This window comes from Nocardia coffeae, from assembly GCF_019890715.1.
In the GTDB taxonomy this organism is placed as follows: domain Bacteria; phylum Actinomycetota; class Actinomycetes; order Mycobacteriales; family Mycobacteriaceae; genus Nocardia; species Nocardia jiangxiensis.
The window spans coordinates 284,780-342,450 of record NZ_JAINZY010000003.1; the positions used below are offsets into that span (position 1 = coordinate 284,780).

A 57,671-nucleotide genomic window follows, 5' to 3' on the forward strand; every position below is an offset into this window, starting at 1 on the left:
GGAGCGCTCGCTGCGCGTGCTCGACGGTGCGGTCGCCGTTTTCGACGGTAAAGAGGGCGTTGAGCCGCAGTCCGAGCAGGTCTGGCGGCAGGCAGACAAGTACGACGTCCCGCGCATCTGCTTCGTCAACAAGATGGACAAGCTGGGCGCGGACTTCTACTTCACCGTGCAGACGATCAAGGATCGCCTCGGTGCCAAGCCGCTGGTCATCCAGCTGCCGATCGGTGCGGAGAACGACTTCGAGGGCATCGTCGACCTGGTCGAGATGAACGCGAAGGTCTGGAAGGGCGAGACCAAGCTCGGTGAGTCCTACGAGACCATCGAGATCCCGGCCGACCTGGCCGAGCGCGCCGAGCAGTACCGCCAGGAGCTGCTCGAGACCGTCGCGGAGTCCGACGAGGCCCTGCTGGAGAAGTTCTTCGGCGGTGAGGAGCTCTCGGTCGAGGAGATCAAGGGCGCCATCCGCAAGATGACCGTCAACTCCGAGCTCTACCCGGTGCTGTGCGGTTCGGCGTTCAAGAACAAGGGCGTGCAGCCCATGCTCGACGCCGTCATCGACTACCTGCCCAACCCGCTGGACGACGGCGGCACCGACGGCATCGTCCCCGGCAAGGAGGACGAGGTCCTGCACCGGGCCGCGAGCGTCGAAGACCCGTTCGCGGCGCTGGCGTTCAAGGTTGCCACGCACCCGTTCTTCGGCAAGCTGACCTACGTGCGCGTCTACTCGGGCAAGGTCGCCTCCGGCGCCCAGGTCATCAACTCGACCAAGGGCAAGAAGGAGCGTCTGGGCAAGCTGTTCCAGATGCACTCCAACAAGGAGCAGCCGATCGATGAGGCCCAGGCGGGTCACATCTACGCGGTCATCGGCCTGAAGGACACCACGACCGGTGACACCCTGTGCGATCCGCAGAACCAGATCGTGCTCGAGTCGATGACCTTCCCGGATCCGGTCATCAAGGTGGCCATCGAGCCGAAGACCAAGGCCGACCAGGAGAAGCTGGGCACCGCCATCCAGAAGTTCGCGGAGGAGGACCCCACCTTCAACGTGGAGCTGGATCAGGAGACCGGCCAGACCGTCATCGGCGGCATGGGCGAGCTCCAGCTCGACATCTACGTCGACCGTATGAAACGCGAGTTCAAGGTCGAGGCCAATATCGGTAAGCCGCAGGTGGCCTACCGTGAGACCATCACCAAGCCGGTCGAGAAGCACGAGTACACCCACAAGAAGCAGACGGGTGGCTCGGGCCAGTTCGCTCGTGTGATCATCGCCCTCGAGCCGTTCATCGGCGAGGACGGCGCGACCTACGAGTTCCAGAACAAGGTCACCGGTGGCCGCGTGCCGAGGGAGTACATCCCCTCGGTGGACGCCGGTATCCAGGACGCCATGCAGTACGGTGTCCTCGCTGGTTACCCGCTGGTCAACGTGAAGGCGAGCCTGCTCGACGGCGCCTACCACGAGGTCGACTCCTCGGAAATGGCGTTCAAGATCGCGGGTGCGCAGGCGTTCAAGGAAGCCGCGCGCAAGGCCGGTCCGGTGATCCTCGAGCCGCTGATGGCCGTCGAGGTCACCACGCCCGAGGAGTACATGGGCGATGTGATCGGCGACCTCAACTCCCGCCGTGGTCAGATTCAGGCCATGGAGGAACGCAGTGGTGCCCGTGTCGTCAAGGCGCTGGTTCCGCTCTCCGAGATGTTCGGTTACATCGGTGACCTGCGCTCCAAGACGCAGGGCCGGGCGAACTTCTCGATGGTGTTCAACTCGTACGCGGAGGTTCCGGCCAACGTGTCGAAGGAGATCATCGCCAAGGCGACCGGCGAGTAGTCCGGACGTCAGCACGACCCCGTCTCCGCCCGCGGAGACGATCCGAAAAACCGCACTGCTGCAACTGCACGCACCAACAAGTCCAGGAGGACACCACAGTGGCGAAGGCGAAGTTCGAGCGGACGAAGCCGCACGTCAACATCGGCACCATCGGTCACGTCGACCACGGCAAGACCACGCTGACGGCGGCTATCACCAAGGTTCTGCACGACAAGTACCCGGACCTGAACCAGAGCTTTGCGTTCGATCAGATCGACAAGGCTCCGGAGGAGAAGGCTCGTGGTATCACGATCAACATCTCCCACGTCGAGTACCAGACCGAGAAGCGGCACTACGCCCACGTGGATGCCCCTGGTCACGCTGACTACATCAAGAACATGATCACCGGTGCGGCGCAGATGGACGGCGCGATCCTGGTCGTGGCGGCCACCGACGGCCCGATGCCGCAGACTCGCGAGCACGTGCTGCTCGCCCGTCAGGTCGGCGTGCCCTACATCCTGGTCGCGCTGAACAAGTCGGACATGGTCGACGACGAGGAGATCCTCGAGCTCGTCGAGATGGAGGTCCGCGAGCTGCTGGCCTCGCAGGAGTTCGACGAGGACGCTCCGGTCGTCCGCGTTTCCGGCCTGAAGGCGCTGGAAGGCGACGAGAAGTGGGCCGAGTCGATCATCGAGCTGATGGACGCGGTCGACGAGTCGATCCCGGACCCGGTTCGTGAGACCGACAAGCCGTTCCTGATGCCGATCGAGGACGTGTTCACCATCACCGGTCGTGGCACCGTCGTCACCGGTCGTATCGAGCGCGGCGTGGTCAACGTGAACGAGGACGTCGAGATCGTCGGCATCCGCCCGACCACCACCAAGACCACGGTCACCGGTGTCGAGATGTTCCGCAAGCTGCTGGACCAGGGCCAGGCGGGCGACAACGTCGGTCTGCTGATCCGTGGCATCAAGCGCGAGGACGTGGAGCGCGGCCAGGTCGTCATCAAGCCGGGCACCACCACCCCGCACACCGAGTTCGAGGGTCAGGCCTACATCCTGTCGAAGGACGAGGGTGGCCGCCACACCCCGTTCTTCAACAACTACCGTCCGCAGTTCTACTTCCGTACGACTGACGTGACGGGCGTTGTGACCCTGCCCGAGGGCACCGAGATGGTCATGCCCGGTGACAACACCGAGATGAGCGTCAAGCTGATCCAGCCGGTCGCCATGGACGAGGGTCTGCGTTTCGCGATCCGTGAGGGTGGCCGCACCGTCGGTGCCGGTCGCGTCACCAAGATCATCAAGTAGGACCTGCGCTCAGCAGAGCTACGCGAAAAGGGCCGTTCCCCTCGGGGAGCGGCCCTTTTTCGCGTCCGTACCGCCCTGTCGCAGTGACATCTGATCAGCTATTCCGATTGACTGAAAAGCAGAATTTCTGCACCATGGAGGTATGGCTTACTATCATGGCTTCGCAGCAGTTCAGGGCCGTGGCACCGTCTCACTGCCTGCCGAGTTGCGTCGGAAGTATCGGCTGGACGATCCAGGGGCGCAGCTCGAGGTCTCCGAGCGCGAAGATGGTGTGATCGAACTGCGTCCGATGCTGCCGGTTCCCGTAGATGAGATGTGGTTCTGGTCAGAGGGTCATCAAGCTGCCGAGCGCGAAGCCGAAGAAGATCTTGCCGCAGGTCGCTACAAGACCTTCGACGATGCGCAGTCCTTTCTGGATGACTTGGCTACCCTTGCTTCGTCCGGTTCGGACGAGGAGACGCCCGGCCAGTGAAATATCGAGTGCTCGACTCGTTCAGGAACGACTTTCGCCGACTTCCGGCGGAACATCAGCGACTCTTTCAACAGATGCTCCGAGAGTACTTTCTGCCTGCGATAGACAGCGGTGCCTTCAGCGGATCCCCGCCCTGGCCCGAGCGGTTACGCATCCACAAGCTGAATAACACCGAAATCTACTCGCTGACCTGGAATTTCGCGTCCCCTGACGGGCGTGCGAGATTCCATTTGGAGAGGGACGACGCAAGCGACCCGGTGTTGGCTTGGCGCCGTATCGGTGACCATTCGATCTACAGAACGCCATGATCTCCCGTTCGATGTCGTCACGCCGAGTCGGAGGCGGCCAGGAGGGCCTCGGCGAATTGACGCATCTGATCTGCGCCGCCGAACCAGGCGGAGACCAGGTCTACCGCCGCGGTGCGGGTGCGGCGGGCGGCGCGGATGAACTCCTCGAGAGAGACGTCGCCCGCTTCGGCTTTGTCCGCGATGTTCTCCAGGGTGTGGCTGGCCAGCAGTAGGTGCATGATCAGGTGGACGTCGACATTCTTGGTGACGTCGTCCTGGCTCGAGGTGCGGCGCGTTTCGGGGGCGGTGCGTGGCAGGACGGTTGTGCGGCGGGGTGCGGTGGGGTCGGATTCCGTTGTGGTGCTGGTGGTTTCGTCATTCGACTCGGCTGCGGCGGCGCGCTCGGCGGCTTTGCGGCTCATTCTGGTGCGCGGCGGCGCGGGCGCGGTGGGGGTCTCGACCGGGTCGGTGAGGTCGGGGGCGGTGAGTCCGGATGTGGTGCGGGTGCGGGCCGCGCGTTCAGGGGAAGCGTTCGACGCTGTGGCGGTCGACGTCGGATCGGGCGCTGTGGAATTCGCTTCCGGTCCAGGCTTCGATGCGCGACGTTCGGGAAGTGGGGCCGGAGCCGGTGGGACGGCGGGACCGCCGGGGTGAGCGCCGAATTCGGCGGAATTCGGCGGTGTGGCGGATTCGTGCTCGACGGTAGCCAGCAGCGAATTATTGGTGAGGTGGCCGGGTTCGGTCGAGGTGAATGCCGAACCGTTGGTCAAGTTGCCGGAACCGCCGGACTTGCGGCGGGCCGGGGGTGGCGAATCGAATTGTGAGTCCAGCAAATTCATGATGGGCTGGCTGTAGACGTAGTCGGACTCCTCGGAATCGGTGAACTGATACGGCACTCCGGGAGTTCGCCGAGGTAGGCCGGGGGATTTTTCGGACGGTTCGGTATCTGTGCGGAAAGCGGAATCGAGTGCCGGATTCGGCGGCTTCGGTGCGGTCGGCGCGCTGAATTCGGTTGTCGGAGGCTGATTATTCGGTGCGGGGGGTGGCGATTGAGCCGGGCGTGTTCCCGGCGCTGGATTCGCGCTGCGCGGATCGTCCCCGGCAGGTGCGTCGAACGCGGAGAATGTGGAACCCGTAGGCGCCGAGGGGAATTGGTGGCCGTTCGTGCCGGAGGAATTCTCGGGTTGCCGTCCGCCGTTGGCCATCGAACCGGCTATCGATGTTCCGATATCGGGTCTGATCGCTACCGAATCGGGTGCGGACATCAGCGATTCCGATCGGCCGTACGGGTGATCGCCGTTACTGCCGGGCGGCGCCGGAGCGGGTGCGACCGAAGGCGTTGCGCCGGTGGCCCATTCCGGAGCGGGATCGGCCGGAGTCCACCCCACGGCGACCTCCGGACGGCCCAGGCTGCCTCTACCCGGATCGAATCCGGTGAGCGCATTCGTCGATCCCGTCGCCGGTTCGTTGCGCGGATGGGTGAGGCGATACCCGTCCGGGCGCGAACGATTAGGTTCTCCGAAACTGGCGAAATCGGGGTCGGTCATATCGCCATTCTTACCTCCACATCCGTGGTATGCGACCCCGCGGGTCGTCGAATTATCCACAGGCGCACTCGATTCGCTTGGTAGCTGGGAAGATACGGACGGTGTGAAATCATCGGAGCCGGGGTGCGGGAACCCACCGCCCGTGGCGGGTGAGGCGGGCGGCGACTTCGGCGGCGGTGGTGATCCGGCGGGCCGCCTCCGCGGGATCGTCGAGTTCGTCCCAGGTCCATCGGGCCGGGATCCAGCCGAGAGCGCGCAGCCGGTCGTCGCGCAGTTCGGCGGCGAACGCGGCCCGTTCGGCGGCCTCGGGGTGGCCGGGGTCGGGGTCGATCTCCGGCCTCGGATCGAAGTCGGCCGCGACGCCGAGTTCGGGGAACAGGCAGTCGACGCGGGCGACGAAGCTGTTGTCGGGACTGAGTATTCGAGCCTTCACCTCGGGGGCGGGCAGTCCGGCCGCGGCCATCGCCACTCGCAGACGCGATTCGCCGACACCGGAGCTGCGGCCGTCGAGGAAGGTCAGGACCTGTGCGGCCTGTCGGTAGCCGGGGCGCGCCCGCGCGCGATGCAACTGTTCGCGCAGCTGTGTCGCCGTCGTCGCGCCGCGGTGCAGCGCCGCGTCACCGGCCGCGACCGCCTGCTCGAAACCTTCGGTGCGGGCGATGTCGAGGATCGTGCGCGCCGCGGTGGTGTAGCGGATGCCCGCTACCGCGACGACCTCGTCGGCCGCGAGCTGCCCGGCGTGCACCACGAGCAAGCGGCCGACCCGCGCGCCGTTGCGGCGGGCGCGGGTGAGATGGGCGCGGTCCAGCCGAATCCGCCAGGTCGGCAGATCGTGCCCGACCAACGCCGAAACATGGCTCACCACCGCGGCATCGGTGGTTGCGGTGATCGTCGCCCGGATCAGCGCTCGATGCCGGTCCACCGCGCTGAGCGTCTCGGCCGGTGCGCTGAGATAGTGCCCGGTCCGGACACGATGCCACAGTCCGTGCCGGCACAGCCTGCGCAGATCGGAATCCGACAGCCCGGTGGCGAGGGCATCGCGGCGGGAGATCGGTTGCGGGGTTCCCATGCGTCGATCATCGGTGCGCCGAAGCTCTTTCGGACTTGCCTCGGGACGAATGTGGACAACTCGGGGGTGTGGATAGTTCACCGTCTCGCGGTCCGTTTCGCCACGCCGGAGGATTCGACGGCCGAGCGCGGAAACTGCTCAGCCCAGATGGGTCATGCCCGCGGCGACGACCTTCGAGATGCTCAGGATCTCGTCGGCGGTCGGCAGGCTCAGACCATCCAGGGTGTGCAGCCGGTCGGTGGTGGCGATGGCCAACATCGCCGAGACCCACGCGCCCGCGCAGGCGCGCAACGTGCCGGGCTGCACCGGCCCCGGCGCGCTGGCCTGCAGCACCCGTGCGGTGATATCGAGCAGTTGATCGCGCATGCGCCGCAACTGCTTACGGACGTCGGGATGGGTGTCGGCCTCGCGCCACATGATGACGCGCAGCACCGAGGAATGGTGATCGCGCAGATTCAGCGCGGCATCCAGGGCGATCAGGCTCCCCGCTGGATCTCCCGGGGAGACGACGGCATCGATGTCGTCGAGCGGGTTGGCCGGAATCCGCTCGGCCATCAGCGCCGACAGGATCGAATCCTTGGTCGGGAAGTAATAGAAGACCAGCCCTTTGGGCACACCTGCGGTCGTGGCGATCGCCGCGGTCGCGGTGGCGTCGAATCCGTGTGTCGCGAAAAGACTTTCGGCGGCATCCAGGATGAGCTGCCGGGCGTCGCCGTCGACCTTCTTACTGCGGCGACGCCCCGCTCGATGGGGTTTGGGCATCTGCATCAGTGAGCAGTATGCATCCGTGCCGTGACTTGCGGAAGTGCGGCGACGGCGACCACGACGGTCAGTACTCCGACGATCCAGGACGTCCATGCCGCGCCGTTGAAGGAGCTGTAGTCCATGACCCAAGGGGCGATGAACAGCAGGACGCCCAGCACACCCATGGCGTAGTCCAGACCGGACATCGCCGGACGCGCCATCTGCGCCAGACCTGTCAGGGCGATGAGCACGCCGAGCACGATCAACGTCCACATGGCTCGATCGTTGTGATCGACCCATATCGGCGACAGCGCAGTGTAGACACCGAGTACGACTGCTACGAAGTCCTGCGCACGGGATTCGGTGAACATGTTTTGCCTCCTCAGGGCGGTGATTTGTGTTCAATTTCCGGTATAACTCTGATTGACCGCCCGATCAATACCTGCCCTGGCACGATTCGGTGGCGATACCCGATACGGCCGGACGTGTCGGTCGTCACAGTGGCGAAATTAGAACAGGTTCTAGAATAAGTTGGATAATGTGCGCCTTTCGAAACCTGAGATCTGCATTGCCCGCGCCACGTCCGGGGTGACCCGATGACCGGCCGCCCGATCGTGATCATCGGCGCAGGGCTGTCCGGCCTGCGCGCCGCGGAGGAGCTTCGACGCGCCGGATACGAAGGCGGGCTGGTACTGGTCGGCGACGAAGGCCGACTGCCGTACGACCGGCCGCCGCTGTCCAAACAGTTCGTGCGCGGGGAAACCGACGACACCACCCTGCGCCCGGCCGAATTCTTCGCCGAGAACGATATCGAGCTGCGTCTGGACGTCGCGGCCACCGGCGTGGACATCGTCGCGCGGCGGCTGCTGCTGGCCGACGGCAACGCGCTGGACTACGAACATCTGATCATCGCGACGGGCTTGCGTCCCAAGCGGATTCCCGGGCTGCCCGATGCGGCCGGGGTGCACGTGCTGCGCAGTCACGCCGACGCGGCCGGTCTGCGCGACGGGCTGAGCAGCGCCTCCCGTGCGCTGGTCGTCGGCGCGGGTTTCATCGGTTGCGAGCTGACGGCCAGTTTCCGCTCTCACGGCGTCGAGGTGGTGCTCGTGGAACCGCAGCCGACGCCACTGGCCGCCTCACTGGGCGAGCAGGTCGGTGCGCTGGTCGGGCGGCTGCATCGGGCCGAGGGCGTCGATCTGCGCTGCGGCGTGGGTCTGGAATCGCTCGTCGTCTCCGACGACGCGGTGCGCGGTGCGCGGCTCTCGGACGGGTCGACCGTCGAGGCCGATCTGGTGGTGATCGGCGTCGGCTCGGCGCCGGCGACCGACTGGCTCACCGAATCCGGTATCCCGCTGGCCGATCGGTCCGCGGGCGGCGGTGTCCTGGCCGACGAGACGGGGCGCACCTCGGTCGAGAACGTCTGGGCGCTCGGCGATGTCGCGGCCTGGCGTCAGGGCGGTGCGCATCGTCGCGTGGAGCACTGGACCAATGCCGGTGAGCAGGCCCAATTGCTGGCCGCCGCGCTGCTGGGCGCCGAGGGCCCCGCGGCGGGAGTGCCGTATGTGTGGAGCGATCAGTACGAGGTGAAGATCCAGGTCCTGGGTTCGACTCGCGGGGCCGACGAGATCCGGATCGTCGAGGACGACGGGCGCAAGTTCCTCGCCCACTACCTCACCGACGGCGTGCTCACGGCCGTGGTCGGCGCGGGCAAGGCGGGCAAGGTGATGAAGATGCGCGCCGAACTCGCCGCCAACACCCGTCCCGGGGAACGGGTCGGCTGAAATACGCGGCTCGTCCGGCCGGACGAGCCGGGTGCGGCGCACGGTAGCGCGCCGGTCACCAATACAGTGGCGGGTGTGATTGTCGCGCTGATCGATTCGGGCCTCGGACTGCTGACCACCGGGGCGTGGTTGCGCAGGCTGCGGCCCGATCTCGACCTGTTGCTGCAACTGGATCCCGACGGTGCGCCGTGGGGTCCGAAACCCGAGTCCTGGCTCGTGGATCGGGTGTTGAACGCGACTCGGCGATCGATCGAGCTGGGCGCGGAGGTCATCGTGCTGCCCTGCAACACCGCCAGCGTGTCGGCCTTGGAACAGGTGCGCGCCGAGGTCGGGCCGGGTGTTCCGGTGATCGGTACCGTTCCGGCGATCAAACCCGCGACGGCCGCCTGCGCCGCGGTGGCGGTGTGGGCGACCGCCGCGACGACCGCGAGCCGCTATCAGGCCGATCTGATCGCGCGTTTCGGCGGCGACGCCGAGGTGACCGGCGTGGCCTGTCACGGCTTGGCCGACTCCATCGATCGCGGCGATCCGGCCGGTATCGAGGAGGCCATCGCGAAGGCTGCCGCTCTGACCCCGCCCGACACCGAGGGCGTCGTCCTGGGCTGCACCCACTACCCGCTGGTCATGGATGCCATCCTGGCCGCGCTGCCGCCCGGCGTGCGACTGTTCGACAGCGCCGAAGCCGTCGCAGTGCAGACCCTGCGCCGCATGGATGCCCTCGGCCGCTCCACCGCCGGGTCGGGCGCGGTCACCGTCGTCAACAGCGGCCGCCCCGGCGAACTACCCGCAAGCGCATCGGCCTTCGAAGCCGGGCGGGTTCTGGGCGCACCCGCCGAGGTCATCACCGCCTGACCGAAAGAGTGCGGACCCGAGTCAGCTCCTCGCCGCCGAAGAGGTCTTCCGGCACACGTGCAACCGGGGAAGGAATCTCTTCACTAGACGCGTATCGCGGAGGCATCGACAACTGCTGAGCCGCTGAAACCGGCCGAAGCGAAGCGAGGCGAAGCCCGGCGGCGAAGAGTCTCTGTCCGGCTGGTATTCGCCCGCGAAGCGAAAGGCTCAACAACACCAACTCCAAGGTTTTCGGCGCGGGCTCGTCGTTCAGCCCTCGAAGCGCATGGCCGAAGGCCGAGTCTCGAGGGCTGAACGACGAGCCTTACAGCGCCGAAAACCCGCCGGAGCGAAGCGGAGGCCAAAAATACAGCTCAGAACTGGATTTTCAGGTGGTCGGTGACGGGGTGTGCCTGACAGCCCAGGATGTATCCGGCCTCGATGTCCTCGGGGTCGAGGATCTCGGAGTTGTCCATCTCCACCTTGCCTTCGAGCACGGTGCAGGCGCAGGAGCCGCATTCGCCCTCCTGGCAGGAGTACGGCACGTCCAGGCCCTTGCTCAGCATGATGTCGACCAGGGTCTTGCTGCGCGGCCACTGCAGGTTGTGCACCTCGCCGTCGAGTTCCACGTCGACCGTGGCGGCGTCGGCGGCCTCCTGTTCGCTGACCGCTTCGGGTTCGACGTCCGCGAACGGGTCTCCGGCAAGGGAGTTGAAGACCTCGGCATGGGTGCGGTTGCGCGGCACGCCGAGTTGGGCGAGGGCATCGTGCACACCGTCCATGAACGGTTTGGGCCCGCACATGAACGCCCGGTGCTCGGCGAAGGGCCGGGCGAGCGCGGCCAGCTTCTCCACGTTCGGCAGGCCCTGCAGGTTCTCGAGCCAGTGCACGATCACCAGGCGCTGTGGATGTTTGTCGGCGAGTTCGCGCAGTTCATCGGCGAAGATGACCGATTCGGCGTCGCGGTTCGCGTAGAGCAGGGTGATCCGGCCGCTGCCGCCGGCCAGCGCCGATTTGAGGATCGACATGATCGGCGTGATTCCGCTGCCCGCCCCGAACAGCAGCAGATCCTCGTCCAGATCCTTGGGCGTGAACACGCCCGAGGGCGGCAGTACTTCGAGGGTGTCCCCGGCGCGGACGTTGTCGCACACCCAGTTCGATGCGTATCCGTCGGGCGTGCGCTTGACGGTGACCTTGGGGGCGTCGTCGGTGTGCGGTGAGCTGGCCAGGGAGTAGCAGCGCGCCACCGAGCCCGTCAGCTCGCTGGGGATGCGCAGGGTGAGGAACTGACCGGGCTGGTACTCGAATCGCTCGCGCAGCTCCGCGGGCACCTCGAAAACCAGCGAACAGGCGTCGGCCGTCTCGTTGACGACCTCGGATACCCGCAGCAGCACCGAGCGGGAGCTGTGCGGTGCAGCGGGGTCGGGTCGAGGGTCGGCGGTGGTCATAACGTCCTCTCGGGCCGGGCGTTCACGCGAAAACATCAAACTAGAACGTGTTCTAATTTCATGATACGCAGCCCTCCTGCCGCCGGACAAGCTGGGCTTCCAGACCGGAGATCAGTACGTCCATGCCGAAGTCGTAGGAGTATCGGCCGCGTAGGTCGCCCATATGCTTGACCGCACGGGCCATCGCATCGGGCAATGTCGCATCGGCCAGGGCAGCGCGGTCGCGCGGATTGACCCGGCTGCGCCCGAACAGATACGTATGGATCGTCGCATAAGCCGACAACACCGCGCGATCGTCGAACCCGGCATCGGACAGGATTTCCATCACAGCGCCGATCAGATCCAACTGTTTGCCGAGCATCTGTTCGATGAGTACATCGCCCAGTCCCGGATGTTTACGCAATTTCTCATCGATCTGATCGACCAGTTCGCGCAGGCGCTGCTGCCACGGACCCGATTCCCGGGTCGGTTTACGCACACCGGTCAACGCGGCGGTGGCCACCAGATCGAGTAGTTCGCGTTTGTCGGCGACGTAGTAGTAGGGGGCCATCGGAGAGACGCCGAGTTCGCGGGACAACCGCCGCATCGACAACTTCTCCACGCCGTCCTGCCGCACGACGCGCAGCGCGGCCTCCACGATCTCCGATTCCGACAGTGTCTGATTGGCGGCGCCCCCGGCATTACGGCCCCCACTGGTCTGCATCCGTCCGACTCCCATAACACCTCGAGACTGTGCCGGTGGTCCGCTCGTTGTGGCTGTTCACCGTGCTTTCTCTCCGAAGTCTAGAGCGCGTGACCCGGCGGAGGTTCGGTTGTGTGTCACTCGTCGGCCGTGCACATTCGTGCGGGCGCACGAATGCATTAGCCAGTTGTGAACTGTTCGATGCCGCAATGCGATCCGGTTCGTCGGTGAGTTCGTTTGCGGCACGATAGCCATTGATCGCGATCCGGTGCGAGTCCGCGAGGCGGCCGGCACCGGGCTCCTCGCCCGGGTGTTCACGCCGAATACGATCCGTTTTTCCGACACCCTGCACCGGAACGGCTGACAGCGCATAACATTTCCGGAATGCGCCATCAGCGACTGCCCGACGGGTTCGGGGTGCGGATCGATCCCAGGGTGCGCGCGTATTCCGGTGGGCGGTTCCTCGTCGGCGATTCGCCGACGAGGTTGCTGCGACTCGCGCCGGATGCCGCCGCCCTGATCGGCGACGGGTACCTCGAGGTGACCGATCCCAAGTCCGCGGTAGTTGCCAGACGACTGCTCGATGCTGGGATAGGTAATCCGCGCCCGCGTCTGCTGCCGCGTCCGGAGGAGGTGACCGTGGTGGTGCCGCTGCACAACGACACCGACGGTCTGGGACGTCTGCTGCGCACCCTGCGCGGGCACAGCGTGGTGATCGTGGACGACGGTTCGGACAAGCCCGTGGCCATTCCGCGCACCGGCGGCCGATGCCGGGTGACCGTACTGCGGCACGATCGCCGACAAGGGCCCGCGGCCGCACGCAATTCCGGATTGCGCGCGGCCACCACCGAATTCGTCGCATTCCTGGATTCGAACGTGGTGCCCCGGGCCGGATGGCTCGAGGTGATGCTCGGACATTTCAGCGATCCCGAGGTGGCGTTGGTCGCGCCGCGCATCGTCGCGCGGGAACCGGCCGCCACCGTGCTGGGCCGATACGAACAGACCCGTTCATCGCTGGACCGTGGTCGGCGCGAGGCCGAAGTGAGTTCACGCGGTGCGGTGTCCTATGTGCCGGGGGCGGCATTGCTGGTGCGGCGTCGTGCCGTGCTGACCGAGGGCGGATTCGACGAGGAGATGTTCTCCGCGGTCGAGATCGATCTGTGTCGCCGGTTGGAGCAGGCCGGGTGGCGGTTGCGCTACGAACCGGCCGCGCACGTCGCCTGTGATCATCCGGTGTCGTTCGGACAGTGGTTCCGGCGCAAGGTATCCCACGGCGCCGGAGTTGCTCCGCTGGCACGCCGGCATCCCGGGACCGCTGCCCCGCAATCGGTTCCGCTGTGGGCGGTCGTGGCGACGGTTCTGCTGGGTATCGCCTCCCGAATCAGTGTGCTGGGCGCGGTGGTGACCCTCGCCGCCGCGCTGGTGCGGCTACGCCGGGTTTTCGCCGAACTCGACCATCCGACCAGAGTGGCCGCGCTGGCCCTGGCACGCGGCTACTCCGGGGGTGTGTGGCGCATCGTCTCGGCGATGTGCCGGGACTACTGGCCGGTCACCCTGGTAGCCATGGTGTTCAGCGCCCGGCTGCGCCGATTCGCCCTCACCATGGCCGCCGCCGACGGCCTCGCCGACTGGTTCACCCATCGCGACCCCGGCGGCCTGGACCCGTTGCGCTATCTGGTCTGCAAACGCCTGGACGACCTGGCCTACGGCACCGGCCTGTGGATGGGTTGGTGCTCTGTCTGATGGCCTCCGCTTCGCTCCGTGCGGGGCCGGTAGCGCATGCACCTCACGGTGTGCTGGAGTGTTGTGCTTGTGATTGGTGGTCCAGTAGGCCGAGGTCGCGGAGGCTTTCGGCGGTCTGCACGATCGTGGTTTCGGCCGGGCGGGGGGACCAGTGGAGTTCGGATTTCGCGCGGTCGTTGTGGATTATCAGGCGGGGTGGTTCGGTGCCGGGGGCCTCCTCGGTCGGGACCCGGGCGGCCAGGGGGCCGAGGTTCTCGCGCAGGATTCGGGCCATGCCCAGGAAACTGATCGTCGGGCCGTCGGCCAGCGCCAGGAAGCGTTTGCCCGCGGCCTCGGGGGCCGCCATCGCGCGGATGTGCAGATCGGCGACATCGCGGACGTCGGCGACGCCGAAACGCTGACGCGGCGCGGCGGACATCGTTCCGTCGAGCATCGCCTTGGTCAGCCCCAGTGACGAACGCACCTGCGCGATCAGGGTGGGACCGAGGATGAACGTCGGGTTGACCGTGACCAGTTCGGTGTCGCCGCCCTCGCGTTCGTGGAAATCCCACGCGGCGCGCTCGGCGATCGCCTTCGATCGCGGGTACGGGGCCAGACCCGGCGTGTCGGGATCGGTCCAATCCTGCTCGGTGTACTCCGCGCCGGGTTTGGGCGAATAACCGATCGCCGCGAACGATGAGGTCAGCACGACCCGTCGCGCGCCGGAATCCCGTGCGGCCCGCAGTACGCGCAGCGCGCCGTCGCGCGCGGGGACGATCACCTCGTCCGGATCCTGGGACAGGATCATCGGTGAGGCGGTGTGATGAACCTCCTCGCAGCCCTTCGTCGCCTCGGCCCAGCCGTCGTCCGCGGTCAGCCCGGCGGTGACGATCTCGAGGTCGCCGTCGTCCGCGCCGCCGCGCCGCACCGCCTCGCGCACCTGAGCCTCGCTCCCGGGTGAGCGCACCGTCGTGCGGACCGGGCGACCTTCGCGCAGCAGTGCGGCGATCAGTTGGGTGCCGAGATAACCTGTCCCGCCGGTCACCAGAACTCGGTTCATTGCAGCACCATCGCTTCCAGTCGGGGGTACATGCCCTGCACCCGTTCGTTCGCCGCGGCTTCCGCGGCGGCGTCGCCGTGATCGCGGGCATCCCACAGCGCGGCCTTGGCCTGCAGATAGTCGAGGTGGACGTGCAGCGTCGCGATTTCGGCCTCGATCCGCTCGGCATGGCGCAGCAGCAGATCGCGCTGTTCACCGGCCGCGTCGTGGCCCCGGGTGCGGTTCGCCTGATAGGTGCGCATCTCCGCGATGCCCAGGCCGACGGCCCGCAGACAGGCCAGGATCTGCAGATCGTCGAGGTCTTCCTCGCGATACCGGCGATGCCCGCTGCTGGGATCGCGGTCGACCGGGCCGATCAGCCCGACCTGTTCGTAGTAGCGCAGTGTCGGTTCGCTCAGCCCGCTACGCCGGGCGGCGTCCTGGATGGTCAATGACATATATGCAGGAAAACAGACTTCAAGCGCTTGAAGTCAAGGGTTGCCGATCGACACGGCGAAGGGCATGCCTGGTTCGGTATTTCGGCAGTTGAGTGGCGGTGCTGCGCGGGTCGAGGGCCGGGTTGGGCGCGTAGTGTAGAGGTCGAGGTGGTCCGGGTGTGCTCGCGGCGGCGCGGGTGGGGTCACCGAATGCTTCGCCGGTGCCGGTCCCGGGGAAGGTGCGGCACCGGCGGAGGTTCGTGGGGGGAGCGCACCGCGGGCGGATTCGATATTCCAGCTCGGGAATTTACGACTGCAACTGTTCGACCACCCAGGCCGTGGTGTCGGGACTCGAACGCAGGGTGGAGTGATCGACCACGGGCGCGGTGGGGAATCGGTTCTCGTACACGACGTTCACCACCCCGGGTTCATTGATCAGTGAGCAGCTCACCGCGGGGGTGGCGATGCCATCGTTGCGGGTGGCCAGGACCGAGTAGTGCACACCGGGCTGAGTGACCGTGCCGTCGAAGACCGCCCGGTACACCTCGGAGGTGGGGGACATCTGCATGGCGGGCGCCATGCCGGGAAACATGATCGCCAACGCGGACACCAGATATGGCGCGACCTCGGCCGCCTGGACCGGAGTCATCGGCGGATTCGTGATGCCGTACTGGGCGAGCAGACCCGCACCGTCGCAACCGCGTGATTCGGGTGCGAGCAGTACCGCGTCACGGACCGAGGACGCCCCGTGCAGCACCTTCAGGTAGTACTGGGCGACGAAGCTGCCCGCCGAATGCGCGACGACGTCGACCTTGTCGGCGCCGGTCGCCCTGCGAACCTTCGAGACGAAATCGGCGACCTGCCGCGCCTCGCTGGGCACATCACCGGCCCAGCGCTGCCCCTTGATGATGCCGCCCTGGAACACGAAGGCGCAGCCGCCGTCGGCGCGCAATGCGGTGAGCATCGGATTCCATTGCACCGCAGTCTGATCGGTGGTTCCATCGGCGCCGGGGAGCACGATCACCGGATGCGGCCGGTGCGGACCGGGCGCACAGTTCACCGGTGGCTCGATCACGGTGCCCGCCGGAATGGCCGAGGTATTGCTCCGGATCGGCGCGGCGACGGCCGGTGCGGCCACGATCGCCGCCACCCCCGCCAGTGCGATGCTCATCAGCGCGATTCGAGCGCGCAACGTTGTCCTCATCTGCGGCACAGCCTTTCGATACTGTCCGAACCATCCCGACCCGGTGTGACCGGCGCACCGTGCTGCCGACACCGGACTCTGTGGCGGGATGGGCCCCCTGATACCCGTGGATCGGGCCACCCCCCGAAACTGTCCCTAATCGCACCAGCGTCATCCGCCCATGTCAATGGCTATTCGGCGTGGTGACGCAAACGCGCCGCTGGAAGGGGTGCGTTCGGAGATCGCGGGTCCGCCCGGGTCGCGCGTCCGGGCCCGAAGCGGTTCGGGCCGCGCGGTAGACCATTCGAACCGGAAATATCCGCAGCGCATGCCGTATAGTTGCTGAATATTTATGAAAACGTAATTCTTCAATCAACTTACATCTCTGTGAGTCGTGCATGTAATCAAGCGACGGAAACATCTCCGGAGACTTGTTGTCGTGTCACCCCGGCCGGTCATACGCGCATTCGGTCATATCACCCGTCCGGGCACATTACTCATTTGCCTTCGGCAAACCTTCCGGTTGCTCTCGATCTTGGGCTGTATCTCGAACGTAACCCAAGGTGCGGGCAGGTTTTGTTAATGTCGGCATACGCTGTTGATCCCGAAGTTGAAGGTTGGCATTAATTCGATCCGAAGTCGTTCGGAAGAGTGTCTCGGAATACGTTCCGGGGTTGTCGTACGAAGGGGTGCGCTGTAATGAGCCAGAGCTGGAACCGGCGGCGGGAGGCCGCGGAGATCCTGGTGGAACAACAGTCAGGAGATGTGCTGGTGTTTAACGACAGTGGATCCGCCGAACCGAGTGCGGCGGGCTATTACCTGGATCGTGACGGAGATGTCTGGGAGAAGGAGGCTCAGGGCTGGCGGCTGATCCTGCAGCGCGGAGTCGCGGTGGATCCGGTGTCGCTGTGGGATTGGGTGGAGGGGCATGTGCGTGACTACGCACCGTTCATGCCCGTCGCAATGAACTGATCATTCGACCGGAAGCTCCGCCGCACCGGCTGTTATCGTCAGGGTGACGATTACAATCTCGGTCATGGGCAATGCTTTTCGCCTCAACGCGGCGGTCGCCGTCGATCTCGTCGTGCTCACTCTGGGCGCGCGCAACGCGCCCAACGACACCCTGTGTGCCCTGCTCGTGCAGCGGTTGTACGCACCGTATCGAGGCAGGTGGGCATTGCCGGGTGGATTCGTGCAGACCGACGAGAGCCTCTCGACGGCGGCCGTGCGGCTGCTGCGGGAGGAGACCGGGATCCGCGCGGACCGGATGCACCTCGAACAACTCGCCACCTACGGCGAACCGGGCCGCGATCCGCGAGGCCGGGTCATCAGCACCTCCTATCTCGCGCTGGTGCCGAATCTGCCCGCGCCCACCGCTGGTGGGGATGCCACGGCCGCGGCGATCTGGTCCGCCGAGCAGATTCTGGCCGATCCGGGGCGACTGGCCTTCGACCATCACCGGATCCTGGCCGACGGGGTCGAGCGCGCACGGGCCGAATTCGAGTACACGCCGCTGGCCACCGCGTTCTGCGGTCGCGAGTTCACCGTGGCCGAGCTGCGCCGGGTGTACGAGGTGGTGTGGGGGACCGCGATCGATCCGCGCAATTTTCATCGCAAGGTGACCAGTACCGCCGGATTCGTGGAGGCGACCGGGCGGACCAGCACCCGTGACGGCGGCCGCCCCGCGCAGCTGTACCGGGCCGGTCCGGCGGTGGCCCTGCGTCCGCCGATGATGCGACCGCAGGCGGCCTGAACAGGTGGACATACGTCCTGCACAGCAAGTTCCCAGCCGCGGCACAGCGAGCCTGCCAGACGGCATTTCTACGCTCTGGCGGACAACGGGGGAATCCGTGGAGGAAGGCGGGAACATGGTGTCGATGTCCGGCGTCGACGAGGGTGCGGGCAGCGTATCCGAGGAGCACGTGGGTACATCCGGAGCGCGGTCCCGGCGAGATCCCGGGAACACCCGGCCGCGCTGGGTGCGTCCGAGTCTGGCCGGACTGCTGATCGCGACGGCCGTGCTGTATCTGTGGGGGCTGAGTTCGGCGGGCTGGACCAACCCGTTCTACGCCGCATCCGTGCAGGCGGGTACGCAGGACTGGAAGGCGCTGCTGTTCGCCTCGCTCGACCCGGGCAACGGCATCACCGTCGACAAACCGCCCGCCGCGATGTGGGTGATGGCGTTGTCGGGGCGGCTGTTCGGGTTCACGGCGTGGTCGATGCTGATGCCGGAGGCGTTGATCGGGGTCGCGACGGTGGCGCTGCTGTACGGCGCGGTGCGGCGGTGCGCGGGATTTGCCGCTGGGCTGATCGCGGGTGCGGGGCTGGCGCTGACTCCGGTGGCGGCGCTGATGTTCCGCTACGACAATCCCGATGCGCTGATGATGTTGCTGGTCGTCGCTGCGGCCTACTGCGTGGTGCGGGCGTTGCGGTCGCCGGGGAGGCGGTGGTGGTCGGCGAGTACCGGCTGGTTGGCGCTGGCGGGTGTGGCGGTCGGCTTCGGATTCCTGGCCAAGATGATGCAGGCGTTCCTGGTGTTGCCGGGGCTGGCGCTGGTGGTGTTGGTGGCGCTGCCGGGCGGATTCTGGTCGCGCATCGGGAAATTGGTGACCGCGGGTTCGGCGGTGCTGATCTCCGCGGGCTGGTATGTGGCGCTGGTTCAGGTGTGGCCGGCGAATTCTCGGCCCTACATCGGCGGGTCCACCGACAACAGCCTGTGGGATCTGGCCGTGGGCTACAACGGTCTGGGCCGGGTTCTGGGGAACAAGAACAAGCATCAGGCAGCATCCGCGCACGCCTCGGTCGCCGGGACGGACGGCGCGACCGCCGGTGTGCATGCCGTCGCGACGCATGCACCGACCGCCGCAGCGCAAGGTGCGACGCACGGTACGGCCGATGCCGCGAATGGTGCGACGGCTGCGGCGCATGGGACGGACGCCGCTACGGCGACCGTGACGGATGGCTCGGCCACGCATGCGGCGGTGCAATCGCAGGCGCCGCATTTCGGGGGGATGGCGCACGGCGGGACCGGGTTGCTGCGGCTGTTCCAGGACTCGCTGGCGACCGAATTCGCCTGGCTGGTGCCCGCGGCGGTGATCGGGTTGCTGGCCGGGCTGTGGCTGACCCGCCGCGCGCCGCGTACCGATCCGGCCCGCGCGGCGTTGATCCTGTGGGGCGGTTGGCTCGTCGGGACCTGGTTGGTGCTCAGTTATATGAGCAGTTCGTTCCACACCTATTACACGATCGAGTTGACCCCGGCCCTGGCGGCGCTGGGTGCGATCGGCGGGACGTTGCTGTGGGAGCGACGTGCGCATGTCGCGGCCCGGGTGGGTCTGGGTGCGATGTCGGCGGCGACCGGTTTGTGGGTGTTCCATCTGCTCGACGGGACACCGACCTGGCTGCCCTGGCTGCCCTGGCTGCGGTGGACGCTGGTGATCGCCGGGTTCGCCGTGGCAGCGTTGCTGATCCTCGGAATCTCCCGGCTGCGGCGGTTCGGCGTCGTGGTCGCGGCCGTCGCGGTGATCGCCGGACTGGCTGGTCCGGCGGCCTACGCGGTGGAGACGGTGGCGTTGCCGCACAGCGGCGGGAGTCCGTACAGCGGACCGGTTCGCGTGCGCGGCAATGGGTCCGGGCACGAATCGTCGACCCGGAGTGCGCCGCGCCTGGATGCGATGCTGTCCGACGCCGACAACCGCTGGGCCGCTGCGGCTGTCGGCTCCCAACAGGTGAGCGCCATCGAATTGCGCACGGGTGCATCGCTGCTGGCCGTCGGCGGATTCAGCGGCCGGGACGATTCGCCGACCTTGGCGCAATTCGAGCAGTACGTCGCCGACGGGGATGTGCACTACTTCCTGATGAACGCCCGACCGCAGTCGCACGGTACCGGGCGGGTCACCGCGGCGGATGAAAGCGGTGCGCACACCACCAGCGCTCATCGAGACACCACGACAACACAGCCGGGCGCGGCGTCGTCCGCGACGGCTCGGCCCGAGAACTTGCCCGGATCGCCGAGTGCCGCTTCGAATCCGGGCACCAGCGGTGGCCGGATCACCGCCTGGGTGCAGGCGCACTACAGCGCGGTCACCGTCGACGGCGTGCAGGTATACGACCTGACGGTCCCGCCGCGCAGCTGAGCCGCGGACGTGCACCGCGCTCGGGAGGCGGCGCGGTCCGCCGCGGTGTTGATCGCTGGAATGTGTTGCGGCCGAGACCGAGTGACCGGGGACGACGACGATGTGAGGGCATCCGGCTCTGGCCTTGCCGGGGGCCTGATCTTCGGACGGCGTGGTGCACGGTCGGATTTCGGTCGTGTTCCGTTCGGGGGCGGGACGTTGCGGGCAGGTGTCGGTGTGGCATCTGGTGTGTGCGGGTCGGGGTGTTCGCCGGTTGCCGGTGGTACACCAGGGGTATGAGCGAGGTTGTGGCCGATACGCGGGAGATTCGCGGATGGTCGGCGGAGTACTGGGGATATCTGATGTGGGGTTTGGCGGCGGTGGCCATCGCCGGCCCCGAGCTGGCATCGGTGTTCGGGGTGGGGGATTGGCCGACCATCTCGAACACGGTCGGACATCTCGAGGCGAAGCATTCCTGGGTGCGCCTGGTGGTGGTGTTCGTGATCGTCGTGCTGGGCTATTACGCGGTGCCGCAGTTGCTCGCGCATCCGTCCCGGCCGCGGATCGTGCCGGGGCAGCAGGCCACGGCCAACGGTCGGGCCACCCGTGATGCGGAGGCCGTGCGATCCGGTGGGATGGGCTGGTATCTGGTGCTGGCCATTGCCGGGCTCGTGATCGGGTTGGCCGTCGCGGCCGGCGCCCGGCACATGCATCCGGGCACCTACGTCGGCGCATACGTGCTCTACGGGCTCATCGCGGTGCTGTGGGTGATCGTGCCCAGCGTGCTGGCGATGTTCTTCGCGCGAGAAGTGCCGTTCCCCACGCTGTTTCGCACCATCGGCTATCTCGAGCGTCGCGCTCATCCGATCGCCGCGATCATCCTCGCCCTGTTGGTGATCCTGCTGCTGCACCTGGCCTTCTACCCCTGGCCGCGCTACGGATCCTGAAGTCGCACATGAGAATCGGCTCAATAATGCCGCAGATCCGTTGCACCCGAAGGGGTTCGCGACCTACTGCGCCTCGCCGAAGAGCGTCACCTCGAGCAGGCTGATGACGCGGTCCTGGGGACAGATCCGATCGCCCTCGCCGAAGACGCGACCCAGGTCGACCACGAGGCTGAAGGCGGCCTGGACCAGGATGCGGGCCTGGGCCTGGGACAGTTCCGGACGCACCTGAACAAGCAGTTTCACCCATTCGGCCACGATCAGCCGCTGGACGTTGCGCAGCATGGTGCGCTCCTCGGGCGGCACGTGGCCGAACTCGGCGTAGTACACGAAGGTCAGTTCCCGCTCGGCGAAACAGCCCACGACGTACAGGTCGATCAGCTTCGACAGCGCCTCGGCCGGAGTGCTGGACGACGCGGTCGCCGGTCCGATCGCACCTGCCATCCGATCGGCGGCCCGCCGGAACGCGGCGGCCAGCAGATCGCTCTTACTGCGGTAGTAGCGGTACACCGCCGAGGCCGCCGACAGTTCCGCGGCCGTCGCGATGTCCTCGACGCTCACGTTCGGGTAGCCGCGCTCGTGGAACAGCTCCACCGCTTTCTTCAGCAGCAGTTCGTGTTTGAACGATTGCGGGATCTCCACCGCACGCGGTGTGCGCGGATCGGCCTGGGGCTCGGGCAGATCCGCGCGGACCACCGCCCAGGCGGCCGAATTCAGCACGGCTGTCAACGGTTTCACCGGCAGGGCGGCGTGATGGTCACCGACACTGCTGATCACGCTGAACAACGTCACCGCGCGGACCAGGCTGTCCCGGCTGCTCAGCTCCGGGCGCAGATCGTCGATCAACCGGCGCACCACCGCGATCGAGGTGCGGAACTGCTCGTCGAGGGTTTCCCGGTCGGTGTCGTCCAGATAGCGCCGCTCCCAGCGGGTCAGCGCGACCGTCGGGCGATTGGCGATGGTATCGGCGATCATCGCGTCGATCACGTGAGCCAGGCGCTGTTCGGGGGTCCAGTCCACCGAGTCGTCGGGCAGGGTGACCGTCGTGACGGTGCCCGATCCCAGCCGCAGCAGTTCCTCGCGGAACAGCGCGTATTTGCTCGGATAGTGCCGGTACAGGGCCGCGGAGGAGATGCCGAGGCGGGAGGCGATGTCCTCCATGCTCACGCCGTGATAGCCGAGGGAGCCGAAGGCGGCCGCCGAGGTCGCCGCGATCTGCGCCCGGCGGTTCTTGGGGCGGCGGCGGATCACCCGGTCCGGCTTTCCGGTCGTCGATACCTCTGCTGAGTGCGCGGTATCGCGCTGACCTCGGCTCACAGTGCTGGCCTGTCTTTCGGTGACGGCGTGCGCGCGCCGGATTTCGGTGTGCGCACGCGGCTGGCGGGTAGCCGTCGCGGTTGGTTCACCGCCGTGGCATTCCCGGAATGTTCATGATCGCCATGGTAGCTAGCAGGCGGTATGCCGCCTTCCCGTGCTACCGGCGGTCGTCGTTTCACAACCGTGGTACCGCTAGGAACCCGGCGTCGTCGCCAGCGGAGAGTCGACCTTGTCGACCAGCCAGCGGCCGCCGTCCTTCTCCAGGCGCATCGAGATCGACAGCTGGCCGGGCTCGGGTTTGCCCTGCGTACCGAGGCTGGTGATGGATTGCCCGACCACCACGATGGCCTGCGCGGAAGTGGCGTCGCCGGAGACGATCGCGCACTGCACGTCGTTCACCGTGGTCGCCACCTCGCCCTTGACCAGCACGTCACGCAGGTCCTTGCTGGTGGAGTCGAATTGCTTGTGCCAGTCCCCGGTCGCCCCCGCGAGGACGGCCTGGAAGTACGTGTCCAGATGCTTCGCGTCGTAGGTGGCCAGGACCGGCCCGTACTTGCAGGCGGTGTCGCGGGCCTGTTCCCGCGCGGTCAGGGTCGTCTTGTTGTGCTGATTCTGTAGGTAGAAATAGACACTCGAGGCGACCGCCGCGATGAACAGGATCGCGACGACGCCGGATACCGCGATCCGACCGGCCCGGCCGAGCCGGGGTCGACGGATTCGGCGGGCTCGGGGTTCGGCACTCGCCTCGGCCGTATCGGAATCGGGGGCCGAGGGTTCATTGTTGTCCTCGTCCGGGCTCGATTGGGCTGTACCGGAATCTTTCTCGGTCGATGCGACGTCGGCGGATACTGTGCCATCGGAATCGCTCGTCTTGCCCTCGGAACTTCCGCCATCGGATTTCGCGGCGGAGTCGGCACAGGTCGATGCTTCAGCGACGGTGGATTCGCCACTGGCGCTGATGGTTTCGGCGACCGACTTATCGGGAGCGGTGGAGTCGCCGGAGGACTCGGTACCGATCGAGGCGGCAGTCTCGGAATCCGTTTCCGGAAGCGGCTTTTCGGCGGCGGGAGTGGTCGACGAATCGGCCGGGTCCGGATCGGGCGCGTCGGTTACCTTGTCGCTCATGGGATTCAGCTCCTCAGTTGCCGGAGATGGGGCGGGACAGCTCGTTGCCGGTGACGCCCGGGGGCGGGCCGGAGCCGTTGTTCGGGATGTTGGGCCGGGGAGCGTTGGCCGAGCCGCGCACCTGCAGTGCCGGGTTGTCGGTCACGCAGTAGTTGTACAGGCGGACGCGAGTGTCGGTGACGGTATTCGTCGGGACGACCGGAATCGTCTTGTAGTCGCAGGTCGGTCGCGGCCAGGGATCGACGAGAGTGTGGTAGCTGCCGTCGTGGGCGGGGACGCCCAATGCCTGGATGCCTTGGCGCAGTGCGGGAAACAGCGTCTCGATGGCCGGTTGACGGAGTTTCGCCGCCTTGGTGATGGCGACGAAGTTGGTCACCAGATCGGTCATCGGGTCCTGATTCTGCGTGACGACCCCGCCCAGGGTGGCCAGATCGCCCGGACCCTGGTCCAGCAGTTTGCGGATCTCCCCGTCTGCCGCGGTGGCCTGCTGGAACAGTGCGGTGCCGCGGGCGGTGAGGGTGCCCAGATCCGGTTGCGCGTGCTGGGTGGTGTCGGCGATGACCTCGAGATTCTCGATCAGCTGACGGGTCTGCGGCAGCAGGTTGGTCAACCCGGCCATGGCCTCGCTGATCCCGGCGATCATGTTGCGCATTTCGTCCGGGCCGCCGGCGAGCGCCTTGTCCAGCTCGTTGATCACCACGTCCAGCCGGTCCGGATTCATCCCGCTGATCAGCCCGCTCATATGGGTGAGCACGTTCTGGATCGGCACGGGCACGCTGGTGCGCGAACGCGCGACGGTCGAACCGTCGGTCAGGTAGGGCCCGGTGTCGGCATCGGGACGGAAGTCCAGATACTGCTCACCGGCCGCGGACAACCGGCCCACGTGCACGGTGCCGCCCATCGGGATCCTCGTGCCAGCATCGATGGCGGCGACCGCGGCTATCCCGTCGCCCGAGACGCGCACATCGCGCACCGTCCCGACCCGGGTGCCGCGGAAGGTGACGTCGTCGCCGGGCATCAGTCCGCCCGAGTTCGCCAGATCCACGGTCACCTGGAAGGTTCGCGCGAAGGGGTTGAACCGCAACACTTCCCGGCCCAGGTAGCCCGATCCGATCACCAGTACCAGGACCAGTCCGATATTGGCCAGGGTGACGCGCCTGCGCACCAGCCATTGCCACAGCGGCGGATTCATCGCACACCGCCCTGCACGGGCACGCCCGGAATCGGCGAGGGAACCGCCGGATTCGTTGTGCTCGAGGGTATTCCGGGCACGGCATGCGGGGGACTGGTGACCCGCCCGAACACCTTCTCCAGCACCTGCGCCAGGCTGCCGACGAAGGCGGGCACATCACCGACCTCGGGCCAGCGGCTGCCCTTCGGATCGGTCAGCGCCCCCACGCTCAGATAGGAGACCGTCGCGGCGACCGCCAGCACCGGCCCGCGGATACTCGACATCAGTGAGGGATAGAGCGTGTGCAATTCGCTCAGTGACTGGGTGAAATTATCGCCCATCTGGGTGAATCCGGTCATCAGCTTCTGAATGCTGTCGAACAGGCTCAGGAATTGCGGTCCGGTGGTGTCGGTGAAATCGCCCATCGCGTCCATCGTGGTGGCCACCTTGGTGGTCAGGTCCACGATGCGCTGGTTGTTCTCGTTGAACAGGCCCAGCAGTTTCGGGAACGTGTCGGCCGCCGCGCCGAGTTCGGCCTTGTGCCTGGCCAATTCGCCGGTGAGCGAATTCATTCCGGCCAGGGTGCTGTCGATATCCCCGGTGCGCTTGTTCAGATCGATCATCACCGTGGTCAGCTCGGAGAGCAGATGCGCCAGTTCCGGTGCGCGCCCGCCGAACATGGAGTTCATCTCCGAGGTGATCTGCGCGGCCTGATTGATGCCGCCGCCGTTGACCAGCATGGCGATCGACATCATCAACTGTTCCACCGAGGCCGCGGTGCCGGTCCGATCCAGGCCGATCCGCGCGCCGGGTTTCAGCTCGGGACCGGCCTGCCGTGCGGTGGGCAGCGTCATCGCGACGAACATGTCCCCGAGCGGGGTGGCCTGCCGCAGTTCGGCGGTGGTGCCGGTGGGCAGCCGGATGTCGTCGCGGATCTGCATCTGCACGTCGGCGATGAAATTCGTGGTGGTGATCCTGGTGACGGTGCCGATATCGCTGCCGCCGATCCGCACGTGCGCGTGATCGGGCAGGTTGAGCGCATCGCGGAAGGCGGCGTGCAGGGCGTAACCGGGACCGCCGATACCGGGTTTGGGCATCGGCAGGTTCTGCACCGTGACCGCGCAGCTCGACGCGCCGAACAGCGCCGCGGCGGTCACCAGCGCGGCCGCGGCCCGGACTCGGATGTGTCTCATTTTCTCGTGATCCCCAGCAGTGCGGCGGTGAGCCCGAAGTCCGGGCCGAAATCTCGGATCTTGCCGGTGCGGCAGCCGTCCGAGCGCATCTGAACGCGCTCACAGAACGTCGACAGGGCCTCGCCGTCGAGCAAGGATTTGTCCAGCAGGCCGTGCAGCCGCAGCGCCTGATGTTCGGTGCTGGTCGCATTGGCCAGGTTCTGGAACATCAGCGGGCCGACGTCCACGACCTCGGTGAGATTGCGTGCGTTGGCGCGCATCTGATTGCTGATGGCCACGAACCGGGTCAGCGCCCCGGCCAGCTGATCCTTGTTCTGCCCGACCACGGTCGAGGTGTTGGTGACGAATGCGTCGAGCTGGGCGAGCACTGCCTGTAGCCCGGGCGCCTGCTGGCCGAGCAGATTCACCAGTTCGGTGAGTCGGCCGCTGAAATCCCGGACGGTCGAATCGTTCTGGGCGATCACCTGGGTGATGTCGTTCAGTTTGACGATCGTCTCGGAGATCTGGTCCTTGTTCGCCAGGGTGGTCTGGAAGGCCGAGGACAGCGCAGCCAGGGTGTCTTTCAGCCTGTCCCCGTTGCCGTTCAGCAGCGGGAACAGCACCCGGCTGGCCATCGGCCCGGTCTGGTTGTCGCCCTGCAACGCCGTGCCGAGCTGGTCGAAAGTCTGCAGGATGCGATCGAGTTCGACCGGTGTCCTGGTGCGCGGCAGGGGGATGTGCGCGTTGTCGGCCATCACCGGTCCCGAACCCGAATAGGCGGGCGACAATTCGATGTGCCGGTTGGTGATCAGCTGCGGATTCACCAGTGCGGCCATCGCGTCCGCGGGGATCTGCACGCCCTGATCGATACTCATCGTCACCTGGACGTAGCTGCCCTTCGCCTCGACCGAATCGACCTTGCCGACCGGGACGCCCAGCACATCCACCTCGTTACCGGCGTACAGCCCGGCGACGTTCTCGAAATCGGCGCTGATGTGCTGGCGCGAGCCGAGATACTGGCCCGACATCGAGCTCAGGCTGCCCGGCAGCAGGGAACATCCCGAGGCCAGTCCGGTCAGCGCGCAGACGGCGACGAGTTCGACCAACGCGCGAATTCTCATCACTTGCACCCCTGTACGGCGTGGGCGAAACACAGCCAGTTGTCCGGGAACAGCCACGGCGCGTACACATCTCCGTACGGACCGTTGCCGAGCACGTTGTTGAACTGGCGCAACGTGACCGGCATGATCTCGTACAGCCGGTCCAGGTTGTCCTTGTTCTTCTGCAGCCCCTCGGACATGGTGTTCAGGTCCCGGATCGTCTGGCCGAGTTGGGAATTGTTCTCCAGGCCCATGTCCTGGAACAGCCTCGACAGGGCCGCGACATTGTCCAGCAGCTGCTTCAACAGGGCCTGACGCTTCTGCACGGCCTCGCCGATCGCCTGGCCGCGGGTGAGCAGCATCAGAACGCTGTTCTGGTTGTCCGAGGCCAGTTTCGAGACCGAGTCCATACCTTTGAGCAGCGAATCGACCTCACCCTTGCGGTCGTTGATCACCTTGGCCAACTCGCCGATGCTGTCGAGCGCCTGCACCGCCAGCTGCGGGGAATCGCCCATCTGCCGGTCGAGGGTGTCCAGGGCGTTGCGCATCTGCTGCGGGTCGAGCTGCTCGATGCGATCGAAGGACTGCTTGTACTGCGGATCCCGGATGACCTTGCCCAGGTTGTACGGGACGCTGGTGCTCTTCAGGCGAATCGTATTGTCCGGCAGTCCTTTTCCGTCCCCGGGAGTCAGATCCACGTGCAGGCGGCCCAGGATGGTCTCCATCTTGATCGCGGCCTTGGCGTCCGGGCCCAGCCGCAGGTCACCGCGCACCCGCAGATCCGCGACGACCTTGGTCCCGGCCAGCCGGACCGCGCGTACCGAACCCACCTCGATGCCCGAGACGTCCACGGTCGCGCCCGCGCGCAGCCCGGCGGCCTGCTGGAATTCGGCGTGAATCGTCCTGTCCCCCAGCTTGGCCTGGGTCAGCAGACTCGAACCCGCCAGCAGGATCACCACGACGGCCGCGGCGAGCAGACCCAGTCGCAGGAATTTGTTGCCGAGAAATCCGGGCAGCCGCACCGACGGTATTCGCGGCAGTCGCATCGCGCGTATCCGTGCCATCATCGGCACACCTCCGAATGTGAATTGCCGCCGACCTGGGAGAACAGCCCCGGCGGGAGCAGCACACCCCACAGCGAGACGTCCAGGCTGCACAGATAGGCGTTGCCGTAGGCGCCGTTCCCGGAGAACTGCGCCACCCGATTCAGGAAGTTCGGTAGTTCGACCGCCGCGTTGTCCAGCGCCGCGCCGTTGGTCAGCAGCAGCGCGATACCGCTGGTGGCCTTGTTCTGCGCCGCCGCGACTCCCGGCTTGACCTGCGCGATGAGCCCGGCCAGCGAATCGGTCGACGCGGCGACCCGGTCGACCGAACTCTTCAGTGCCGCACCCTGGCTGTACAGGCCGTCCATCAGCGAACGGGTCTGGGTGATAAGAGTTTCCAGATCACCGCTGCGGTGGGCCAGACCGGTGATGACCGAACTGAGATTGGTGACCACATCGCCGAGGATCTTGTCGCGCTGACCGAAGGTCGTGGCCAGCTGCGCGGCCTGGGTGATCAGCTCGCTCATCGAGACGTCGTTACCCTGCAACGCCTGAATCAGCGTCTTGGACAATGAATTCACCTGATCGGGCTGTAGCACCGAGAACAGCGGTTCGAATCCGGACAGCAGTGCCGAGACGTCGAAGGAGGGTTCGGTGCGCTGGATCGGGATCTGTCCGCCCGGAGCTAGCGGCGTACCGGGATCCTGGCCGGGCATCAGTGCGATGTACCGCTGGCCGATCAGGTTCTGATAGCGGACCAGGGCCTTGGTGGTATCGGTCGGATGCTGTTCGGATTCGATGCGGAAATCCACCCTGGCCTGGTAGTTGTCACCGAAATCGATCTTGTCCACCCGCCCCACCCGGACACCGGCCATCCGGATGTCGTCGCCGACCCGCAGTCCGAGCACGTCGGCGAATATCGCCGAATAGCTCTGTGTCGCACCGGAAACCGACCGTTGCAGGGTCGAGTACATGGTGTAGGTGAGCACTATCGCGACGACCGCGAACAGGCCGAACCCGGCCAGTGCCTTACCGGATCTCATTGCCTCGCACCGCCTTCGCTCACCGTCAGATGTCCACCCGAGAGCACCGGGCCGAGCAGCAGGATCTGTGCCATGTTCGCCTTACCGCCGACCACCGCGTCGACCGCGGCCATACCGCGCAACGATGCGGGATGTACTGCGCCGGAATCGGTTCGGTCGTGATCGGCCGCCGGTGCGGTGATCCCCGGAATCCGGGGGAGGCCGGGCAGCTGCGACAGTCCGGGCAGCAGCGGCTGCGACGGTCCGGGGGCCGAGGCGGCCGGAGCCGGTGTCGGCAGCGGTTTCGGCCCGGCCGCGTCGAGCCACTGCGGCAGCATCGAGGCCGGATACTGCTGCGCTGGGGCGACGGCCGGGACGCTGGGCCCGCCGCAGCGGGGTCCGCGCAGGCTGCCGTAGTGCGGGCAGTCCTTCGCCGTGTACTGCTGGAACGGGGTGAAGGTGACGTCCATCGTCCACACCATCTGTTTCTGCGGGCCGTAGTGGAATGCCGATTGCAGCCGCCGCAGTGCGATGTTGAGGTTCGCGGCGGTGAACGGAATGGCCTGGGGATCCTCGGCGAGGCTGCCGAACAGGCCGTCCAGACCCGAGACGAGATACTTGCCGGAGTTGGGGTTCCGGGCGAACAGGGCGTTCACCGAGTCGATCGTGCCCGAGGCATTCGTCAGCAGCGCAACGAGATTCGACCGCTTCTCGGTGAGAGTGCGCGCCGTGGTGACCGACTGTGCCAGTACGCCGACCAGATCCGGCGCGGACCGGCTCAGCGCCTGCGAGGCCCGGCCCAGATTGCCGAGCAGATCGCCGATGTGCGGAATGTCGTGCACCTGGGTGAGCCAGGTGTCCAGGCGTTCGACCGTGGAACCGGGCACCCGGGAGGAGGAGTCCAGCGCCGCGGAGAACGTCGCCAGCACCCGGCCCAGCTTCTCGGGCTGGATCTTGTCCAGCACGTTGCGCAGGGTGTCCAGGGTGGTCTGCAGGGCGATGGTGGGTGCGCCGGTGTCCTCGGCGATGGTCATCCCGCTGTGCAGGGTGGCCGCGTCCGGGCCGTTGTCGACCAGTTCGACCGCCGTCACGCCGAAGATGTTGCTGGGGATCGCGCGTGCGGTGACGTTCGCCGGAATCGTCCCGGCCACAGCGGGTTTCAGGTTGATTTGCGCACGTTGACGCACGCCCGCGGCTACCACGTCCACCGTATCGACCGTGCCGACCAGCATGCCGCGGAACTTCACGTCGGCATGGGCGGGCAGCCCGTCGCCGGTGCTGGTGAGCATCGCGGTCACCGGCACCTTCTCGGTGAAATGGCCGGTGTAGCGCAACATCAGCAGGTACAGCAGACCGGCCAGGGCCAGGATCATCGCGATGCCCGCCAGGCCGAGCCGACGGGCCGTGGCGCCTCTGCCACTGGGATCGAGGATCATCTCGGCGCCCCTATCCCGAGATCCGGAATCCGGGGTCGATCCCCCAGATCGACAGGGTCAGAAACAGATCCGCGAAGACCGTCACGACGATCACCATCTTGATCGCGCGCCCCGCCGCGGTCCCCACGCCCTCCGGGCCGCCGGTGGCCACGAAGCCGTAGTAGCACTGGATGAACGTGGCCAGCAGCGTGAACAGCACCACCTTGAGCAGTGAGTAGAACAGGTCGTGCCCGATCAGGAACTGGTAGAAGTAGTGGTCGTAGGTGCCTGCGGTGGTGCCGCCCAGGAACAGCACGGTGAGTTTGGTGGCCAGGTAGGCCGCGCCCAGGCCGACGCTGTAGAGCGGGACGATCGTCACCGTCGCGGCGATCATCCGAGTGCTCACCAGGTACGGAAGTGGCCGGATGGCAATGGATTCCAGCGCGTCGATCTCCTCGGAGATGCGCATCGAGCCCAGCTGTGCGGTGAATCGGCAGCCGGACTGGATCGCGAAGGCCAGGGTGGCCAGGATCGGCGCGAGCTCGCGGGTGGTGGCGAATCCGGAGATCGCGCCGGTCAGTGGGCTCATGGTGAGCAGGTTCAGCGCCGTGAACGACTCCATCCCGACGATGATCCCGCCGAACGCGCACAGGATGAACACCACGCCGACGGTGCCGCCGCCGACGATCAGCGAGCCGTTGCCCCAGCCCACATCGGCGGTCAGGCGCGCGACCTCGCGCCGATAGTGCCTGAGTACGAACGGAATTCCGGCCAGTGCCTTGAAGAAGGTGATCGCCTGATGTCCGAGCCGCTGGTTGGCCTGCACCGGGACCATGGCGGCCGTGCCGACCGCCCGGAGCGGGCGCACGGACGGCGGAATGTAGGTACTGGCCATTTCAGACCACCTTCGAGGGGAGCAGCGTGTTGTCGAGCTGGGTGAGAATGATGTTGGTGGCGAACAACATCAGCGCCGAGCTCACGACCGCGGAGTTGACCGCGTTGGCCACGCCGCCGGGGCCACCGTGGGCGTGTAATCCGATGTCGCAGGCGATGATCGCGGTCAGCACCCCGAAGATCGCGGCCTTGGTCAATGCGACGAGCAGATCGTCGGCGACCGCGAACGAGGCGAACGAGCCGATGAACGAGCCCGGCGTACCGGACTGCGCGTAGACATTGAACATGTACGCGGTGGCGAAGCCGACGAAGACCACGAAACCGCACAGCAGCATGCTCACCAGCACCGCTGCGGCCATGCGCGGCGCGACCAGCCGGCGGACCGGATCCACGCCCATCACCATCATCGCGTCGATCTCCTCGCGGATGGTGCGCGAACCCAGATCGGCGCAGATGGCCGAACCCACCGCGCCCGCGATCATCAACGCGGACACCAGCGGAGCGCCCTGGCGGATGATGCCCAGACCCGCGACCGCGCCGATTAACGTGGTCGCGCCGACCTGGTTGACCAGCGCCCCGACCTGGATGGAAACCACCACCGCGATCGGGATGGCGACGAAAACCGTTGGCGCGGCGGACACGTTGGCCATGAAGGCGCACTGCTTGATGAACTCCCGGTACGGAAATCTGCGCTGTACCAGTGCGAGCACCAGCTGGATGAACGCGTCGCGGCCGAGCATCACCTGACGGCCGAGGGTTTCCAGGGACTGTTGCGGATGGCGTCGCCACAGCCCACTCACCGACTCGGTGATCCGCCGCAGCTCACCCTCCGCGGGCGGGTAGGGGCGCTGCGAGGGCGGCAGCGACCGTTCGGGAACCGGTGTCCGGGTCACGGGTGCCGATCCTTTCTCCAGGGCCGATCGGCTCGGTACGACTTAGTTCAGGGTTGTCAGATGGTGGTCCAGCAGGACCAGACCCGCGCCGATCGCCGCGATCACCGCCGCGAATCCGCAGAGCACGATCAGCCAGAGTGCGAGTCGCACAACAGGATTGACCTTCGTTCGGCCGCCGAGAATCCTGATCGCGATCACCAGGAGGTCGATGAGCCACACCAGCGCGAGCATTACGTCATGCACACATTCGAGAAGGTGAGCACGGGCCAGCACACGATGGATCCGAGGAACGAGATCAGGACGTCGATGCCGTGCATGTTCCGCAGCTGGGAGGTGTGGGTGAGGCTCCAGATCACCCCGACGATCCCGTACGGGATGCCGATCAGGATCAGCGTGCCCAGGAACTCCGAGACCCGCATCTCGTAGCTGAGCAGCCGGTCGAGCCGTTTCAACATGGTGGTGTCCGTCCTTTCGGATGCGTGGCCGCCCGGATGAGACGAGTGCCCGCGGCTGCGTATGTTACGGATGATTCCTCCATAAATGGAAGGGTTTGGTCAAGATGACTTCGGATTCGGCTGCAGTTCTGCGCATGTGAGGCTCGCATTGAGGTCCTCGTGCGGAGATTAAGTTATTGACTATTCCGGAGTTGATCTGACCGATTCTGTTCCGTTCGGGACCTGTTCGCCGCTATGCTCGGCGACTGTGCCGGTAGTTTCGAGCGCAGCATCGGCAGCTGCGAGAAGGGCGGGGTGGCGATGACCGCTGCACGGGCCTTGGAGCCCTCCGACATCGAACCGTTGACCGTCGAGCAGACCCGGATCCACATTCCGGACGGGCATCGGCTGGGGTCCAAACGTCCACCGCGACTGGGTGATGCGCTGGACTTCTGGCAATTCGCCGGCGCCGCGGCCAATGTCGCGATGCAGATGTCGCGACCGGGAGTCGGGCACGGTGTCGCGGACAGCAAGGTCGAATCCGGTGCGCTGATGATCCGGCCGTGGAAACGCTTGCGTACCACCGCTTCCTACCTCGCGGTCGCCGTCCTGGGATCCGAGGAGGAGAAGACCGCGTTCCGTGAGGCGGTGAACGTCGCGCATCGGCAGGTCAAATCCGAGCCGGGTGCGGCGGTCGAGTACAACGCGTTCGACCGGGATCTGCAGCTGTGGGTGGCGGCGTGCCTGTACATCGGATTCGAGGATTCGTATCAGCTGTTGCACGGGAAGATGAGCCCGGAAGAGGCGGAAGCGTTCTATCGGACCTCCTCGCCGCTGGGCACGACTTTGCAGGTGCCGCAGGACATGTGGCCTGCCACGCGGGTCGAGTTCGATGTGTACTGGAACGAGGCGTGCCGGTCGGCGGTGCTGGACGACAAGGTGCGCGCCTACGTCGACGACCTGCTGAACCTGCGGATGATCCACTGGTATCTGCGAGTGTTCTTCGGCGGTCTGCTGCGCTTTCTGACCGCGGGATTCCTCGGGCCGTACTTTCGGGAGCAGATGGGTGTGCGGTGGCGTCCGATCGATCAGCGGCGCTTCGAGAACCTGTTCGTCTTCGTGGGATTCGTGAACCGGTTCATCCCCCGATTCGTCCGGTTCGCGCCGACCTACGTGCTGATGCACGACGTCCGCAAGCGGATGCGCAAGCATCGCGCTATGATCTGAAAAGCGTGCTGTCACAATCTGTTACGTCATCGCAACGGGTCGCGGGCCGGTCTCGAAACCGCATCGATTCAGCTCGCTGCCCTGGCTCGCCGGGGTAGCGCATCGTAGGCTGCGCTGCGAGTCCCGCACCCCTGATGAACGGAGTCCCGATCGATGCGCACGGTGAAGCTGGAGCGCACCATCCGGGCACCCCTGGCCGATGTGTTCGAATGGCTCACCGACGCCACGAATTTCCAGCGGGTGCCGATCATCCGGCGGGTGACGCTGGTGCGGCCCGGCAATCTCGTCGAGCACGGCGTCGGCGCGGTGCGGCTGCTGGTGACGCCGCTGGTCCGGGTCACCGAGGAGATCGTCGAATACGAACCGCCGCGCCTGATCCGCTACAAACTGCTCAGCTCCTACCCGCCGATGCGAATCCAGGACGGCTGCCTGGAGTTCAAGGAGACCGAGGGCGGCGCCTGGATTCGCTGGACCGCCCACTTCGAGGTCGACGCACCGCTTTTCGCCGATCTGTGGACCGCGGGGATGGCGCCGATGGTCCTCGGGGGGATTCGCAGTGTGCTCGGCACCGCCGAGAAGGAGCTGCGGCGGCACTGAGCCGGTGTTTCGGCATGTCGCGCGTGTTCTGCGCCGCGCGCGGGGTGGTGGGCGGACAATAGCTGGTGCGTGATGCCGGCCCCCCGGGCGTGCGGGTCGGCGGGCATGCGATGGATTCCCCCTGTGCAGGAAGGTGGAGGGTGATGCAGCCGCAGTGGGTGCCTGAGGAGAGTGCTGTCGCGAGGGCGCGGATCACCGACTTCGAGCGATTCGTGACCGGACGCACGGGGATCGAATTCGCGGACTACTACGCGTTGTGGGAGTGGTCGGTTCGCGATCCGGCCGGTTTCTGGGGTGCGCTGTGGGAGTACTTCGATCTGGGACCGGCGCCGGAGCAAGTGCTTGTGAATGCGGATATGCCTGGGGCGCAATGGTTTCCGGGGACACGCGTGAATTACGTGGATCGGGTCGTGCGGCAGGCGCGCACCGATCGATCGGCCATCGTCTCGGCCACCGAGGGCGGTGAGCTCACCGAGTTGTCCTGGGGGGAGTTGCTCGGCCGGACAGCGGCATTCGCGCGGGCACTACGCGAGCGAGGGGTCGCGCCCGGTGATCGCGTGATCGGCTATCTGCCCAATATCGCCGAGGCGGTGATCGCCTTCCTGGCCACCGCATCGATCGGTGCGGTGTGGAGTGCCTGCGGGCAGGACTATTCGGCAAAGGCAGCGCTGGATCGGCTCGGTCAGCTCGAACCGGTGGTGCTCGTGACCGCCGACGGCTACCGGTACGGCGGAAAGGCCCACGACAAGCGCGCGGACATCGCCGCGTTGCGGGCGGGCCTGCCGGGGTTGCGGGCGACGGTCGTGGTGTCCCGGCTCGGTGGCGAGGTGCCCGATTCGCTGGATTGGGCACAGGTCAGCGCGCCCGGCGATATCGAAATCACCACGGAGCCGGTGAAATTCGATCATCCACTGTGGATCCTGTTCTCCTCGGGGACCACCGGCCTGCCCAAGGGGATCGTGCACGGCCACGGCGGCGTGCTGGTCGAACATCTGAAAGCGACTGCACTGCAATCGGATATCGGTCCGGACGACGTGTTCTTCTGGTACACCAGCCCGTCCTGGATGATGTGGAACTTCCAGGTCGCCGGACTGCTGGTGGGCGCGACCATCGTCTGTTACGACGGCAGCCCGGCCTATCCGGCGCCGGATGCGCTGTGGGACATCGCCGCTCGCACGCGTACCACCGTGCTGGGCACGAGTCCCGGTTACGTGCTGGCCTGTATCAAGGCGGGCGTGCGGCCCGCGCGGGACCATGATCTGACGGCGCTGCGCACGGTCGGGATCACCGGGGCCTCGTTACCCGAACCCTCCTCGTTGTGGCTGGGGGAGAACGTCGGTGAGCATGTGCAGGTGTCCTCGATCAGCGGCGGGACCGATGTGGTCTCGGCGTTCATCGGTGGCGCGCCGAACGTTCCGGTGTGGCCGGGTGAGCTGTCGGTGCCGTTCCTGGGCGCGGCGGTGGACGCCTGGGACGAATCCGGAAAACCGGTGCGCGGCGAGGTCGGCGAGCTGGTGATCACCGCGCCGATGCCGTCGATGCCGATCCGGTTCTGGCACGATCCGGATGGATCACGGTATCGGGCAGCGTATTTCGAGATGTTTCCCGGCGTCTGGCGGCACGGCGACTGGATCACCGTCACCGATCACCGCAGCGTCGTGGTGCACGGCCGGTCGGATTCGACGCTGAACCGGCACGGCATCCGGATGGGCTCGGCCGATATCTACCAGGCCGTGGAATCGCTGCCGGAGATCGCCGAAGCCCTGGTGATCGGCGTCGAACAACCCGGCGGCGGCTACTGGATGCCGCTATTCGTGGTCCTGGCCCCCGGCGCCGAACTCACCGGCGAACTCCGCGAACGGATCGGATCGGTGATCCGCACCGAGGTCTCCCCGCGCCACGTCCCGGACGAGATCATCCTCGCGCCCGGCATTCCGCACACCCGCACCGGGAAGAAACTCGAGGTGCCGATCAAGAAACTCTTCCAGGGTGCGGAAGCCGCTCGCGTCGTGGAACGCACCGCCGTCGATGACCCCGACCTGTTGGACTGGTACGGAGCGGTCCGGATGCCGAAGGCCACCGAATAGCGCAGCGGCCGCGGCGACTCGGATGGCTCGACGGCGCGCTGTAATCGGCTGTCAGGCGACCAGTTCTGTGGTCTCGGCGGTGAGTTTTCCATCGACCATCCGGAATACGGCGTCCATCCGGTGGAGGTGGGCGCGGTCGTGCGTGACCAGGAGGGTGGGGGCGGCGTGATCGCGGACGATCCGCAGGATGAGGTCCATGACGGCGATGCCGCGTTCGGTGTCCAGAGCGCTGGTGGGTTCGTCGATGACGAGCAGGGCCGGGTCGTTCATCAGGGCGCGGGCGATATCGATGCGTTGCCGCTGGCCGCCGGAGAGCTGGGACGGGCGTTTGTGTTCGTGTCCCGACAGCCCTACGGCATCGAGGAGACCCCTTGCTCGGGAACGTATTTCGCGTCGGCGGCGGTGTGTGGTCGTGCGCCGGCCGCCCAGGTGGGCCATCACCTCGAGCTGTTCGGCGGCGGTCAGAGCGGGGATGAGGTTGGGTTGCTGGAAGACGATGCCGATTCGTTCGCGTCGCAGGGTGGCGGTCTCGCGGCGGTTCAGGGCGGCCAGATCGACCGTGCTGCCGCCGGTTTCGAGGAGTACGCGGCCGGAGTCCGGGTGCAGCAGGGTGGATGTCACCGCCAGCAGGCTGGATTTGCCAGACCCGGACGGTCCGGTGATGGCGGCGATCCGGCCGCCGTCCACCCGCAGATTCACCGAATCCAGGGCGGTGATGCGTTCGCCGCCATCGGGATAGGTGAGGGTGACGTTGTCGACGGTCAGTGTGGTCATCGAGAACTCCTGTGGTTCAGCGTGTCTGGTTGAGCGCGGTGAGCGGGTCGGCGGTGGCCAGGAAGCGCAGGGCGACACCCGCGCCGAGCAGACCCAGGCCGATCAGTGCCGCGCCCGGTGCGAGAGTCGTTGCGGCGCTGAGGACGAACGGCACAGTCGTGCCCAGCGCCGCCCCGGCGAGCGCGGTAATCGCCAGGCCGATGCCGACGCCGGTCAGCAGCACGATCAGCGCCTGGCCGAGTGCGTCGGCGACGAGTGAACCGGTGGTCGCGCCCAGGGCCTTCAATGTCGCGATATCGGGGGTGCGCTGAATCGTCCACACCGTGAAGAAGGCCCCGATGACCAGCGCGGATATCGCGTACAACAGGATCGTCATCAGAGTGAGCGAGCCGTTCTCCGCCCGGTAGGAGCCGATCGCCTGGAGTGCGCCGGAGGGGCTCGTCGTGGTGGTGTGCGCGGCGGCGTTCACCGCGCCCGCATCGGGTACCTGCGAGGCGACCAGGATCGTGGCGGCGCCGCCGCGGGGAGTGGCGGACTGCCAGTCCGCGAGCGTCATCCAGACGACCGGGGAATGCGCGTACCAGTCGTCACCGCCGATCGCGGTCACGGTGAACGTGGTATTCCCGAGTGCGATGCGGTCACCGGCAGTGGCGGACAGATCCCTTGCGGCGGGCGCGCTCAGCACGACCGATCCCGGTGCGGTTGCCGTTCGGTTGCCGAACGTGGGGCCCGCGGTGCCGAACAGCGCCACCTGCGCGGGCGGACCGCCGTCCCGGGTGGCCTGGGCGTGGCTGATGCCGACCGGGTCGGCGTGCGCGGCCCGCTGCCAGGTCCGCACCTGATCCGGGGTCAGCGCCGAGGAGTCGAAGGACGGTGCGGTCCCGGAGTCCGCGAAGACGACGGTGTCGCCGGACATCTTCCGCAGGGCGGAGATGTTCTGGTGGGCGAGTCCGGAGGTGAGTCCACTCAGGAAGCTGACCAGCAGGGCGACCATGACCACGACCAGCGTGATGAGCGCGAATCGGCCGCGCGCGGCCCGCAGATCTCTCAGTGCGACGAACATGTCTCCACCGTGCCCGGATTCGGGGCCCGGTTCATCGGGCGAGCGAACGAACCTGCGACCAGCCGAGGATGGGTGTCCGATTCCATCTTTCGATGGATGCCGTCGATGTAACCCCGCATAAGCTGACAGGGTGCACCGCTCTCCGCTGACTCCCGTCTTCGCTGCGCTGCAGGCTGCCCTGCATGTGCTGATGGTGGCGTTGACGGTCTATGTGATGGTGCGGGCGCTGGTGCCGGGTGGGCAGCACCGGATCGCGGTGGTGGTGCTGGCGGTGCTGTTCCTGCTCGCCTATTTCGGCGGTGCGATGCTGCGTTCACGGCCCGTCGCGGCGCGGGTCTGGCTCGGTGCGCTGACGGTGTTGTGGCTGGGTCTGGTGGCGTTGGCGCCCGAGGCCATCTATCTCGTCTTCGGATTGTTCTTCCTGTATCTGCATCTGCTGCCGCGGTTCTGGGGGCTGATCGCGGTGCTGGCCGCGACGGCGGTCTCGGTCGTCGGCTTCGCGTTGCACGAGGGCTGGACGGCGGGCGGAGTGATCGGGCCGGTGCTGGGTGCGGCCGTCGCGCTCGCGATCGGGTTCGGTTATCGGGCGTTGTATCGGGAGGCCGCGGATCGGCAGCAGCTCATCGACGAATTGCTGGCCACCCGCGCAACACTCGCCGAACGTGAGCGCACCGCCGGCAGGCTGGCCGAACGGCAGCGGCTGGCTCAGGAGATCCACGACACGGTGGCGCAGGGTCTGTCCAGCATTCAGATGCTGCTGCATGCGGCGGAAGGGGTCGCGCCGGATCATCCTGCGCTGCAGAAGATTCGGTTGGCGCGCGAGACCGCCGCGGACAATCTCGCCGAGACGCGCCAGCTGATCGGCGATCTCACCCCGGCGGCTCTGGAGGGGCAGTCGCTGGCCGGTGCGCTCGAGCGAATCGCTCAGCGCGCCAGCGCACCCGGGCTCGACGCGCACGTTCTGGTGGAGGGGGAGCCGGAGCGGTTGCCGATGCCGGTCGAGGCGGCGCTGGTGCGCGTCGCGCAGGGGGCGGTATCCAATGTGGTGCGCCATGCGCACGCGCAACGGATGCGAATCACCCTCACCTACGGCGAGGACGGGGTGCACCTCGATGTGGTCGACGACGGAATCGGCATCGCCCCAGAGGTTTTCGCGCAGGGGACGTTCGGCCTGAACGCGATGCGCAGTCGCGTCGAACAGCAGGGCGGCAGTATGGATGTGGAATCCGAATCCGGGCACACCGCCGTCACCGTCTCGTTCCCATCCTCGGTGGAATGATGAATTCCTCTGGTGGAGAGAAGATTCGGCTGCTGCTCGCCGACGACCACGCGATCGTGCGGGCCGGATTGCGCGCTCTGCTCGACGCGGCGCGGGACGTCGAAGTGGCCGGTGAGGCGGCGACTGCCGAGGAGGCCGTATCCGCCTGTGCCGCAATGCCTGTCGATCTGGTGCTGATGGATCTGCGGTTCGGTCCCGGGAAATCCGGTGTGGACGCCACGGTGGCGCTGCGCGCGCTGCCCGATCCGCCGAATGTACTGGTGGTCACCAACTACGACACCGATGCCGACATCCTCGGGGCCATCGAGGCCGGGGCCTGCGGTTACATCCTCAAGGACACCCCGCCCGGTGATCTGCTCGCCGCGGTGCGCGCGGCCGCTGCGGGGGAGAGCGTGCTGTCGCCGTCGGTGGCCTCGCGGCTGATGACTCGTGTCCGGAAACCGGATACGACGTTGAGTCCCAGGGAGATCGAGGTGCTGCGACTGGTCGCCGAGGGGCATTCCAACCGGGAGATCGGCCGGGGCCTGTTCCTGAGCGAGACCACCGTGAAATCCCATCTGGTGCACATCTATGCCAAGCTCGGGGTGAAGTCCCGCACCTCCGCGGTGGCGCGCGCCCGCGAGCGCGGCGCGATCTGAGCGATCCCGGCGACAGCGGCCGGTTGCCACGGATTGTCACCGTGCGCCCTTACGCTGTGCAGATGGCTCTCACACTCGCTGACTCGCAGGTGCGTGAATTCCTTTCGCACGGCACACGCACCGGAAAGCTCGCATTCGTCGCCGCCGACGGCCGACCGGTGATCAACCCGGTCTGGTTCATCGTCGAGGGTGAGGAACTGGTCTTCAACACCGGTAAGGACACCGCCAAGGGCCGCGGGATCGCCCGTGATCCGCGTCTTGCGCTGTGTGTCGACCTCGAGGAACCGCCCTTCGGGTACGTGCAGGTGCAGGGGGTGGCCGAGGTGTCCGAGGATCCGGCCGAACTGGTGCGCACCGCAACCGCCATCGCCGCTCGTTATATGGGCGCCGAGCGTGCCGAGGAGTTCGGCGTGCGCAACGGCGTACCGGGTGAGCTGGTGGTGCGCCTTCGTCCGACGAAGGTGCTCGGCGGTTTCGATATGACCGGATAGCCGGGCATCGGCGACCCTCCCAGGGCCACAGAAGTTTCCGCGACCCGAGATCAGGCGGTGATGGTGAACTCGACGAACCGACGTTGCTCGGCGACGACCGTGGCGGGCGGAATCCCGGGCTGTTCGCGGCCCAGCGCGTCGTGCGGGGGAGAACGGTGACGTCCTCCGGTCCCGGCGACCAGCTCGACTATCGGTTCACCCTCGCCAACGAGCGCACCTTCCTGGCCTGGATCCGCACCTCGCTGGGCCTGCTGGCCGGCGGCGTGGCGGTGCACACCCTCGTGCAGCCGTTTCATCATTCCGGATTGCGGCGGGTCATCGCGGTCAGCTGCATCGTGCTGGCGGTGATCGTGGCCGTCGGCGCGTACCGGCACTGGCGCAATGTGGAGGACGCGATGCGCCGCGGCGAACCGCTCACCGGCACCGTCATGGTCGCGCTGCTGGCGGTGGGTATCGCGGTGGTGTCGGTGCTGTCGGCTCTCGCGGTGCTGTTCGAATGATGCGGTCGACGTCCCGATGACTGCCGACACCGGCATGGCCCGGGAGCGCACGGCGTTGTCGTGGCGCCGCACCGCCGTCGCATCGATGGCCACTGCCGCACTCTTCGTCAACCACGCGGTGGTCAGCGGATGGCGCCATTCGGCCGCGGCGCCACTGGTCGCCGCCCTCATGCTGATCGTCCTCGCCGCCATGGGTTTTCAGCGCAGTCGCGCACTGCACCACGGCGAACTCGGCCGTTCCCGCATCGAAGTCGCCCTCACCGCGATGGTGGTCATCCTGGTCTGCGCCGTCGCCGTTGTGATCGGTCTGAGCGGTCCGCCGCGATAGCCGGGTCATCGTGCCGCCGAACGCGACAGCTTCCCTCCGACATGCTCGAAGTCACTGTCGCACAAACGAAGTCGACGATCTTTGCCAACTCTCTCGCCTCGAGCCCCAACCCGGTCAGGCGAAGATGGCGTCGAGGGTGTCGGCGGTGATGATGCGTCGGCTCCAGGTCTCGAGGTCTTGGAGAGTGGCTTCGCGGACGGTGCGGCGGACCGATTCGGAGATGTCGCCGAATTTGATGGTGAGTTGATCGAGCAGGGTGGCTGCTCGTCCTTCTGCAAGTCCCTCTGCGCGGAGCATGTCGCCGGTTGTCACGATGGCCTCCTGGGCCTCTGGTCCGAGTTTGTCGATGATGGGTGTGATCTGGGTCAAGGGGGTCTCGGCAACTTTCATTATGTACGTCACGACGGCGTTGAGGTCGTTGGTGCCGTGTGGGCCCTCGAACATTGCGATGAGGGTGGTGAGTATGAGTGAGAGGACCTGGTCGAGGGCGGTATTGCCGGGAGCTTCCGGAAATGGGGGAGGAAATCGCTGAGAGCTTCCGGGGTGGGACCGGTGTCCAGGAGATCCGCGATATCCAGTTGGGCGTCCCAGCGGGCGCGGGTGCGGGATGCGTAGACGACCAAGGGAATCACCACGGGTAGGCGCTTGGCCTTGGGGTGGGTCTGGAGGTGGTGGTTCCAGATGTTGACCGTGTACTCGAGCATCCGCAGGGCAATGAGCTCGTCCACGCTGCTCTGGTGTTCGACGTGGAAGTGGATGTAGCCGTCGTGGCGGTCGATGCGGGCCTGCAGGAGCACGTCGCTGCGGCGATCGCGCAGTTCGGGAGAGACGAAGCTGTCCTTGCAGATCTGAAGGGAATCCCAATCTATCAGTGCGACAACCTGTTTCGGGAGAACGGCGCGCAATTCCGACGCTGCCTCGGCGGGCCGGGTGAGCACGTGCCGGAAGAAGGCGTCGTGTGGATTCGACGGAATGGTCCCCATGGGGCGCAAAGGTAGCCGGTAATTCGGTAGGTGGCGAACTTCGGTAAATCTCGAAATATGTTGTGTAGAAAGATATTTCGATCTTTCGGTGCATGGTCGAAATGGTCGCGTTCAGGCTGGTCTGTTTCAGAGTGAGTTCGGCATGAACACGGGTGTCGACACGGTGGCGGTGGCGCAGGTGTGACGTCGCACGTCCAGCAGGGCTGTGCGGGGTGGTAGCCGGTCGACTCGGTGTCGGGGGCCCGCCTACACTCGCCCGCATGACCGTGCACTTCATCGGGGCGGGCCCCGGGGCCGCTGACCTGCTGACGTTGCGTGCGATGCGGTTGATTCGGGAATCGCCGGTGTGTCTGTACGCGGGGACGTATCTCGATCCGGAGGTGCTGGCGCAGTGTTCGGCGGAGGCCGAGCTGGTCGATACCCAGGGGTTGGATCTGGATCGGATCATCGAGCACTGTGTGCGGGCCGATGCGGCGGGACTGGATGTGGCGCGGTTGTGCTCGGGGGATCCGTCGTTGTATTCCGCGCTCACCGAGCAGACCCGGCGGCTGGATGCGCTCGGTATCGCGTGGGATGTGACGCCGGGGGTGCCCGCGTACGCCGCGGCGGCCGCGGTGCTGGGGGCCGAGCTGACCGTTCCGGAGCTGGTGCAATCGGTGGTCCTCACCCGGACGCAGGCGCGCTCTACCGCCATGCCCGAATCCGAGGCGCTGGCCGGGTTCGCGCGCACCCGCGCGACGCTGGTGCTGCATCTGGCGATCACCCGGATCGGGCCGATCGCCGCGGAACTCACCGCCGAATACGGTGTGGACTGTCCGGTCGCCGTGATCTATCGCGCGAGTCAGCCCGAGCAACTGGTGCTGCGCGGCACCCTGGCCGATATCGCGGAACGGGTCGCCGAGGCCGGATTGCGGCAGGCCGCGGTGATTCTGGTCGGCGGTGCGGTGGGCGTCCCCGTGGAGTGCGCGCAGTCGCATCTGTACGATCCCGCCCGGGACCGGAGTCGACCGTCCGCGCCGATCGCCTCGGCCGCGTCGGAGTCCGGGGGCGGGCAGGTGCGGTTGTGAGTTGTCCCAACCATCGGCCGCGTCACATTCGCAGGGGTCGAGCGCGGGCGGCGCGAAATCGTGAGCGTTACCATCTCCCGATGGGAATCTACGCGGGGGCGAACACCATGAGCTGATCTGATGTTTTGTGGCTATGAACCTTTTTGGTCCTACACGGGATGCGGACGGTAGATTGGTTCGGTGTTCATCAGTGAGGTTCGACGGAGGGCCGTGCCGTGGCCGGCGAGCGTGGTCGGGTCGATGTAACAAGATCGGCCCGAGCGACGGATAACTCCTTTGAACACGTATGTCTGATTGAAATTCGAAGTGAGCCCCGACCGCTGGACGCCATGCTGGGACAGATGTGCGTTCGCGTCGGTGTGCCATTGGGGAGCACTGCAGGGTGTTCCGGAAGTGAGGTTGCGGGTTGGACCGGCGGGATTTCGGCGGGAACGGCGAAGCTGGCAGCGAGATCGCGGCAGCGCCGGACTCCGGGGAGGCGCTCTTCCCGTTGTCGCCGGCGCAGCTGGGCATCTGGTATGCCCAGCACCTGGACCCGCAGGTGCCGATCACCATCGCCCAGTACGTCGACCTGCACGGCGACCTGGACGTCGACGTGCTCGAGCGAGCCAGCATCGATGCCTCTCGCGAGCTCGGTTCGGGCTTCCTGCGCATCGTCGAACGTGACGGTGAGCCCCTGCAGTGGATCGACCACTCCATCGCCGACCACGACAAGGTCACCTACGTCGACCTGCGTGACGAGGCCGACCCCGAAGCCGCCGCTCACGCCTGGATGCGTGCGGAGTACAGCCGCCCGCTGAATCCGACCACCGAACGACTCGTCGCCGTCGCGGCCCTGCAGCTCGCCGACGACCACTGGTTCTGGTACTCCCGCGCCCACCACATCGCACTCGACGGCTTCGGCGCGATGACGAATCAGAAGCGCATCGCCGAGCTGTACACCGCGTACCTCGCCGGGGCCGAGCCCACGCCCGCCAAGGCCGCGGATCTGCGCTCACTGGTCGAATCCGAATTCGCCTACCGGGACAGCACGCGCTTCCAGTCCGACAAGGAACACTGGGCGCAGCGGGTGGCCGGACTCGAGGAGGGTACGAGCCTGACCGGGCGCTCGGCCCCGCCCGCACCGCTGAACGGCGTGGTGTCCGAGGCGTTGAGCGACGAGCGCAACGAACTGCTCGATGCGGCCGTGCGCGGTTACGACTCCTCGCCCGCGGCCATGCTCATCGCGGGATTCGCGGCCTATCTGGCGCAGTGGAACGGCGCCGAGGACGTCATCCTGAGCCTGCCGGTGACCGCACGCACCACCGCGCTGATGCGCCGCTCGGGCGGTGTGACCTCGAATATCGTGCCGCTGCGGCTGCATGTCGGCCACGAGACCACGGTCGCGGATCTGCTGCGCTCGGTGACCGTGGAGGTCTCCGGCGCGCTGCGGCATCAGCGCTACCGGCACGAGGACATCCGCCGCGACAGCGCGGGCGGGACAGGCGCGGTCACGAAGGAGTTCTTCGGGCCGTGGGTCAACATCATGCTGTTCCAGGACGAACTCGCCCTGGGTGAGCTGGTCGGGCAGCTGCATGTGCTCTCGACCGGATCCATCGAGGATCTGGGCGTCAACTTCTATCAGACCGAGGGCGGTGCGCGCTCCCGCATCGACTTCGAGACCAACCCGAACCTGTATTCGGAAGACGAAGCGCAACAGCATCATTCGCGTTTCCTGGAATTCTTCGACCGGTTCCTGGCGGCCGCGGCCGACCAGCCGGTGTGGGCGCTGCCGATCACCACCACGGCCGAGCTGGACCGGACCCTGGTCGAGTGGAACGAGTCCACCCACGAGGTCCCCGAGACGACGCTCGCGGCGCTGCTGGACGGGCAGATGCGGCGCACCCCGTCGAACGTCGCGCTCGACTACGAGGGCGACACGCTCACCTACGCCGAGTTCGCCGCCCGGGTCAACCGGCTCGCCCGGCACCTGATCGACGACGGCGTCGGTCCGGAATCGCTTGTGGCCCTTGGTATGCGGCGCTCGCTGGAGCTGGTTGTCGGCATGCACGCGGTCCTGCAGGCCGGTGGCGCGTACGTGCCGATCGATCCCGATCACCCGGCCGAGCGCACCGCGTACATCCTGGACTCCGCGGCACCGGTCTGCGTGCTGACCGTCTCGGGTGACGAGGTGGAGCTGCCGGAGTCGGTGCGGCAGGTGCAGATCGACACCCTGGACGTGTCGAAGTACCCCGCCGATCCGATCGCCGATGCGGATCGGCTTGCGCCGCTGCGTGATTCGAATACCGCGTACGTCATCTACACCTCCGGTTCCACGGGTCGCCCCAAGGGCGTCGCGGTCACCCACCGGGCGATCGTCAACCAGCAGTTGTGGATGCTCGAGCAGTACGGTTTCATCGCCGACGACGTCTATCTGCAGAAGACCGCCACCACCTTCGACGTCTCGCTGTGGGGTTACTTCCTGCCGCTGCTGTCCGGTGCGAAGCTGGTCGTCGCCACACCGGACGGACATCGCGATCCGGTGTACGTCGCGGAGATGATCCGCCGTCACGGGGTGACGATCACCGACTTCGTGCCCTCGATGCTGACCGTCTTCGTCGCCTCGGCCTCCCGCGACGACTGTGCCACGCTGCGTGCGGTTTTCGTCATCGGTGAGGCGCTGCCGCCGGAGACCGCGGCGGGCTTCCGGGCGATCTTCGGCACGACCGGGTCAGGGCCGGAGGCGGCAGCGGAGCGTAACCACGTAGGCCCCCCGGTCGTGCCCAGTGGACACAGCGCCGGTCTGCACAACCTCTACGGCCCCACCGAGGCCGCGGTCTCGGTCACCCACCGGACCGCGACCGAAGCCGACACCACCGTCGTGCCGATCGGTGTGCCCGAGTGGAATGTCGAAGTGTACGTGCTGGATTCGCGGCTGCGCCCGGTCGCGATCGACGCACCTGGCGAGTTGTACCTGGGTGGTCGGCAGCTGGCGCGGGGGTACCGCGGCCGGGCCGATCTGACCTCGGACCGGTTCGTCGCGAATCCCTACGGCCTGCCCGGCGACCGGATGTACCGCACCGGTGACCTGGTGCGCTGGAACGTCGCGGGCGAGCTGGAGTACATCGGCCGCACCGACTTCCAGGTGAAGTTCCGCGGCCAGCGCATCGAACTGGGTGAGATCGAGACCGATCTGCTGGCCCACCCGGCGGTGAGCCAGGCCGTGGTGCTGGTGGCCGATACCGCCACCGGTCAGCAACTGGTGGCCTATGTCGTTCCCGCGCCAGGGCTTTCGATCGATCCGGTGGAACTGAGCCGGTTCGCCGCCGAGCAGCTGCCCGCCTATATGGTGCCCTCGGCGATCATGGTGCTGGACGCCTTCCCGCTCAACACCTCCGGCAAGCTGGACCGAAAAGCGTTGCCGGAGCCGGTGTTCAGCGCGGACGCGGCAGGATACCGGTCCCCGCGCACTCAGGCCGAGGAGATCGTCGCGGGGATCTTCGCCGATGTGCTGAGCCAGGACCGGGTCGGCATCGACGACGACTTCTTCGAACTGGGCGGCAACTCGCTCGTCGCCACCCAGGTGGTCTCGCGCATCTCCGCCGCCTTCGGCATCACCCTGGGTGTGCGGGCACTGTTCGAGACGCCCACCGTGGCGGCCATCGCCGCACGTGCCGAATCCGCAACGCCCGCACAGATTTCCAGGCCGCCGCTGGTCGCCCAGCACACCGGGGAGAACGGCGAGCCGGTGCCGCTGTCGCTGGCCCAGCAGCGGATGTGGTTCATCAACCAGTTCGATCCGACCGTCCCGACCTACAACCTGCCGTTCGTGGTGCGGTTGCGCGGCTCGGTCGACATCGATGCGCTGACCGCGGCGCTGTTGGACGTGATGACGCGCCAGCAGTCGCTGCGCACGCTGTTCCCCGAATCTCCCGAGGGCGGCGGCACTCAGCAGGTGCTGCCCGTCGAGGAGATCGATCTCGGCATCGCGGTGCTGCCGATCGCGGAGGCCAGTTTGGCCGCCGCGCTGGCCGAATTCGCCTCCACCGGTTTCGATGTCACGCGCGAGCTGCCGATCCGGGTGCGGGTCTACAAGGTTGCGGGCGGATCCGGTGCGCCCGGCACCGATTACGCGATGGCCTTCGTGGTGCACCACATCGCCGCGGACGGTTTCTCGTTCGGCCCGCTGGCGCGCGATGTGACCGCCGCCTATCTGGCGCGCGCGGCGGGTGAACCCCCCGCCTGGTCGCCGCTTCCGGTGCAGTACACCGACTTCAGCGTGTGGCAGCGCGAGGTGCTCGGCTCCGAGGACGACCCGGATTCGATGGCCGCCCGCGAAATCGCCTACTGGCAGGGCGCTCTGGCGGGCCTGCCCGATCAACTGGACCTGCCAACCGATCGCCCGCGGCCTCCGGTGCAGAGCTTCCACGGCAGCCGGGTGACCTTCGAGATCGATCCGGACCTGCACATTCTGCTGTCGAGATTGGCTCGCGCGCAGGGTGTTTCGCTGTTCATGGTGCTGCACGGCGCGCTGGCGGTGCTGCTGGCCAGGCTGTCGGGCACCGAGGACATCGCGATCGGCACGCCGATCGCGGGTCGTGGCGAACAGGCGCTGGACGATCTGATCGGCATGTTCGTCAACACCCTCGTGCTGCGCTCGCAGATCGACAGTGGTGAGACATTCACCGAGCTGCTCTCCCGCACCAGGGAAGCCGACCTGGCCGGATTCGCGCACGCCGACGTCCCGTTCGAGCGGCTGGTCGAGGTGCTCAACCCGGCCCGCTCGCAGGCGAGGCATCCGCTGTTCCAGGTGATGCTCTCGTTCCAGGAGCTCTCGCACGCCACCATGGAGATGGCCGGGCTCACGGTGACCGCCGACGAACTCGACGTCGACATCGCCAAATTCGACCTGCAGTGGACCCTGACCGAGCAGCGCGGCGCGGACGGCTCCCCGGCCGGGGTGTCCGCGGTGATCTCCTACGCCACGGATCTGTTCGACGCGAGCACCGTCGCCGCATTCGCCGATCGCTTCCTGCGGACGCTGCACGCGGTCGTCTCCGATCCGGCACGTCCGATCGGCGATATCGAACTGCTCGACAACGCCGAGCGCACCCTGGTCCTGCGCGAGCGCAACGCCACCGCCGCCCCGGTGCCGGATACGGCCACGCTGGCCTCGCTGTTCATTCGGCAGGCCGAACGCACCCCCGAGGCGCCGGCGCTGACCTTCGAGCGGACGACGCTGACCTACGGCGAGTTCGCCACCCGGGTGTACCGCCTGGCCCGGCATCTGACGGAGCTGGGCGTCGGCCCGGATTCGCTGGTGGCACTGGGGATGCGGCGCTCGATCGATCTGGTCGTCGGTATGTACGCGGTGACCGTCGCCGGTGGCGCGTACGTTCCGCTGGATCCCGATCATCCGGCCGAACGCACCCGCTACGTGCTCGACACCGCGCGTCCGGTGTGTGTGCTCAGCACCGTCGAGGACGAGTTCGAGAGCGGCACCGATATCGCGGTGCTGGAGATCGACCGGCTCGACCTGTCGGACTACTCCGACATGCCGCTGACCGACGACGATCGGCTCGCGCCGCTGCGTCCGTCGAATATCGCGTACGTGATCTTCACCTCCGGTTCGACGGGTCGTCCCAAGGGTGTGGCGGTGCCGCACGGGGCGATCGTGAACCGGCTGCTGTGGATGCAGCACGAATACCACCTGGACAGCACCGACGTCGTCGTGCAGAAGACCCCGGCCACCTTCGATGTGTCGGTGTGGGAGTTCTTCTGGCCCTTGCAGATCGGGGCCCGGCTGGTCGTCGCCAAGCCCGACGGGCACCGCGACCCGGCGTATCTGGTGCGGCTGATCACCGGCGAGCAGGTCACCACGGCGCACTTCGTGCCCTCGATGCTCGCGATGTTCGTGGCCGAGATCGGCGCCGCCCCGATCGACGAACTGGCCGGACTCGGCCTGCGACAGGTGTTCGCCTCCGGTGAGGCGCTACCCGCGGTGACCGCGCAGCGGCTGATCGAACTGACCGGCGCGCGCCTGCACAACCTGTACGGCCCGACCGAGGCCGCGGTCGACGTCACCTACCACCAGGTGAACGAACTCGACACGGTGTCGGTGCCGATCGGTCGTCCGGTGTTCAATACCGCTGTCTACGTTCTGGATTCGCGGCTGCGGCCGGTTCCGGTGGGTGTCGCGGGTGAGCTCTATCTCGCGGGCGTGCAGCTCGCGCGCGCGTACGTGGCCCGGCCCGATCTGACCGTGGACCGCTTCGTGGCCGACCCGTTCGCGGACGGTGCGGCCGGTGAGCGCATGTACCGCACCGGCGACCTGGTCAAGTGGACCCTCGCGGGTGAGCTGGAGTACCTGGGCCGCACCGACTTCCAGGTGAAGCTGCGCGGTCTGCGCATCGAACTCGGTGAGGTCGAGTCCGCGCTGACGGCCATCGACGCGGTCGCGCAGGCCGTCGCGGTGGTGCGTTCGGACGGTCAGCTGGGCGATCAGCTTGTCGGATATCTCGTCGCCGCGCCCGGCCACGAGATCGACACCGAGGCCGTGCGCGCCGAACTGACCGAGGCGCTGCCCGGCTACATGGTCCCCTCCGCGCTGGTGCTGCTCGACGCGCTGCCGCTCAACGCGTCGGGCAAACTGGACCGCCGCGCGCTGCCCGCGCCGGTCTTCGAACTGCGCGAATTCCGCGCTCCCACAACGCCGATCGAGGAGATCGTCGCGCAGACCTTCGGCGAGGTGCTCGGCCTGGCCCGGGTCGGCGTCGACGACGACTTCTTCGATCTGGGCGGCAACTCGCTGATCGCCACGCAGGTCGCCTCCCGCCTGGGCATCGCACTGGACACCCGGGTGCCGGTGCGCATGCTGTTCGACGCGAGCACCGTGGCCACCCTCGCGGCCCGGATCGAATCCCACGTCGGCGACGGCGGTCGCGAGGCGCTGGTCGCCCGCGAGCGGCCCGAACAGGTGCCGCTGTCGCTGGCACAGCAGCGGATGTGGTTCCTGAACCGCTACGACACCGCCTCCTCGGTGAACAACATCCCGGTGGCCATCCGGCTGTCCGGTGAGCTGGACGTGGCGGCGCTGCAGGTCGCGGTCATCGACGTGATCGACCGGCACGAGTCGCTGCGCACCGTGTTCCCGGAGACCGGCAGCGCGCCGGTGCAGGTGGTGCTGGACGCGGCGCAGATCGTGCCCGACCTGACCCCGATCCCGGTGACCGAGACCAATATCGTCGAGCACCTGATCGAGCTGGCCTCGATGGCCTTCGACGTGACCAACGAAGTGCCCTTGCACGCAAGGCTTTTCGAGGTCAGCGAGACCGAGTACGTGCTCGGCATGGTGGTGCACCACATCTCCGCCGACGGTTGGTCGATGGGGCCGCTGGCCCGCGACGTGATGGTCGCCTACGCCGCGCGCACCACCTGGGAGCCTCCGTCCTGGGCTCGGCTGCCCGTGCAGTACGCCGACTACGCGCTGTGGCAGCGTGAGGTGCTCGGCTCGGAGGACGATCAGAACTCGTTGATCTCCAACCAGATTCGCTACTGGACACGCGAGCTGGCCGATCTGCCCGACGAGCTGATGCTGCCCTCGGATCGGCCGCGTCCGGCCGTGGCCACCTATCGCGGCGGTACGCACACCTTCGTCGTCTCGCCCGAGATCCAGTCCAGGCTGGTGGAATTGGGCCGTCGGCACAACGCGTCGCTGTTCATGGTGATGCACAGCGCGCTGGCCGTTCTGCTGGCCCGGCTGTCCGGGTCCACGGACATCGCCATCGGCACGCCGGTTGCCGGTCGCGGCGAGGCGGCGCTGGACGATCTGATCGGCATGTTCGTCAACACGCTCGTGTTGCGGACCGAGGTGCCGGACACCGCGAGCTTCGCCGATCTGCTCGGCCGCTCGCGCAATACCGACCTGCAGGCGTTCGCCCACGCCGACGTGCCGTTCGAGCGGCTGGTCGAGGTGCTCAACCCGGCCCGCTCGCAGGCGCGCCATCCGCTGTTCCAGGTCGCGCTGTCGTTCGAGAATCTGCCCGAGCGCAATTTCGAACTGCCCGGATTGCGGGTCAGCACGGTCGATTTCGATGTGGAGACCGCGAAATTCGATCTGGCGCTGACTCTGCGCGAGACCGGCGCCGACAACGCCGGAATGCTGGGTGAGTTCTCCTTCGCCCGGGACCTGTTCGACGAGCCGACCATCGCGGTGTTCGCCGAACGCTTCATGCGCCTGCTCGAACAGATCACCGTGCGCCCCGAGCTGGCGGTGGGGGATCTGGAGATCCTGGCCGAGGCCGAACGCGCCGAACTGCTCACCCGCCGTGGCGATGTCGCGATCGAGCCGGCCACGCTGCCGGAGATCATGGCCGCCGCGGTGGCGGCCAACCCGGACGGCCAGGCGGTCGTGTTCCGCGGCCGTTCCCTGACCTACACCGAACTGGATGCGGCGGCCAACCGGCTGGCGCGGGTGCTGATCGCGCGCGGCGCGGGCCCCGAAGTCCTGGTGGCCGTGGCGGTTCCGCGATCGATCGAATCGGTGCTCGCGATCTGGGCGGTGACCCGCACGGGTGCGGCGTACCTGCCGGTCGACCCGGCGTACCCGGCCGACCGCATCGCGCACATGATCACCGATTCCGGTGCGCAACTGGGTATCACGCTGCTCGACGGGATCGACGCGCTGCCGCCGATGACGGGTGCGGGCTGGCTCGCCCTCGACGATCCGGAGCTGACCGACGCCGCCGAGGCCGCCTCGCCCGCGCCGGTCACCGATGCCGATCGGCGCAGCCCGCTGCGGCCGGGCAACGTCGCGTACGTCATCTACACCTCCGGTTCCACCGGTCTGCCCAAGGGCGTCGTGGTCACCCATGCGGGCCTGGCGAACTTCAGCACGTTGCAGGTGGAACGCTATGGCCTGGACCGTGATTCGCGGGCGCTGGCATTCGCCTCGCCCTCCTTCGACGCCTCCGTGCTGGAGATGCTGCTGGCCGTGGGGTCGGCGGGCGCCCTGGTGGTCGTGCCGCCGGGCACCTACGGCGGTGAGGAACTCGGCGAGCTGATCGCCCGCGAGCGCGTCACGGTCGGGCTGATCACGCCGTCGGTGCTGGCCTCGCTGGATCCGGCCGCACTGGCCGGGATGGCGGTCATCATCGCCGGCGGTGAGGCCGTCTCGGCCGATCTGGTCGCCAAATGGTCTGCCGCGCCGAGTGATTCGGGCACCGACCGACGGTTCCACAATGCCTATGGTCCGACCGAGGCGACCGTCGCCACCAACATCAGCGCGCGGCTGCGGCCGGGTGATCCGGTCACCATCGGCGGTCCGGTCCGGGGTATGCGCGCCCTGGTGCTGGACAGCCGCCTGCATCCGGTGCCCGAGGGTGTCGCGGGTGAGCTGTATGTCGGCGGAATCCAGTTGGCCCGAGGCTATTTCGCGCGCAGCGAGCTGACCGCGGCGCGCTTCGTGGCCGATCCGTACGGCGGTGCGGGCGACCGGCTGTACCGCACCGGTGACGTGGTGCGCTGGCGGCGCGGCGGCCGTGAGGCGACTCCGGTCGTGGAATACGTCGGCCGCAACGACTTCCAGGTGAAGATCCGCGGCTTCCGCATCGAACTCGGCGAGATCGATGCCACGCTGACCGCCCATCCGGATGTCGATTTCGCGGTCACCCTCGGCCACACCGTCGAGAACGGCTCGACCGTGCTGGTGTCCTATGTGCGCGCGGTGCCGGGGCACGCGGTCGACGTGGCCGCGGTCTCGACTCATGTCGCGGACCGGCTGCCGGGCTATATGGTGCCCACCTCGATCATGGTGCTGGACGAGATCCCGCTGACCCCGGTCGGCAAGCTCGATCGCCGCGCACTGCCCGCGCCCGAGCTGAGCACCCGCGAGTTCCGTGCTCCCTCGACGCCGCTCGAGGAGCTGGTCGCGGGCATCTTCGTCGAACTGCTGGGCACCGAGCGGATCGGTGCGGACGACGATTTCTTCGCCCTGGGCGGCAACTCGCTGATCGCCACCCAGGTGACCGCGCGCCTGAGCGCCGCGCTGGACGCGCAGGTCGGGGTGCGCACGCTGTTCGAGGCCCCGACCGTGGCCGGACTGGCCGCGCGGGTGAGCACCCAGACCGGATCCGGTGAGCGCCAGGCGCTCACCGCGCGTCCGCGGCCCGAACGTCCGCCGCTGTCCCCGGCACAGCAGCGGATGTGGTTCCTGAACCGGTTCGACACCGACTCCGCGGCCAACAACATCGCGGTGGCGGTGCAGCTGCGCGGCGAGCTGGATCTGGCCGCGCTGCGCGGCGCGGTGGCCGATATCGTCGCCCGGCACGAGTCGCTGCGCACCGTGTACCCCTCGCATGAGGGCGTCGGCTATCAGCAGGTGCTGCCCGCGGCCCAGGCGTTCCCGGGGATCGATCTGATCGATGTGATCGACGCCGGTGAATTGCATGCCGCGCTGGCCGAATTCGCCGGAAGCGGTTTCGACGTCACGGCGCAGGCGCCGGTGCGGCTGCGGCTGTTCCGCAGCGGTCCGACCGATCACGTGCTCGCGGTGGTCGCGCATCACATCGCCGCGGACGGTTTCTCGATGCGCCCGCTGGTGCGCGATCTGATGATCGCCTACGTCGCGCGCAATGCGGGCCGCGCGCCGGAGTGGACGCCGCTGCCGATCCAGTACGTGGATTACGCACTGTGGCAACGCGATCAGCTCGGCTCGGAGGACGATCCCCGCTCGGTGGTCTCCACCCAGCTCGACTACTGGCGCACCACACTGGCCGGACTGCCCGAGGAACTGCGGCTGTCCACCCGTCCGCGTCCGCCGATCGCGTCCTACGCGGCCGGAACGCACCGGTTCCAGGTGCCCGGCTATCTCGTCGACGCGCTCAACGAGGTGGCGCGCGCGCACGGCAGCACGCTGTTCATGGTGGTGCACAGCGCGTTCGCGGCCCTGCTGGCCCGCCTGAGCGGCACCGACGACATCGCGGTCGGTATCCCGGTCGCCGGTCGCGGCGAGGCGGCCCTGGACGATCTGGTCGGCATGGTCGTCAACACGCTGGTACTGCGCACGCCGGTGGAATCGGGTGTGGCGTTCACCGAGTTGCTGGCCGACGTGCGCGAACGCGACCTGGGTGCCTTCGCGCATGCGGGCGTGCCGTTCGAGCGGCTGGTCGAGGTCGTCGATCCGGCCCGCTCGCAGGGCCGGCACCCGCTGTTCCAGGTCATGCTGACCTTCCAGAACATGGGTCCGACCATGCTCGAGCTGCCCGGACTGACCGTGTCCGAGCTGCGCGCCGATGCGCCGATGGCCAAGTTCGATCTGCAGCTGACCCTGTCCGAGACCGTCGGCGGCGAGGGTCCGGACACCGCGATGGACGCCGAACTCGTCTATGCCGCGGATCTTTTCGACTCTGCGTTCGCCCGGACGTTCGGCGCCCGGTTCGTGCGCGTACTCGAGGCCGTCGTGGCCGATCCGTCCGCGGCGGTGGGCGATCTGGAACTGCTCGACCCCACCGAGCGGATCCGGGTGCTGCGCCGCTGGAACGAGACCGACTTCGAGATCGCCGCGGCACTGCCGAGCACCTCGGACGACGCCGCGGACACCCTGATCTCGCTGTTCGAGGCACAGGCCGCACGGACCCCGGACGCGCCCGCGCTGACGTTCGAGGGGACGACTCTGTCCTACGGCGAGTTCGCCGACCGCGTCCGGCGGCTGGCGCGCTGGCTCGTCACGCAGGGCGTCGGCCCCGAATCTGTTGTCGCACTGGGCATGCGGCGCTCGATCGAGCTGGTGGTGGGCATCTACGCGGTGAGTGCCGCGGGCGGTGCGTATCTGCCGCTGGACCCGGACCATCCGATCGAGCGCAACGAGTACATCCTCGACACCGCCCGTCCGGCCTGCGTGCTGACCAGCGACACCGACTTCGTCGACCTGCCCGGCGGTCGCGCCGGTGCGGACGCGCCGACGGTGGTCGAGGACCTGGATCTGTCGGTGTTCTCCGCCGCGCCGCTGACCGACGCGGATCGCGTTGCGCCACTGCATCCGTCGAATATCGCGTACGTGATCTTCACCTCCGGTTCGACGGGTCGTCCGAAGGGTGTGGCGGTGCCGCACGGGGCGATCGTGAACCGCCTGGTGTGGATGCACGCGCAGTACGGGCTGGCCCCGGACGATGTGGTGTTGCAGAAGACGCCGTCGACGTTCGACGTGTCGGTGTGGGAGTTCTTCTGGCCGTTGCAGATCGGCGCCCGGCTGGTCGTCGCGAAGCCCGATGGTCATCGGGATCCGGCGTATCTGGCGGAGCTGATCGCGTCCGAGGGCGTGACGGTCGCGCACTTCGTGCCGTCCATGCTGGCGGTGTTCGTCGCCGCGCTGGCGAGCGAGCGTGGGACCGTGTCGATCGCGGGCGATGTCCCGGCGGTGCGGCTGCGCAACGTCTTCGCCTCCGGCGAGGCGCTGCCCGGTCCGATCGCACAGCAGTTGCGCGCGCTGACCGGCGCGCGCCTGCACAACCTGTACGGCCCGACCGAGGCCGCGGTCGACGTCACCCATCACGAGGTGACTGATGCCGACTCCATCGCCGTGCCGATCGGCGCGCCGGTGTTCAACACCCGGGTGTACGTGCTGGATTCGCGGTTGCGACCGGTTCCGGTGGGTGTCGCGGGTGAGCTGTATCTCGCGGGCGCGCAGCTCGCGCGCGGCTATGTGGCGCGGGCGGACCTGTCCGCGGATCGGTTCGTGGCCAACCCCTTCGGAGCTGGCGCGGCCGGTGGCGAGCGGATGTACCGCACCGGTGACCTGGTCGTCTGGACGCCGAGTGGTGAGCTGGAATACCTGGGCCGCACCGACTTCCAGGTGAAACTGCGCGGTCTGCGCATCGAACTGGGCGAGATCGAATCGGCGCTCACCGCCATCGATACGGTCGCGCAGTCGGTCGTGCTGGTGCGTGCCGATGAGCGCCTGGGTGATCAGCTGGTCGCCTACCTGGTCGCCGCGCCCGGTGCGCGGATCTCCGTCGACGTGGTGAAATCGGAACTGGCACAACAGGTTCCGGGTTACATGGTGCCGACGGCCTTCGTGGTGCTGGACGAGTTCCCGCTCAACGCCTCGGGCAAGCTGGACCGCCGGGCGCTGCCCGAGCCGACCTTCGAGGCCCGGGTGTTCCGGGCGCCGGGCACCTCGGTCGAGCAGGCCGTCGCCGATACCCTCGCCGAGGTCCTCGGCGTGGAGCGGGTCGGCCTGGACGACGATTTCTTCGCCCTCGGCGGCAACTCGCTGCTGGCCACGCAGGTCGCGGCGCGGCTGGGTGCGGCGCTGGACACCGAGGTGCCGGTGCGCGTGCTGTTCGAGGCGTCCAGCGTCGCGGCACTGGCCGCGCGTGTGGAATCGCATGCGGGACAGGGCGGTCGCGCTCCGCTGACCCCGCGGCCGCGGCCCGAGCTGGTGCCGCTCTCGCCCGCGCAGCAGCGGATGTGGTTCCTCAACCGCTTCGATCACCGCACCGCGGTCAACAACATTCCGGTCGCCATCCGGCTGACCGGTGAACTGGATCGCGACGCCTTCGCCGCCGCCGTGCGCGATGTGCAGATCCGGCACGAGGCGCTGCGGACCATCTACCCCGAGATCGAGGGCGTCGGCTATCAGCAGGTGCTGCCCGCGCCGTCGGTG

The 57,671-nt window shown here is 67.2% G+C and carries 45 protein-coding genes (2 of these 45 running past the window's edge); 20 read left to right on the forward strand and 25 right to left on the reverse strand.

The features are described from left to right. The 3 genes from fusA to K7711_RS14915 form a co-directional block, all read left to right on the forward strand. Window positions 1-1,822, forward strand: partial view of an elongation factor G gene (gene fusA, locus K7711_RS14905; protein ID WP_222969834.1) — the 3' portion only. Its footprint begins 281 nt before the window's first position; the window shows 1,822 of its 2,103 coding nt (coding positions 282-2,103); the start codon falls outside the window, past its left edge; its stop codon occupies window positions 1,820-1,822. Between the two features lie 98 nt (window positions 1,823-1,920). Beyond that, the gene (gene tuf / locus K7711_RS14910; RefSeq protein ID WP_040818943.1) at window positions 1,921-3,111 is read left to right on the forward strand and encodes an elongation factor Tu; all 1,191 of its coding nucleotides are present in this window, start codon (window positions 1,921-1,923) and stop codon (window positions 3,109-3,111) included. A gap of 142 nt (window positions 3,112-3,253) precedes the next feature. Then, entirely contained in the window at window positions 3,254-3,583 is a 330-nt protein-coding gene (locus tag K7711_RS14915; RefSeq protein ID WP_222969837.1) for an AbrB/MazE/SpoVT family DNA-binding domain-containing protein, read from the forward strand. Window positions 3,584-3,908: 325 nt separating this feature from the next. Here K7711_RS14915 and K7711_RS14920 read toward each other — a convergent pair whose 3' ends face one another. The 4 genes from K7711_RS14920 to K7711_RS14935 form a co-directional block, all read right to left on the reverse strand. Further along, window positions 3,909-5,417, reverse strand: coding sequence for a hypothetical protein (locus K7711_RS14920; protein WP_222969839.1), 1,509 nt, complete (start codon window positions 5,415-5,417; stop codon window positions 3,909-3,911). Between the two features lie 109 nt (window positions 5,418-5,526). Beyond that, entirely contained in the window at window positions 5,527-6,486 is a 960-nt protein-coding gene (locus K7711_RS14925) for a type IV toxin-antitoxin system AbiEi family antitoxin domain-containing protein (protein WP_222969841.1), read from the reverse strand. Between the two features lie 138 nt (window positions 6,487-6,624). After that, window positions 6,625-7,254 (reverse strand): TetR/AcrR family transcriptional regulator, encoded by a 630-nt coding sequence (locus K7711_RS14930; protein ID WP_085997646.1) that lies wholly within the window; start codon window positions 7,252-7,254, stop codon window positions 6,625-6,627. Then, complete coding sequence (locus K7711_RS14935; protein ID WP_222969843.1) at window positions 7,254-7,601, reverse strand: SPW repeat domain-containing protein; 348 nt, start codon at window positions 7,599-7,601, stop codon at window positions 7,254-7,256. Before K7711_RS14935 ends, K7711_RS14930 begins: the two co-directional genes overlap by 1 nt. A 225-nt stretch (window positions 7,602-7,826) precedes the next feature. Here K7711_RS14935 and K7711_RS14940 point away from each other — a divergent pair, with 225 nt between their 5' ends. Next, the gene (locus tag K7711_RS14940; RefSeq protein ID WP_222969845.1) at window positions 7,827-9,011 is read left to right on the forward strand and encodes an NAD(P)/FAD-dependent oxidoreductase; all 1,185 of its coding nucleotides are present in this window, start codon (window positions 7,827-7,829) and stop codon (window positions 9,009-9,011) included. 75 nt (window positions 9,012-9,086) lie between these two features. Then, the gene (locus K7711_RS14945) at window positions 9,087-9,863 is read left to right on the forward strand and encodes a glutamate racemase (protein WP_222969847.1); all 777 of its coding nucleotides are present in this window, start codon (window positions 9,087-9,089) and stop codon (window positions 9,861-9,863) included. 353 nt (window positions 9,864-10,216) lie between these two features. Here K7711_RS14945 and K7711_RS14950 read toward each other — a convergent pair whose 3' ends face one another. After that, complete coding sequence (locus tag K7711_RS14950) at window positions 10,217-11,290, reverse strand: ferredoxin--NADP reductase (RefSeq protein WP_222969849.1); 1,074 nt, start codon at window positions 11,288-11,290, stop codon at window positions 10,217-10,219. Window positions 11,291-11,348: 58 nt separating this feature from the next. Then, window positions 11,349-11,993, reverse strand: a complete 645-nt coding sequence (gene mftR2 / locus K7711_RS14955) for a mycofactocin system transcriptional regulator MftR2 (protein ID WP_051192698.1) — start codon at window positions 11,991-11,993, stop codon at window positions 11,349-11,351. Between the two features lie 363 nt (window positions 11,994-12,356). Between mftR2 and mftF the strand changes: the two genes are divergently transcribed. Continuing rightward, window positions 12,357-13,715 (forward strand): mycofactocin biosynthesis glycosyltransferase MftF, encoded by a 1,359-nt coding sequence (mftF, locus tag K7711_RS14960; RefSeq protein ID WP_222969851.1) that lies wholly within the window; start codon window positions 12,357-12,359, stop codon window positions 13,713-13,715. A 43-nt stretch (window positions 13,716-13,758) separates the two neighbouring features. Here mftF and K7711_RS14965 read toward each other — a convergent pair whose 3' ends face one another. The 3 genes from K7711_RS14965 to K7711_RS14975 all read right to left on the reverse strand — a co-directional run bounded on the left by K7711_RS14965 (window position 13,759) and on the right by K7711_RS14975 (window position 16,341). Beyond that, on the reverse strand, window positions 13,759-14,754 hold the full coding sequence (locus tag K7711_RS14965) for an NAD-dependent epimerase/dehydratase family protein (RefSeq protein ID WP_222969853.1): 996 nt from the start codon (window positions 14,752-14,754) through the stop codon (window positions 13,759-13,761). Then, entirely contained in the window at window positions 14,751-15,191 is a 441-nt protein-coding gene (locus K7711_RS14970) for a MerR family transcriptional regulator (protein ID WP_222969855.1), read from the reverse strand. Before K7711_RS14970 ends, K7711_RS14965 begins: the two co-directional genes overlap by 4 nt. A gap of 286 nt (window positions 15,192-15,477) precedes the next feature. Then, window positions 15,478-16,341: an esterase/lipase family protein gene (locus K7711_RS14975; protein ID WP_222969857.1), complete on the reverse strand. Its 864-nt coding sequence runs from the start codon at window positions 16,339-16,341 to the stop codon at window positions 15,478-15,480. Window positions 16,342-17,052: 711 nt separating this feature from the next. Here K7711_RS14975 and K7711_RS14980 point away from each other — a divergent pair. From K7711_RS14980 to K7711_RS14995, 4 genes are all read left to right on the forward strand, one after another. After that, entirely contained in the window at window positions 17,053-17,325 is a 273-nt protein-coding gene (locus K7711_RS14980; RefSeq protein WP_040818970.1) for a hypothetical protein, read from the forward strand. A gap of 64 nt (window positions 17,326-17,389) precedes the next feature. Continuing rightward, window positions 17,390-18,106 carry an NUDIX hydrolase gene (locus K7711_RS14985; RefSeq protein ID WP_222969859.1) on the forward strand — a complete coding sequence of 239 codons (717 nt, stop codon included), beginning with the start codon at window positions 17,390-17,392 and terminating at the stop codon, window positions 18,104-18,106. Window positions 18,107-18,230: 124 nt separating this feature from the next. Then, entirely contained in the window at window positions 18,231-20,486 is a 2,256-nt protein-coding gene (locus K7711_RS14990) for a glycosyltransferase family 39 protein (protein WP_222970354.1), read from the forward strand. Window positions 20,487-20,761: 275 nt separating this feature from the next. Then, window positions 20,762-21,412 (forward strand): hypothetical protein, encoded by a 651-nt coding sequence (locus tag K7711_RS14995; RefSeq protein ID WP_222969861.1) that lies wholly within the window; start codon window positions 20,762-20,764, stop codon window positions 21,410-21,412. A 63-nt stretch (window positions 21,413-21,475) separates the two neighbouring features. Here K7711_RS14995 and K7711_RS15000 read toward each other — a convergent pair whose 3' ends face one another. The 12 genes from K7711_RS15000 to K7711_RS15055 all read right to left on the reverse strand — a co-directional run bounded on the left by K7711_RS15000 (window position 21,476) and on the right by K7711_RS15055 (window position 33,016). Beyond that, the gene (locus tag K7711_RS15000; protein ID WP_308014733.1) at window positions 21,476-22,726 is read right to left on the reverse strand and encodes a TetR/AcrR family transcriptional regulator; all 1,251 of its coding nucleotides are present in this window, start codon (window positions 22,724-22,726) and stop codon (window positions 21,476-21,478) included. 192 nt (window positions 22,727-22,918) lie between these two features. Next, on the reverse strand, window positions 22,919-23,851 hold the full coding sequence (locus K7711_RS15005) for an Rv1363c family protein (RefSeq protein WP_222969863.1): 933 nt from the start codon (window positions 23,849-23,851) through the stop codon (window positions 22,919-22,921). 13 nt (window positions 23,852-23,864) lie between these two features. Next, window positions 23,865-25,043: an MlaD family protein gene (locus K7711_RS15010; protein ID WP_222969865.1), complete on the reverse strand. Its 1,179-nt coding sequence runs from the start codon at window positions 25,041-25,043 to the stop codon at window positions 23,865-23,867. Then, complete coding sequence (locus tag K7711_RS15015; RefSeq protein WP_222969867.1) at window positions 25,040-26,215, reverse strand: MCE family protein; 1,176 nt, start codon at window positions 26,213-26,215, stop codon at window positions 25,040-25,042. The genes K7711_RS15010 and K7711_RS15015 overlap by 4 nt, the downstream gene beginning before the upstream one ends. Continuing rightward, complete coding sequence (locus K7711_RS15020; protein ID WP_222969869.1) at window positions 26,212-27,315, reverse strand: MCE family protein; 1,104 nt, start codon at window positions 27,313-27,315, stop codon at window positions 26,212-26,214. Before K7711_RS15020 ends, K7711_RS15015 begins: the two co-directional genes overlap by 4 nt. Next, window positions 27,315-28,361, reverse strand: a complete 1,047-nt coding sequence (locus K7711_RS15025; protein ID WP_235747197.1) for an MlaD family protein — start codon at window positions 28,359-28,361, stop codon at window positions 27,315-27,317. Before K7711_RS15025 ends, K7711_RS15020 begins: the two co-directional genes overlap by 1 nt. Then, a complete protein-coding gene (locus K7711_RS15030; protein WP_222969871.1) occupies window positions 28,358-29,380 on the reverse strand; it encodes an MlaD family protein in 1,023 nt (340 codons plus the stop codon). The genes K7711_RS15025 and K7711_RS15030 overlap by 4 nt, the downstream gene beginning before the upstream one ends. Further along, the gene (locus tag K7711_RS15035) at window positions 29,377-30,795 is read right to left on the reverse strand and encodes an MCE family protein (protein ID WP_222969873.1); all 1,419 of its coding nucleotides are present in this window, start codon (window positions 30,793-30,795) and stop codon (window positions 29,377-29,379) included. Before K7711_RS15035 ends, K7711_RS15030 begins: the two co-directional genes overlap by 4 nt. 10 nt (window positions 30,796-30,805) lie before the next feature. Further along, window positions 30,806-31,669 carry an ABC transporter permease gene (locus K7711_RS15040; protein ID WP_222969875.1) on the reverse strand — a complete coding sequence of 288 codons (864 nt, stop codon included), beginning with the start codon at window positions 31,667-31,669 and terminating at the stop codon, window positions 30,806-30,808. 1 nt (window position 31,670) lies between these two features. Further along, window positions 31,671-32,489, reverse strand: a complete 819-nt coding sequence (locus K7711_RS15045; RefSeq protein WP_235747280.1) for an MlaE family ABC transporter permease — start codon at window positions 32,487-32,489, stop codon at window positions 31,671-31,673. A 114-nt stretch (window positions 32,490-32,603) separates the two neighbouring features. Next, a complete protein-coding gene (locus K7711_RS15050) occupies window positions 32,604-32,804 on the reverse strand; it encodes a hypothetical protein (RefSeq protein ID WP_308014734.1) in 201 nt (66 codons plus the stop codon). After that, on the reverse strand, window positions 32,792-33,016 hold the full coding sequence (locus tag K7711_RS15055) for a hypothetical protein (protein ID WP_222969877.1): 225 nt from the start codon (window positions 33,014-33,016) through the stop codon (window positions 32,792-32,794). The genes K7711_RS15050 and K7711_RS15055 overlap by 13 nt, the downstream gene beginning before the upstream one ends. A 300-nt stretch (window positions 33,017-33,316) precedes the next feature. Between K7711_RS15055 and K7711_RS15060 the strand changes: the two genes are divergently transcribed. The 3 genes from K7711_RS15060 to K7711_RS15070 all read left to right on the forward strand — a co-directional run bounded on the left by K7711_RS15060 (window position 33,317) and on the right by K7711_RS15070 (window position 36,906). Next, the gene (locus K7711_RS15060) at window positions 33,317-34,222 is read left to right on the forward strand and encodes an oxygenase MpaB family protein (RefSeq protein ID WP_222969879.1); all 906 of its coding nucleotides are present in this window, start codon (window positions 33,317-33,319) and stop codon (window positions 34,220-34,222) included. A gap of 153 nt (window positions 34,223-34,375) precedes the next feature. Next, entirely contained in the window at window positions 34,376-34,819 is a 444-nt protein-coding gene (locus tag K7711_RS15065; protein WP_222969881.1) for an SRPBCC family protein, read from the forward strand. Between the two features lie 143 nt (window positions 34,820-34,962). Beyond that, window positions 34,963-36,906: an acetoacetate--CoA ligase gene (locus K7711_RS15070; protein ID WP_222969883.1), complete on the forward strand. Its 1,944-nt coding sequence runs from the start codon at window positions 34,963-34,965 to the stop codon at window positions 36,904-36,906. Window positions 36,907-36,957: 51 nt separating this feature from the next. On the opposite strand, the gene K7711_RS15075 is transcribed toward K7711_RS15070, so the two are convergent. After that, on the reverse strand, window positions 36,958-37,680 hold the full coding sequence (locus tag K7711_RS15075) for an ABC transporter ATP-binding protein (protein WP_222969885.1): 723 nt from the start codon (window positions 37,678-37,680) through the stop codon (window positions 36,958-36,960). Window positions 37,681-37,696: 16 nt separating this feature from the next. Continuing rightward, window positions 37,697-38,743 (reverse strand): ABC transporter permease, encoded by a 1,047-nt coding sequence (locus K7711_RS15080; RefSeq protein ID WP_222969887.1) that lies wholly within the window; start codon window positions 38,741-38,743, stop codon window positions 37,697-37,699. A 130-nt stretch (window positions 38,744-38,873) separates the two neighbouring features. Between K7711_RS15080 and K7711_RS15085 the strand changes: the two genes are divergently transcribed. The 5 genes from K7711_RS15085 (at window position 38,874) to K7711_RS15105 (ending at window position 41,979) form a co-directional block, all read left to right on the forward strand. Continuing rightward, window positions 38,874-40,022 carry a sensor histidine kinase gene (locus K7711_RS15085; RefSeq protein WP_222969889.1) on the forward strand — a complete coding sequence of 383 codons (1,149 nt, stop codon included), beginning with the start codon at window positions 38,874-38,876 and terminating at the stop codon, window positions 40,020-40,022. After that, window positions 40,022-40,660: a LuxR C-terminal-related transcriptional regulator gene (locus K7711_RS15090; protein ID WP_222970359.1), complete on the forward strand. Its 639-nt coding sequence runs from the start codon at window positions 40,022-40,024 to the stop codon at window positions 40,658-40,660. Before K7711_RS15085 ends, K7711_RS15090 begins: the two co-directional genes overlap by 1 nt. 62 nt (window positions 40,661-40,722) lie before the next feature. Continuing rightward, window positions 40,723-41,151: a PPOX class F420-dependent oxidoreductase gene (locus K7711_RS15095; protein ID WP_222969891.1), complete on the forward strand. Its 429-nt coding sequence runs from the start codon at window positions 40,723-40,725 to the stop codon at window positions 41,149-41,151. Window positions 41,152-41,306: 155 nt separating this feature from the next. Beyond that, entirely contained in the window at window positions 41,307-41,651 is a 345-nt protein-coding gene (locus K7711_RS15100; RefSeq protein ID WP_222969893.1) for a YidH family protein, read from the forward strand. Between the two features lie 16 nt (window positions 41,652-41,667). After that, the gene (locus tag K7711_RS15105) at window positions 41,668-41,979 is read left to right on the forward strand and encodes a DUF202 domain-containing protein (RefSeq protein WP_222969895.1); all 312 of its coding nucleotides are present in this window, start codon (window positions 41,668-41,670) and stop codon (window positions 41,977-41,979) included. 114 nt (window positions 41,980-42,093) lie between these two features. Here the strand turns inward: K7711_RS15105 and K7711_RS15110 are convergent, their stop codons facing one another. Both K7711_RS15110 and K7711_RS15115 read right to left on the reverse strand, forming a co-directional pair. After that, the gene (locus K7711_RS15110; RefSeq protein WP_222969897.1) at window positions 42,094-42,423 is read right to left on the reverse strand and encodes an RpnC/YadD family protein; all 330 of its coding nucleotides are present in this window, start codon (window positions 42,421-42,423) and stop codon (window positions 42,094-42,096) included. Beyond that, window positions 42,378-42,962 (reverse strand): Rpn family recombination-promoting nuclease/putative transposase, encoded by a 585-nt coding sequence (locus K7711_RS15115; protein ID WP_222969899.1) that lies wholly within the window; start codon window positions 42,960-42,962, stop codon window positions 42,378-42,380. The genes K7711_RS15110 and K7711_RS15115 overlap by 46 nt, the downstream gene beginning before the upstream one ends. Window positions 42,963-43,222: 260 nt before the next feature. Between K7711_RS15115 and cobM the strand changes: the two genes are divergently transcribed. Beyond that, on the forward strand, window positions 43,223-44,029 hold the full coding sequence (gene cobM, locus K7711_RS15120; RefSeq protein WP_222969901.1) for a precorrin-4 C(11)-methyltransferase: 807 nt from the start codon (window positions 43,223-43,225) through the stop codon (window positions 44,027-44,029). Between the two features lie 406 nt (window positions 44,030-44,435). Beyond that, window positions 44,436-57,671, forward strand: the start of a protein-coding gene (locus K7711_RS15125) for a non-ribosomal peptide synthase/polyketide synthase (RefSeq protein ID WP_222969903.1). Its footprint extends 37,122 nt past the window's final position; 13,236 of the gene's 50,358 nt are visible here — the first part of the coding sequence; its start codon is at window positions 44,436-44,438; its stop codon lies beyond the right edge, outside the window.

Bases quoted from the DNA above. Each gene is read 5' to 3' on its own strand.
- K7711_RS14915 (WP_222969837.1), top strand. From the start codon at position 3,254: ATGGCTTACTATCATGGCTTCGCAGCAGTTCAGGGCCGTGGCACCGTC.
- K7711_RS14920 (WP_222969839.1), bottom strand. From the start codon at position 5,417: ATGACCGACCCCGATTTCGCCAGTTTCGGAGAACCTAATCGTTCGCGC.
- K7711_RS14925 (WP_222969841.1), bottom strand. From the start codon at position 6,486: ATGGGAACCCCGCAACCGATCTCCCGCCGCGATGCCCTCGCCACCGGG.
- K7711_RS14930 (WP_085997646.1), bottom strand. From the start codon at position 7,254: ATGCAGATGCCCAAACCCCATCGAGCGGGGCGTCGCCGCAGTAAGAAG.
- K7711_RS14935 (WP_222969843.1), bottom strand. From the start codon at position 7,601: ATGTTCACCGAATCCCGTGCGCAGGACTTCGTAGCAGTCGTACTCGGT.
- K7711_RS14940 (WP_222969845.1), top strand. From the start codon at position 7,827: ATGACCGGCCGCCCGATCGTGATCATCGGCGCAGGGCTGTCCGGCCTG.
- K7711_RS14950 (WP_222969849.1), bottom strand. From the start codon at position 11,290: ATGACCACCGCCGACCCTCGACCCGACCCCGCTGCACCGCACAGCTCC.
- mftR2 (WP_051192698.1), bottom strand. From the start codon at position 11,993: ATGCAGACCAGTGGGGGCCGTAATGCCGGGGGCGCCGCCAATCAGACA.
- mftF (WP_222969851.1), top strand. From the start codon at position 12,357: ATGCGCCATCAGCGACTGCCCGACGGGTTCGGGGTGCGGATCGATCCC.
- K7711_RS14965 (WP_222969853.1), bottom strand. From the start codon at position 14,754: ATGAACCGAGTTCTGGTGACCGGCGGGACAGGTTATCTCGGCACCCAA.
- K7711_RS14970 (WP_222969855.1), bottom strand. From the start codon at position 15,191: ATGTCATTGACCATCCAGGACGCCGCCCGGCGTAGCGGGCTGAGCGAA.
- K7711_RS14975 (WP_222969857.1), bottom strand. From the start codon at position 16,341: ATGAGCATCGCACTGGCGGGGGTGGCGGCGATCGTGGCCGCACCGGCC.
- K7711_RS14980 (WP_040818970.1), top strand. From the start codon at position 17,053: ATGAGCCAGAGCTGGAACCGGCGGCGGGAGGCCGCGGAGATCCTGGTG.
- K7711_RS14985 (WP_222969859.1), top strand. From the start codon at position 17,390: ATGGGCAATGCTTTTCGCCTCAACGCGGCGGTCGCCGTCGATCTCGTC.
- K7711_RS14990 (WP_222970354.1), top strand. From the start codon at position 18,231: ATGTCCGGCGTCGACGAGGGTGCGGGCAGCGTATCCGAGGAGCACGTG.
- K7711_RS14995 (WP_222969861.1), top strand. From the start codon at position 20,762: ATGAGCGAGGTTGTGGCCGATACGCGGGAGATTCGCGGATGGTCGGCG.
- K7711_RS15005 (WP_222969863.1), bottom strand. From the start codon at position 23,851: ATGAGCGACAAGGTAACCGACGCGCCCGATCCGGACCCGGCCGATTCG.
- K7711_RS15010 (WP_222969865.1), bottom strand. From the start codon at position 25,043: ATGAATCCGCCGCTGTGGCAATGGCTGGTGCGCAGGCGCGTCACCCTG.
- K7711_RS15015 (WP_222969867.1), bottom strand. From the start codon at position 26,215: ATGAGACACATCCGAGTCCGGGCCGCGGCCGCGCTGGTGACCGCCGCG.
- K7711_RS15020 (WP_222969869.1), bottom strand. From the start codon at position 27,315: ATGAGAATTCGCGCGTTGGTCGAACTCGTCGCCGTCTGCGCGCTGACC.
- K7711_RS15025 (WP_235747197.1), bottom strand. From the start codon at position 28,361: ATGATGGCACGGATACGCGCGATGCGACTGCCGCGAATACCGTCGGTG.
- K7711_RS15030 (WP_222969871.1), bottom strand. From the start codon at position 29,380: ATGAGATCCGGTAAGGCACTGGCCGGGTTCGGCCTGTTCGCGGTCGTC.
- K7711_RS15035 (WP_222969873.1), bottom strand. From the start codon at position 30,795: ATGATCCTCGATCCCAGTGGCAGAGGCGCCACGGCCCGTCGGCTCGGC.
- K7711_RS15040 (WP_222969875.1), bottom strand. From the start codon at position 31,669: ATGGCCAGTACCTACATTCCGCCGTCCGTGCGCCCGCTCCGGGCGGTC.
- K7711_RS15055 (WP_222969877.1), bottom strand. From the start codon at position 33,016: ATGTTGAAACGGCTCGACCGGCTGCTCAGCTACGAGATGCGGGTCTCG.
- K7711_RS15060 (WP_222969879.1), top strand. From the start codon at position 33,317: ATGACCGCTGCACGGGCCTTGGAGCCCTCCGACATCGAACCGTTGACC.
- K7711_RS15065 (WP_222969881.1), top strand. From the start codon at position 34,376: ATGCGCACGGTGAAGCTGGAGCGCACCATCCGGGCACCCCTGGCCGAT.
- K7711_RS15070 (WP_222969883.1), top strand. From the start codon at position 34,963: ATGCAGCCGCAGTGGGTGCCTGAGGAGAGTGCTGTCGCGAGGGCGCGG.
- K7711_RS15075 (WP_222969885.1), bottom strand. From the start codon at position 37,680: ATGACCACACTGACCGTCGACAACGTCACCCTCACCTATCCCGATGGC.
- K7711_RS15080 (WP_222969887.1), bottom strand. From the start codon at position 38,743: ATGTTCGTCGCACTGAGAGATCTGCGGGCCGCGCGCGGCCGATTCGCG.
- K7711_RS15090 (WP_222970359.1), top strand. From the start codon at position 40,022: ATGAATTCCTCTGGTGGAGAGAAGATTCGGCTGCTGCTCGCCGACGAC.
- K7711_RS15095 (WP_222969891.1), top strand. From the start codon at position 40,723: ATGGCTCTCACACTCGCTGACTCGCAGGTGCGTGAATTCCTTTCGCAC.
- K7711_RS15105 (WP_222969895.1), top strand. From the start codon at position 41,668: ATGACTGCCGACACCGGCATGGCCCGGGAGCGCACGGCGTTGTCGTGG.
- K7711_RS15110 (WP_222969897.1), bottom strand. From the start codon at position 42,423: ATGTTCGAGGGCCCACACGGCACCAACGACCTCAACGCCGTCGTGACG.
- K7711_RS15115 (WP_222969899.1), bottom strand. From the start codon at position 42,962: ATGGGGACCATTCCGTCGAATCCACACGACGCCTTCTTCCGGCACGTG.
- cobM (WP_222969901.1), top strand. From the start codon at position 43,223: ATGACCGTGCACTTCATCGGGGCGGGCCCCGGGGCCGCTGACCTGCTG.